The sequence below is a fragment of the Desulfopila inferna genome (genome assembly GCF_016919005.1).
GTDB classification, from domain to species: domain Bacteria; phylum Desulfobacterota; class Desulfobulbia; order Desulfobulbales; family Desulfocapsaceae; genus Desulfopila_A; species Desulfopila_A inferna.
On the sequence record NZ_JAFFQE010000005.1, the window covers coordinates 288,357 to 346,027 of the forward strand.

The window sequence follows — 57,671 nt, forward strand, 5'->3', positions numbered from 1 at the left end:
GCACAATGGTGTCACCCATTGATTGGGTTTTTGCATTAAATGCCTTGCAAAATTCCATGATATTCACACCGTGCTGGCCGAGAGCCGGGCCAACGGGAGGCGACGGGTTGGCTTTGCCCGCAGGAATCTGCAATTTAATGTATGCCATTACTTTTTTGGCCATTGTTCACTCCAACTATCAACTTGTTAAAAACAAAAATGTTCTGATAGGCAGACTTCCCCAACAGATACATTCACAACCTATGCTATTTCGTCACATGACGAATTTAGGTATTTGAAACCTGCACAAATTCCAGCTCCACCGGGGTCTCTCTGCCAAAGATTGAAACCATAACCCTGACTCGGCCCTTTTCCGGAAAAACCTCGTCGACTACACCCTGGAAATTAGCAAAAGGACCATCGATGACTCGAACAACTTCGCCTATATCAAAAATGACCTTAGGCCGTGGTCGCTCGGATCCATCACGTATGCGCCCGATTATTTTTCCAGCATCTTCATCAGAAAGAGGGATAGGATCTTTGTCGCCACCTACAAATCCGACAACACGGGGCATATTCTCATGAATGGTATGCCAGGTAGTATCGTTTAAATCCATACTAACAAGCATATAGCCGGGAAAGAACCGGCGTGAAGATGTTTTTCTGGCGCCTTTTATCATTTCAACGACTTGCTCGGTCGGAACTAAAATCTCACCAAAATATTCCTCCAGTCCGTCTTTTCTGATCCTTTCCTCGAGAGTAGCCTTTACCCTTTCTTCAAAGCCAGAGTGAACCTGAAGTATGTACCATTGTCTTGCCATCGTAATGTCTACCCAGCCTGAGTTTTATTTATGCAACAAGGAGGTTGCTTACCAATACTAATCCTGCCTTTCTCTCTCGTTAACTGCGGAGGAGATAAGAGACAAGTTTACCAAGAAGCAGATCAACGGACCCCAGATAGATGGCAACCACCACAGTAAGCACGATAACAATCCCTGTCAGCCCCATTGTGACTTTCTTGTCAGGCCAAACGATCTTGGTGAATTCTACCTGAACCTCTTTGATGAACTTTTTGATTTGAGCTGGTGAGTATGGAGACTTTTTCTCTGTTTTTTCAACAGCATTCTTTTTCGATTTTTCTTTTTGTGCCATACTCGTTGCCATTCCTTGTAGTTAGCAGTTTCTTGAAATTCATTCCGAAAAAGCGAAACTACTCTGATGTAAGTCAACAGTGGCAGGCCAGGAGGGACTCGAACCCCCAACATCCGGATTTGGAGTCCGGCACTCTACCAATTAGAGTTACTGGCCTGCAAGTTCCTATTTTGTCTCTTTATGCGGGGTATGAACCCTGCAAAACGGACAATACTTGCTGAACTCCAGCTTATTAGGAGTGTTTCTCTTGTTTTTTGTGGTTGTGTAATTACGACGTTTACATGTGCCACATGCAAGAGTAATAATGTCTCTCATTACGATCCCATCCCTATAAAAAAAGAACCCGGCTCCATTGTTTGTGACAAGGGAGCTGGGTATTGTAATACCTGCCGACTACCTTTACTCTACGATTTCACTGATAACGCCGGCACCTACGGTACGCCCACCCTCACGGATGGCGAAACGAAGACCTGCATCCATGGCGATGGGAGTAATCAATTCCGCAGTCACCGAGACATTGTCACCAGGCATTACCATTTCCACTCCGTCGGGAAGGGTGACTATTCCGGTAACATCTGTAGTCCTGAAATAAAACTGCGGACGATAGCCATTGAAAAACGGGGTGTGACGACCGCCCTCCTCTTTACCGAGGATGTAGCACTCCGCTTTAAACTTGGTGTGCGGGGTAATGGAACCCGGCTTGGCCAATACCTGACCGCGCTCGATCTCATCACGCTTGACACCGCGAAGCAGTGCGCCGATATTATCTCCGGCCTGGCCTTCATCAAGAAGTTTTCTGAACATCTCAACGCCGGTACATACGGTTTTCTGGGTCTTGCGAACACCAACAATCTCTACCTCTTCACCAACCTTGATCACACCGCGTTCAATACGACCGGTGGCAACCGTACCACGACCGGAAATAGAGAAAACGTCTTCAACAGGCATCAGGAAAGGCTTGGCGATATCACGCTCAGGCTCGGGGATATAATTATCAACAGCGTCCATGAGATCCCAGATACATTTCGCAGCGGCTTCATCGTCAGGATTCTCCAGCGCCTTCAGCGCTGAGCCCTGAATGATGGGAATGTCGTCGCCCGGGAATTCATAGGCATCGAGCAGTTCGCGCAGTTCCATTTCGACAAGCTCGATGAGTTCTTCATCGTCAACCATGTCACACTTGTTAAGAAAGACAACGATTGCAGGAACACCTACCTGACGGGCAAGAAGGATATGCTCCCGGGTCTGCGGCATGGCACCGTCGGTTGCGGCAACCACCAGAATCGCGCCGTCCATCTGTGCCGCACCGGTGATCATGTTTTTGATATAGTCGGCATGGCCGGGACAGTCGACGTGAGCATAATGACGCTTCGCTGTTTCGTACTCGACGTGCGCTGTGGCGATGGTGATCCCACGTTCTTTCTCTTCCGGTGCCTTATCGATCTCGCTGAAATCGGTGAATTCAGCCTGACCTTTTAAAGACAACACCCGAGTGATAGCTGCCGTCAAAGTAGTTTTTCCATGATCGATATGACCGACGGTTCCTACATTAACATGCGGTTTGGTCCTTTCAAATTTTTGCTTTGACATTTTCTTGTCTCCTCAGGCCATTAATAATTGATTCAGGTTGTGTATCCGCCTGTGGAGCCCACGACCGGATTTGAACCGGTGACCTCATCCTTACCAAGGATGCGCTCTACCAACTGAGCTACGTGGGCGCCATTGTTCATGCGAAAAAAAAATGGAGCGGGAAACGAGACTCGAACTCGCAACCCTCAGCTTGGAAGGCTGATGCTCTACCAATTGAGCTATTCCCGCTTTAAAATATTTTCCAAATGAAGAAGAGAGATGGTGGAGGGGGGAGGATTCGAACCTCCGAAGGCTTGGCCGACAGATTTACAGTCTGTTCCCTTTGACCGCTCGGGAACCCCTCCATACAGAACATCGAAAATTTGATGTTGCTTTTTAATCTCTCAAAAACACTTTGTAAAGCTTTTTTTTCTGGAGCTGGCGATGGGACTTGAACCCGCAACCTGCTGATTACAAATCAGCTGCTCTGCCAATTGAGCTACGCCAGCTTACAAAACTATAGAATATACTTATTCCGACACAGGAAAGCAATCATTTTTTTAAGTGTTTTGTAAAAATCCATTAACCACAGGATTGGCTGTTCTCTCCTTCAGGCATTGATGCACCACACCAAAAGATTTTACGGATTTCCGTCTGCCAACACAAATAAGTACACTAAAGCAAAAAAAAAGGACCGGAAGTAAATCCGATCCTCTTTTTAATATTCTGCGATGAAAATAGCGAAGGTGCTAACCAATTGCGGTCTTGGCGAAAGCACTTTCTCGATATTTCTCGAAGGCCATAGCAAACGTCCTATATACTATATGAGCAAATTTGGTGTACGGCATATAGAGAAAAAGCATCATGACGGTTACAAGATGAAGGAAATAGATAATATGGCCGAAGGTCGCAAGTCCGGCCCAACGGAAAACCTCGGCAAGCAGGCCGGTAACACCGACTGCCATGATTTCCCAGATAAGAAACCAGTCATAGAAATTTCCTTGAATACCGGCATTCTTCTCTTTTTCGGACCGGGATGTCCAGAGGATATACATGCCGTAGATAAGTGCAATAGCGGAAACATTACCTAACAACTTAACAGGATTCCAGAATGTCATCGGCCCGTGAAACTGGGGCCAGAACAGTCCAAGAATATCATTGGCGAACAATGACCAGAGAGTAACGACAAAAAGACCAATAAAGGCGAAAACCAGCGGCTTATGCCCTTTTTTCCTATCGGTATTGACAGTACATTCATCAAAGCGGTTATGGTTGAGAATCTCCTTGATTGAAGGCCAGAGAAATTGTTGAACAAACTGAACGGTGGAAGGTTTATAATCAGGATTGAGATCATGTTTTGACGCCATTCCCTTCCACAGATTGCGAATTCCCATGTACGCCGAAAAAATGGCGAGCCCCGCAGCCGGCACGGAGAACAGAACTATAAAAAAGATATTTTTGGCATACCAGTGAAAATCCCAGTGACCAAACATACGCTGATATCCATAGCCCGCCTCAAAATTGGCATTCCAGTTATCCATAAGACCACCGGATATGAACCATAAAACGAGAATAATGACGGAGGGAATACCGATCAGCAACGGCAGTCCTTTAGCATTGGAAGCCAGGTTTGCCAGACCTCTCGGCCACGCATAAAAATTGTAGGCATATGCCCGGATAGCTCCCAAAACCTCAGCTGGTTTGGCACCGCGAGGGCATTTCTCTGTACAGTCTCCGCATTGATGGCAGAGAAACACATCGGTATCAGTGAGCAGGGCATCCTTCATTCCCCACTGGGACCAAATCATTTCTTTGCGCGGAAAAGGTTTCTGGTCACCTGAAAGAGGACAAACCACAGAGCACGTAGCGCACTGATAGCACTTCTTCAGTGTATCGCCGCCAACGCCCTTGAGGTATTTAATAAATTCTACATCTGGTTGAACATTCATTTTTTCCCCTCTGTTATATTATCAAGAATAAATCATCGTTCACAGTGACCATCGCTGGTCCATAGCTGCAGCGACGGGGAGCGCCGCTGCAGCGGATGATAAAAAAACAGATTCTAGAAGCCCTTGAAGGGGTTTGGACCCATTTCAACAATTTCTTCTACAAAATCTTCCAGCAGTTGAGGTATCTTGTCATAATCCGTGATAGCCACCTGCTCTGCCACAACACGTTCTGCTTCGAGACCAAGGGTTGAAAGTGTGTCACCAATATTTTCCATTCGTTTATTGGCAATCTCCGAACCCTTGACGAAGTGACACTGGTAATCGTCACCATAACTGCAGCCGAGCAGCATCGCCCCATCGAGACCGGCCGACATTGCATCCCTGATCCAGGCCATATTTACCGAACCAAGACAGCGTACCGGTATAAAACGAATCATATGATTAAGCTTATGCCGCTTCATTCCGGCCATATCGAGGGCTGGATAGGCATCGTTCTCACAAACAAGAACCAAAATACGCAGTCTGTCATCATCATCTTCAGGAACTTCAATGGACTTGATCATGGAACCAATCAAATCTATGTTGTAATCCTTAAAGCCGATAATACGCTCAGGACATGCTCCCATACAGGTGCCGCAGCGTCTACACCGGGTAGTATTCGGCAGCGGCGTTCCTTTTTCGTCATCATCAAGAGCTCCGAAAGGACATTCCTCGGTGCACCTTTTACACTGCGTACAGCGCTGCATAAAAAATTCAGGATAGGTAGCATCACCGGAACGCGGATGAACAGCGACACCACGATCGGTTGATTCAAGACATTGAATGGCCTTCAGGGCTGCACCAGTCGCATCATCAATGGTCTCATCCATGGTTGCCGCCTTTCTCACACCGCCACAGGTATAAACACCTGTTCGCCGTGTCTCGTAAGGAAAGCAGATAAAGTGGGAATCAGCATATCCGTCAAAAAGTCCGAGATCGGGAAACATGGGACCCTGGCGATAGGCAAGATTGATGGAATGCTCATGCAGCGTTGCCGGTTCCATACCTGCGGCAAGCACTACCATGTCAACCTCAAGGTTCAGATTCTCACCAAGAAGAGTGTTCTCAACGTTCACGGCCAATTTTCCACCGGCTTCCTCCACCTTCATGACATTGCCTTTGGTCATGAAGATCCCATCGTTCATTTGCGCATTCTTATAAAAAAGCTCCATATGACCAGGAGTACGCATATGCTGATAGAGTATATAAGCTCTGCCGTCGGCATTATCCTGGCATACATACTGCGCCTGCTTCAGAGCAACCATTGAGGTTACAGAGTTACAGTAGGGAAAATCCTCGTCATTATCAGCTCCGCCCGGGCTCATGACAAAGGCCACATTTGCCGGGACCTTTCCTTCTTTAGCCAGTTTTTCAAACTCGGCATTGGTGACGACGTTTTTAACACTCCCATAGCCCAGATGGTCGTACTGCGACACATCGGCAGGTCTCCAGCCGGTGGCCAATACTACGGCGCCAAAGATCTCAGCATTAGGGTCGACAGCCACATATTTCTGCCAGCCTTCGTTGGGATCTTCCATTTCGCCTTTTTCTATCTTTTCCTGCTCATCGACTGTAACTTTTGCGGGCGCGTCCCACTCGTTGCGCTCCCCGCTTTTCTTCAGGGAAACACGAAAATTACCAGGTTGACCAGCAACACGGGCAACTTGAGTCTCGGTTTTTACGGTGATTTTTTCATTGGCATTAACCTCGGCAACCAATGATTCAACCGGATTCTCTTCAAGCTCGATCCACGGAGCCTTGCTGGGAAAGGATTGCCTCCAGCCAAGAGCTTTACCTCCTAAAACCGCCTCTTTTTCAATAATGGTCACCTCGTTGCCGGCTTTTGCCGCCTCCAGTGCAGAGGTAAGGCCGGCAATACCGCCGCCCATGACCAATATTTTCTTATTGGTACCCTCTTCGAGAACAAAGGGCTCGGGCAGTGCGGTCTTCTTGGCACGGGTACATGCCATTCGGACATAGTCCTGGGCTGTTTCATTGAGAAATTCAGCAGCTTCAGCGTGGGGCTCTTCGCCTTCGGCGGGTTTGCCTTCGGCCCAGACCACCTGCTCGCGCAGATTCGCACGCGTGGTGATTGTACCATCACCAAAATCGAACTCTTTCTGCATTACACGCGGAGAACATGCGGCGATCACAAAGGTGTTGACTCCGTCGTTTTTCATGTCCTTTTCCATAAGAGCCCGTCCCTCGGCACCGCAGAGACAATCACTTGTTTTACATTCCATGGACATTTCACTGGTGACAACTTCGGCGAGAGCTTCCATGTCAAGTGCATCGCCGATGCCACAACCTGAGCACAAGTATGCGCAATATTTTTTATCCATTGTCATTACCTCCTGGATACCTGAATTGCCTTTAAGGCAGCTGCAGTGGATGATTGGGTCGTGGTTACAACATCAGCGGCTTTTCTGGCACACCCTGCCGATATCATACCTTTTTCAAAATCAGAAATGATAAAACCGCTGCTATCCATATCCAGATCAACAGGAGCACCATCTATTGCCACTGAAGGCTGCATTCCGGTGGCAAGAACTGCCATATCCACCTTCTGATGCATTTTTTCGGCAGTCACGGCATTTTCCGCAACAACCGTAACCCCACCATCAGCCTCAGGTACTATTTCCGCAACTTTACCTTTGATAAATACCGCATTTTCATCACTCATCAACTTAGCACGGAATTTTTCATATTTCCCCGGAGTACGGAGATCAATGTAAAACACATAAATCTTGGCATCGGGATATCTTTCACGAACGTAGGTCATCTGCTTCATGGTCGCCATGCAACAGATATGGGAACAGTATTCGAGATGATTTTCATCACGGGAGCCAGCACACTGAACAAAGGCTATCGATTCTATTTCCTTGTTGTCTCCAGGACGAAGGATAGCACCGCCGGTAGGTCCGCTGGGAGATGCCATTCGTTCAATTTCCATATTAGTGACAATGGCGTTGGAATGACCATATTTCAGGTTATCCATTTTAGTAGGCTCATAGGGGACCCAGCCAGTAGCCCAGACAATCGAGCCTACATTGACCGTTACGGTCTGTGGCTTCATGTCGAGATCGACAGCATTATATTTGCACGCTGCCTTGACGGCTTCCGCACCTTCAGCGGAAAGGGCTTCCTTATTGATAACGTAACGCCGGGGAAATGCCATTTCGTGCGGCAGATAGGCAGCGGTAATTTTGTCCATGCCGAGGTTGAATTCATTATCAATGTAATCGACACTTGCGGCAGCACAATCACCGCACGCGGTACAGTTACTGTTTACATAGCGTGGAGCTATCTCAAGAGTAACTTCATAATTACCTGGACTTCCGCTGACTGACTTAACTGTCGTCATGGAATATGTCCTGATCCTGCGATTATCCTTTACGCGACGGAAATTGATTTCCAATCCGCAGCTTGGCGGACACAGTTTCGGAAAATACTGATTAAGCTGGGCAACGCGACCACCAAAATATGCGTTCTTCTCAATCAGAAACACATCATTTCCGACTTCTGCGGCTTCAAGGGCTGCTGTAAGCCCGCTGATACCACCGCCTACGACCAAAATTGCACCTGAGGTGCCTTGCTCGTCAGTCATACTTTCCTCCATGGTTACTCTTAATATATTTACAATTGATATTAGAACACGCCCGGACCCATTGGACATCAAGGGTAATATCAACTCTGGAATTGCTCCCTCATGACAATCTGAGGCCAAACCTTATTAGCTTATGCAAGGCTGAGCAGAGATTTCTCCTCTCATTCTTGCATAAGCTAACGAAATCCATTCCAGAGAAAGCATCAAGATACCTTTCCCCACTCTTCCGGATACGCTGTTTCTCTTCAGGCAGATTCTTGCTTGACGACATTCCGCTATACAAACACGAAATGAGTCACTTAGGTACTGAAAAAATCGTTACATAGAAAAAATCTCCAGGAACCTGAGGCTCCTGGAGATTTTTCAAATCACATCATGTGGTTAGATCAAATCCATTACAGCCAGGGATCGGTCTCGATGATGTTGACACACTCAACCTTCTCACATTTCCATTCCTTGGATTCAGGATTGTAGGTAGAGTTTACAAAACACTTCCAGTTCTCATCGTCGCAGGTCGGGTAGTCCGATCTGTAGTAGAAACCTGGGTAGCGTGATTCCTTACGGAATTCGATGTGACGGATATGAGACTCAACACACCAGATGCGGTGGTAGTTCTCCCAGCAGCGGAGAAGCTCATGAAGGTCACCAGCTGCCATTTTCTCAGCATCTTCACGCAGAAGCTTGAGGAGGTCCAGGCAGATGTTGAGCAGTTTTCCGGAAGTCATGTAGTACGTCGCAACACCACCACCATATTCATCGGTGGCCTTCATCAGACGCATCATCAGACCGGCAGGCTTGCAGTAGTTCGGGTTGACGTCTTCAGCGGTGGAAGCACCAACAAATTCCTGATAACGTTTTACCGGAGCATAGATCTCATCGGCAAGTTCCTGCGCAGTTACCTTCAACTCTGGTTTGAAATCGGCATTGTCACGGCAGAATTTAACCATCTGCTTGGCGCAAATACGACCTTCTGCATGGGAACCGGAGGAGAACTTATGACCGGAGGCACCAACACCGTCACCGGCTGTGAACAGACCGTCTACGGTGGTCATACGGTTGTATCCCCACTTGTACTTATGCGCGCGGGAATCATTTTTGATATCCGGTACCCAGTCTTCTTCTGGTCCGGAAGTCCAGATACCACAACAGCCGGAATGGGATCCGAGCATGTATGGTTCGGTTGGCATGATTTCGGAACCTACTTTCTCAGGCTCGATGTTCATACCGGCCCACAATCCTGCCTGACCAACTGACATATCGAGGAAGTCTTCCCATGCCTCAGACTCGAGATGTTTCCAGAATTTCTTCAGGGACTTCTCGTCCATACCAGCTTCCTTACGTTCATCAAGGAAAGCATTCAAGGCAACGTCGGTAGCCATGTAGATAGGTCCACGACCGGCTCTGAGCTCATTAATCATGAGGTGGTTACGCAGACAGGTAGGAGTAACTGCAGATCCGCCGTAAGGCATGAACTTCTCCAACTCGTCTTTTACTGCATCACTGTTTGCATAGAACTCTCCCAGGCCGTTGGATACTTTGGCTTTGAAAAGAAGGAACCAGGCGCCAACAGGACCGTAGCCATCTTTGAAACGGGCAGGGGTGAAACGATTTTCCATCATGGTCAGAGTTGCACCGACCTCAGCTGCCAGGGTGTAAGTGGAACCGGCATTCCATACCGGATACCAGGCGCGGCCTTTTCCTTCACCTGTGGAGCGTGGACGGAAGATGTTAACGGCACCACCACATGCTATCAGGGCGGCTTTACAACGGAAAACGTGTACTTTGTTTTCACGGGTGGAGAAACCGGCAGCTCCAGCAATCTGGTTCGGCTTGTTCTTGTCGAGCAGGAGCTTAACGATGAAGACACGCTCAATGATATTGTCGGCGCCAAGAGCGGTTGCAGCAGGTTCAGCCACAATGCACTTGTAGGATTCGCCGTTGATCATGATCTGCCATTTTCCTGTACGCACGGGAGTTCCACCTTCGCGCAGGGTCGGGGCAGGCTTGGCACCGTCGAGGTTCTCGCCTTTATCGTCTTTCTTCCAAATTGGAAGTCCCCATTCCTCGAAAAGCTTAACCGATTCGTCTACGTGGCGGCCACAGTCATAGATGAGATCTTCACGAACAACGCCCATGAGATCGTTGCGAACCATTTTCACATAGTTCTCAATCGGGTTCTCACCGATGTAGGTGTTAATAGCAGAAAGGCCCTGAGCTACAGCACCGGAGCGCTCCAAAGACGCCTTATCTACAAGAACGATCTTCAGATCTTCAGGTGCCCACTTCTTGATCTCAAAAGCAGCGCCACAGGCAGCCATACCACCACCGATGATCATGACATCCACGTCATGCTCAACGACTTCCGGATTGACTACGGCTTTCAATTCACCTTTCGGTTTATTTGGTAATGCCATATTTAAATCTCCTTATACCATAAAGATTTGTTTACGATTATACGATTCCAGCACGCCTTTTACTTAGGAGTTGGAAGATCGGCCTCAAGAAGCAGACATTCGTCATCCAGACTTGCACCCTTTTCACCTACATAGCCATTAGCGGCACCTTCTGCCGTTGTGCGGATGGGGAACTTAAAGCGTTTCATCGCGCCATTACGGAACTTGACCGTCCACATAATGGAATCGGAAGACCTCATTGGGTGTACCTGCCCACCCATTGGTACGAAGTCATCGTATCCACGTACAAAGATCGCACCCTGCGGACAAATCTTAACGCAGGAATAGCATTCCCAGCATGCGTCGGGCTCTTGATTATAAGCCAGCATCTCTTCAACGTTCAAAACCATCAGATCGTTGGGACAGATGTACATGCATGCGGTTTTGTCTCCGCCCTTGCAACCGTCGCATTTGGAAGGATCTACATAACTTGGCATTAAACTACCTCCTCAGTTAGTTTTAACTGTTGTGATCCTGCCCTTGCAGGATCCACTTAACCTAGACACATCTATTCGTACAACAAAAATACAGCCGTGATTTTACATCTTGATTCAAGGTTAGCTAAGGCTAACCAGTCGAAATCCAAATATAAAGAAACTACTTATTGAATCACTTCAAAAATGAACGGTGACTCATTTTTTCAAGTCTGACATATAATTTGTTGCCGGGATATTGTCAAGAAAATTCAGCACTGATGCCTGCTGTGCTCACTCATAATTTTGACGAACCAGGACTTCGCGCGGCTTGGACCCATCTGCGGGTCCCACAATTCCCTCCCGTTCCATTTTTTCGATCATTCTCGCCGCCCGGTTGTACCCTATGCGCAGGCGCCTCTGGATCATGGAAATCGAGGCACCACCCGCCTCACCAACAACGGCTACGGCCTCGTCATACCGGTCGTCATAATCCTCATCGTTATCTCCTCCGGCGGCCTCATTGCCTTTCTCGACTTCCTCTATCACGGATTCATCATACGTTGCCGCACCCTGATTCTTCCAGAAATCAATGAGATCAGACGTTTCTTTCTCAGAAATATATGCTCCATGGATTCGCTTCAACGAACTGCTGCCGGGAGGAAGGTAAAGCATGTCACCCGCTCCAAGAAGATGTTCGGCACCCGAGGTGTCGATGATGGTGCGGGAATCAACTTTTGATGACACCTTAAAGGAAATACGGGTAGGAAAGTTGGCTTTGATCAACCCGGTTAAGACATCAACGGAAGGACGCTGGGTTGCCAGAATGAGATGGATCCCGGCTGCTCTGGCCATTTGGGCCAGCCGGGCGATGGCGGATTCGACATCTTTTGAGGCAACCATCATCAAGTCTGCTAATTCATCTACAATAATGACGATATACGGCATTTTTTCAGCAGCTATTTCATTGTAGCTTTGAAAGCTTTTCACCTTGGCCTCCTCCAGGGCGCGATACCGTCTTTCCATCTCGCGCACGGCCCACATTAAAGCTCTGGAGGCAAGTTTCGGTTCAACAACAACAGGATGGAGCAGGTGGGGAATACCCTCATATCCGGAAAGCTCAATGCGTTTGGGATCCACCATGAGTATGCGGACTTCTTCCGGGGTCGCATTGAAAAGAATAGAGGAAATAATGGTATTTATAGCCACGCTTTTGCCGGCACCGGTAGCCCCTGCTATAAGTAAATGAGGCATTTTCGAGAGATCGGCTAGAGCAGTGTTGCCGACAACGTCCAGTCCCAGCGCTATGGTGAGTTTCCCTGTGCTCTGCCGATAGCTCTCGGAGCTCAACAGGTCCCGAATATAGACAATTTGTCTATCCTCATTGGGAATTTCTATTCCCAGGGCGGCCTTGCCGGGAATCGATCCCACCACCCTTACCGACTGAGCCTTGAGCCCCAGAGCGAGATCATCTGCCAGACCGGCTATTTTGTTGATTTTGACTCCAGGTGCCGGAGAATACTCATAGGTGGTCACCACCGGGCCCGGCGAAATGCCAACTACCGTTCCAGAAACACCAAAGTTTTTCAACTTTTGTTCCAGCTTTTTCGAGGTCTTGTAATAGGTCTCTTTAGCGACCTCTTTTTTCACCTGTTCATTTTTTCTAAGTAGAGACAATGGTGGAATTTTCCAGTCGCCACGCGCTACAGGAGCAAGGGCAAACTCCTCATCGCTCTGTTCATTCTCGATTCTTGCCAGCTCCTTTACAACCGGTATCGTACCTTCCCGTCCGGTCTGTCTCTGTTGTACAGACTGCTGCCGAGTCTCGTCGACTCTCTTGAGCTTTGGTGGTTTTTTCAGACCATTCTTTCTTTTCCCGGTGAAGACTCGCAGAATAAAGGTGAAAAAACCACTAATAATCCGCCACAGTGAGGAGAACAGGCGATACGGGGAAAAATGGGTGGAGAGCATGAGCGAGATCAGAAACAGTAGGACTAGCGTCAGTACGGTACCGGGACCGCCTACAATCGAGAGCATCATGGTAAAAATGGTGCGCCCGAGGAAGCCGCCGCTATCGATAAAATTCTGCTGGTACAGGGAAAGAGAAGCCAACAGTCCGCAGAAGGAGAGAACGGCACAGGTTATCCCCAAAGTTACCTGCGGCAGCCTTTCAAACGACATACTGGGACTGAAAAAAAGCATGGAAAGAAGCAGGATCAGAAAGGCCAGCATATAGGCTCCCATCCCGGTAAAACCAATGAGAAATTGAGCTATCAGAAGCCCCATTTCCCCACACCAGTTACCTTCCGTCGCCAGGGAATACGAGAGAAGACTCAAAAAAAGGAAGATAGCGAGAAAAATACCTAAAACAGCTATAAGTTCCTGTCGGAGACTGGGGCGGGATGCCCCATTTGCCTGTGCCATGATAACAAAACTCCTGCGTATATTGTGTGCATGACCTGCACTATCACTGAAGAGGATCAAGAGGTGATCCCAGTCTTTCATGAAGATGGGAACGATGGGAAACGACAGCACCCGAACCCGAAAAATCTAAAAATCTGCATCTCCGGAAATTCCAGATACGCCGGAGGACGAACAGAGGTATATTGTCTTAGAAAATTCCTTCCTAATATTTAAAGAAGAATATTTTCTGGATAGTGTCCCTCTGAGAAAAGGCGCAGCGGGCAGATATAATTATTGTATTGTTCAGGTGTAATAGGAAAATTACTAAAATGCAAGTTGATCTCTCCTCACCGGGTGGAAAAGAAGAAATCAGGCGGGAATATGCTTCTTGACGGCATCCAGGATGCCGTTTACAAAGGATGGTGATTCAGCGCTGCCATAGCGTTTGGCGATCTCAACCGCTTCATTGATGGCAACCTGATGAGGTACATCGTCACTGTAGAGTATTTCACTGACGGCAATGCGCAGCAGGTTCCTATCGCAATAGGCGATTCGCTCCAGTCTCCAGTTGGTGGCGCACCGGCGAATAATATCATCGATATCCTGGCGATTGATCAGGGTGTTTCTAAGGAGTTCTATCGCATAGGCCCTGGCCTTACGGTTCACCTGATACATCTCCCGGAAATGATCGAAACGCTCTTCAAGGTCAGCCGGGTCTTGCTCCATCTTGCTGCAGAAATCATCCTGAAAGAGAAACTGCAGAGCGGCTTCCCGCGCTTTTCGTCTAGTGCCCATGAAAAAAATGTTCCAAAAAAAGAAGAAGGAGCAATCCCGTATGATTTAGGATTGCTCCGATTAGATAGTATGATTCGTAGTATGATACTTTATTAGTGCAGCAGCGGCAATGTGGTAGTATCAATTCAGGCTGGTAACGAGATTGGCCATCTCTATTGCGGCAACCGCCACTTCAGCACCTTTGTTACCGGCCTTGGTTCCCGCCCGCTCAATCGCCTGTTCTATCGTCTCCGTGGTCAATACCCCAAAAAGCACGGGAACTCCGGTCTCCAGTCCCACCTGAGCCGCCCCCTTGGAGACCTCGCTGACGACGACATCGAAATGGGGCGTCGCTCCGCGGATAACGACACCAAGGCAGATTACCGCGTCATATTTTTGGGATTCGGCAAACTTTTTGGCTACCAGAGGAATCTCAAAGGCACCTGGTACTCTGGCGATGTCGATATCAGCCTGCGCTGCACCTGAGCGAGTCAGGGTGTCGAGTGCTCCCTCAAGCAATTTTTCTGAAATAAACGAGTTAAAACGTGCTATAACGATAGCAAATTTTTTCCCGTCAGCATTTAAATTTCCTTCAATCACGTTTGCCATTTTTTTCCGCGCCTTTGGTAATTATTTTTGATATTCATTTCTAATAAATATATTAATCATCGCTCACTTCTATGAGATGACCCATCCGATCTCGCTTACAGAGAAGATAACTCTTATTCTCTATATTAGCCTCCATTTCCAGGGGGAGCCTGGCAACGACTTCAATGCCGTAGCCTTCGAGGCCGATAATCTTCTTGGGATTATTGGTAAGCAGCCCCATTTTCCTCACACCGAGATCACGTAATATTTGAGCACCGATGCCATAATTCCGCAAATCAGCCTTAAAGCCAAGCTTGATGTTCGCCTCTACGGTATCCATCTGCTCGTCATCCTGAAGTTTATAGGCTCTCAGCTTATTGACCAGACCAATGCCGCGACCTTCCTGGCGCATGTATAAAATTACACCGCATCCCTCCTGATCGACCATTCTCATCGCCGCGTCAAGCTGCAGTCCGCAGTCACAGCGTGAAGAGCCGAAAACATCTCCGGTCAGACATTCTGAGTGAACCCGCACCAGTATTCTCTTGTCCGGGTCTATCTCACCTTTGACCAGGGCGAGGTGCTCATGATCATCCACGTCGTTGGTGTAGACAATGGCCTTGAATTCCCCGGCATTTTGGGTAGGAATGCGAGCCTCCGCAGCGCGGTGAATCAAAACATCCTCCCGGAGCCGATAAGCGACCAGATCGGCAATAGTCGCAATTTTGAGACCGTGTTCCGCGGAAAACTTCTCCAAATCCGGCATCCTGGCCATGGTGCCGTCTTCATTCATAATTTCACAGATCACTCCGGCGGTGCGCACTCCGGCCAGCCTGGCCAGATCGACAGAACCTTCCGTTTGGCCGGTTCGGACCAGCACGCCGCCTTCGCGCGCCTTCAGCGGGAAGATATGCCCCGGGCTGATAATGTCATGCGGTTTTGCCTCAGGATGGACAGCGGCAAGTACCGTTCTGGCGCGATCTGCTGCGGAAATCCCGGTTGACACCCCGGTTCGGGCTTCTATACTGATAGTGAATCCGGTACCAAACGGTGACTTGTTCTGCGACACCATCATCGGCAGATCAAGCTGTTCGATGATATCAGGGCTCAAGGTAAGACAGATCAGGCCACGTCCATTGGTTGCCATGAAATTTATTGCTTCAGGCGTTACCGCCTCTGCCGCCATGCAGAGATCACCCTCATTTTCGCGATCTTCATCATCCACCAGGATGATCATCTTTCCTGCTTTAATATCCTCAATTACATCTTCTATCGGACTGATGGCCATAATACTCACACATTTTTTAATTAACTGTTACTAGAAAAACCCATGATCGGCGAGAAAACCCGGCCCAATATCGGTTGCGGCAGCCTCCTTGCCTTTTGACTTGGCTGCCATAAGCTTTTCCACATATTTGCCGATGATATCGACTTCAATATTTACAACGCTTCCTTTTTTCAACTGGCCAAGGGTGGTGATTTGCAGGGTATGAGGAATAATGGAAACTGAAAACCTCTGTTGCTCACAGTCATTTACCGTCAGACTTATTCCGTCGATGGCCACCGATCCCTTCTCTATGATATATCTACTGAGTCTTTCCGCAAGGGCAAAAGTAAACAGGGTAAATTCACCTGCTTTCTTAACATCGACTACTTCGGCGGTACAATCGATATGCCCTGAAACTATATGACCCCCAAGTCTGTCGGTTAGTCTCAGAGCCCTCTCCATGTTGACAATTCTTCCTACGCTCAACCGCCCCAGGGTGGTACGCGAAATGCTCTCAGGTGAAATATCGACGGAAAATCTTCTTTGTTCGATATCGTAGGCGGTGAGACAGCTTCCATTGACAGCTATTGATTCACCTTCCTGCGGATCAGCAAGATCAAAATCCGCCTGCAGCCGGAATACCAAGCCTCCGCCTCTACTTCTCTTCTCCAGCAGTCTACCTGTTCCTTCTATTATTCCGGTAAACATCGACTCCGCTCCCCAGCCATCTTAGGACCGCTTTTCCAGCTCTTCAGCCTTGTCAATATATTGGCCTGCGGTCTTCTCATGCTTGAAATTCCTGTGGATCGAGGCAATGGTCCGATATGCATCCGCAGCTTTGGCCACCTCACCTGATCTGACATATATATCAGCCATGTTCTCAATGATCTCAACGGTACCTTTGGGATCGTTATTTCTCTGATACAGTTCGATCAGGTCCAGGCACCGGCTAATCGCTTCTTTATACCGCTCTGTTTCCGTATAAACAAGTATAAACTGCCTTGAAAGTGCCGCAAGACTCAACGGATCGTGGAGTTTTCGGCATATCCCTTCAGCCCGCTGAAAATGCTTAAGTGCTTTTTCATACTCGCCGCGCTGCACGCAGACTTTGCCCAGCTGATTTGAAGCATTGGCTATGCCGCTGTCGTTATTGTTCTCTTCAAAGCCAAGCAGAGCATTATGCAGGGCCACAGCTGCAGGCCCGGTCTCATTGCGCTCCAATAAGGTCTTGCCTTGTTCATATTCAGCCTGAACGGGGTCTGTGGCTGTTTTTTTCTGTCCCTCCGCCATCGGAGAAATTTCATTGATGTTTTGGATGGTGTTACTCATTTACTGTATCTCCGTGAATTGCTTTTATGGCTTTTGCAGCTTCTCGTGCAACATCTGTGTCGAAGCACTTGCCGTCTTCCCAGATGGTTAGAGGCGCATTATCATCGCTCAGTCCCATGAGCTGAATAGACGCCTCCGTGGCTTTGATCCTGCCAAGGAGACGGGCAATCTGGCCACGCACCTCAGCTCTGGGGTGATTGAGAAAGTGAAATAGATTAAAGAACGGTGTATCCCGGATAAGATCTGGTCGTTTTTTGGCTATTTCCGCCAAAGACCAGATGACCTGAACCTGGGTGGAGTCATCACCGAGATAGTTGAGCAGATGTTTGGTGAAGGCGCCGAATATGTCCGGACGCTCCGCGATTACCGAGCCAAGTGTTTCCACCATTCCCCAATTGGTTGCGGCGGAATCCGAGCACGCCTCGAACAATCTGTGCAGAAGCTCGGAAACCTGGCCAGGCTCGCGAGTCGAGAGGCGCGCTGAAACCTGGCCTATTAGCCAGGCGGTATGCCAGCGGCTCTCCTCGGCCGGATCATAGAGCCTCCGCTGCAGCAACCTTAAAGTCTTTTTATCATCGAAACAGAGAGCGACCAGGCCGTCAATATCATTGTTTTCGGCCAGTTCATTTACCCGCTTCTTATTCGCCTTCTCCCGTTTTCTCTTAGGGTCGGGAGCCGGTTCAATGGCAACTTTTTCAATGGCTGCTCCCGCTGTTCCCGCAAAGGCCGCCTGCTTTTTGCTGCTAAGCCGCTCTACCAGTTCAGACATTTCAGTGTGCAGACGGATAAAGTAGAGAACGCCACGGGCAGGTCTGCCATCAATATTGCCCTTGTCCACAACCTGATGGGTTATCTCGTCATAGTTCTCCACCCTGCCGGTGAGATAATCATCTTCCGGCAGAAGTTCCCAGGCCAGATCGGAATTATCGCCGCAGGCGTATACCAACGCTTCTACCAGAGCGGCGCCGACATTATGACCTGTAACATCGCAGCAGTAAACGGCACCGCACTCGCAACGGCCCACCGGAAATTCATTCATTTTTCGCTGAACAGCATCACTTGCTTTGCCGACTTTATGTCCGCAGAAAGGACACCAGGGAGGCTTCTTAATTATCTTTTTTCTCATTATTCCATACAATGACTTATACTCAGGGATTTCTTTTCCGCTTCCTGCCTGATAAGAATTCCCATAATTTACATCCTCGAGCAAGCATCTACCGAGGGATACTCCCACGAAGAACCTTTATTAAGGATCAAAGGTCGACCGGGCTGCAGACACTAGCCGAGCTTTTGATCCAGGCTGGCCTTAAAGTTGGGATCGACCGAATAACCGAGCAGTTCGGCCTTTTCCATATGCTGCTTCGCCTTTTTGAAATCCTCACCGAAATACAGTGCTACTGCCAGGTTGTTGTGGGCTAGCGGGGAATCCGGTTCGAGTTCCACGGCTTTTTTAGCCGCCTTCAGAGCACGCTCGTCTTCACCTTTCATAGTCAGCACGGAGGTGAGGTTCATCCAGACACTGGCAAGATTAGGATTATACTTTGCCGCTTTCTCATAGGATTCTATAGCCTTTTCAATTTGATCCTGCTGTTGCCGGATAAGTCCAAGATTAGCATGGGCCTGCGCGGCTTCCGGCAGAATTTTCAAGGCCTTCTCGTTGAGCTCCTCGGCCTTGGAAATATCCCCTTTGCCGAAATATATAGCACCTAGATTTATCAAGCTTTCCACGGACAAGGGGTCTATCTCCAGTGCCCTCTCGAGGGATTTGGCAGCTTCTTCCATCTTGCCGACCTTCATATACACCAGTCCCAGATGGTGGTGGGCTATGACATTTTCGGGTGATTCCTTGACTTGCTCTTGCAGCTCCTCAATAACTTTCTCTATATCTTCTTTCTGATTTTCAGCCATTTTCTCCCTCTACTGATAAACTTCATACTGTTACGGAATACCATCTTCCGTACGGACCGGAAAAGCATCCGATTATTGACAAACCCGGTATTTATAGGAACTTGACAGCATACCATTTACCCGCCGATATGCGCAAGCGCATACACTATAGACACCATGGTTGTACTTGCAAGCAGAAAATCCAAGGAGATCGCACCGCCGCAAAGCAGCAAATCTTTTACCAGACAAACCTTTGCTCATCCTTGACGGCAACATCAAGCACCTCTCTGGCACTGAGGACATCTTTAGCAATCTGCTCCGACAATTCCCGGATGGATGTAAACTTCACCTCCCCTCTAAGAAATTTTAACAGATTGACTTTGATCGGTTTGCCGTAAATGTTGTGGTCAAAATCAAAGATATGGGTTTCAGCCACCAAAGTTTTTTCGCCGAAAGTAGGATTGTAGCCAATATTAATCACTCCGCCATAACAGACATCGTCATAGATTACCTGACACACATAAACCCCTGTACGAGGCACCAGATCTTCTTCTGATATATGTAGATTTGCGGTTGGATATCCGATTTCCTTGCTCCCCCGCTGCTTGCCCCGCTGAACCTTGCCGCGAATCTGATAGTACCTGCCCAGCAACCGGCTGGTGTCCATCATTCTTCCTTCAGCAACCAGTTCTCTGATTTTGGTGGAACTGACAATGGTATCATTTTCATAATAGGCATCAATCACCGTGACGGAGAAACCTTTTTCTTCTCCCTGTTTTCTGAGAAAGTCGATATTGCCCGCCCTGCCTTTGCCGAAAGCATAGTCATAGCCGACAAAGAGATCCTTCACTCCGATCCTGCGCAGCAGAATTTCATCGACGAAGGACTCGGCGGTTGTGCCGGCAAACTTAAGGTCAAAGGGAACTACGATAAGGACATCCATGCCGGAGAGTTCGATCAGCTCTATCTTTTGTTCAATTGTTGAAATCAGTTTAATGCCACCGGGCTTGAGTACCTGAAGCGGATGTGGATCGAAGGTGATGACAATGCTGGTGCCACCCACCCGGCGGGCATTCTGCTGAACAACTTCAAAAAGCCTCTGGTGACCTAAATGCACTCCATCGAAGTTACCTATGGTGACGCATGGATTTTTATATTTTCCAGTTATGTCTTTAATATTTCTAATAATTTTCATATATCTTTTATTTAAAACAACTCTTTTTTAATTGAAGCGCCAAGAAAGTCTTGACAAAAAACCTGCCAGCAAGCATATTCTTCTGCGTTGCCGAAGTGGCGGAATTGGTAGACGCGCTAGGTTCAGGGTCTAGTGGGGGTATCCTCGTGGAAGTTCGAGTCTTCTCTTCGGCACCAATTTTTCTATAATCAAGCTGTCTTCCTTTTTGGGAAGGCAGCTTTTTTTATATCCTATCTTTTCTCCGCTCATACTCAAGGTAATACATTTTCCTGCCCCCGTATAGCATGATCCTTGCTTTATCGCAATCACACTCTTTCACGCAAACAATTATCGTTCTATGAATCCGAGCGTTCGCCGGCTATTCTCCGATCGTGGCGGCGGGAACACCCGGTCTCCTTACCGTCATTACCTCCAGACAGAATCGGCCGTTACAATGTTTTTTGTTCACTTCAATAAATCAATGCAATTTCTTACACTTGCCTAAGACTTCCTGTCCCATCAATTTTGGTATCACGAATATTCAATAATGCTGAAAGTATTATGTGCAGAAGTGCGATATTGTTTGACGCTCCACCTAAAAAATAATAGAATGCTTATGTAAGTCATTTTAAACAGGCCCTATTTTCTCCAACAGGGCATAGTCTATATACCACTATTACATAACTTCAAGGAGTTAAAGAATGCTTGAACTTAAACAGGGAGATGATATTCTCGCCGCTGTCGGGGGAATATCCACCATCTCCGAGGGCAGAAAGCTGATCAACGAAACACTCGATGCGGCAAACAGGGAGAAGATCGCTCTGATCAAAAACGAGGAAGCCCTTCTGAAGCTGGCCAACGCCATCTCCATGTGCAAGCCGGAACATGTTTTCATCGACACCGGCAGCGCAGAAGACATACAGTGGATCAGAGATTACGCCCTGGAAACGGGAGAAGAGAAGAAACTGGCAAAACCGGGACATACCATTCATTTCGATCTGCCCCAGGATCAGGCCCGGCTGGTCAACCAAACATATTATATTATTAACGAAGGCGAGCAGATGAGTTCGCTTGCCAAATCAGTGCTGCGCAGCGATGCCCTCGACTATGTCAAGAAGTATATGATCGGCATCATGCGGTCTAAAACCATGATGGTTGGTTTTTTCAGCCGCGGCCCCGTTGGCGCCGAAGCGACCGTCCCGGCAATCGAGATATCCTCATCATCCTATGTATTCCACTCCGCGGAGATTCTTTATAGAAACTGTTTTGCCGATTTTGACGCTGAAGTTGAAAGAGCCGGTCTCTTCTTCACCAATGTTCACGCCCAGGGTGAAAACAGACCCGAGGATGTCCCGCATGCCCGAATTTTCATGGACCGCAGCTGGCAGACTACCTTCTCAACCTTCTGCACCTATGCCGGCAACACCCTTCTTCTGAAAAAAGGTAATCATCGATTTTCCGTGGATTACGCCACGTATTACAAGCTTGAAGAACAGCTGTCCGAGCATATGTTTATCACCGGCATGACCGGTCCCGGTGGGCGCAAGACCTTCTTCGCCGGCGCCGCACCTTCAGGGTGCGGCAAAACCACTACTGCCATGGTCGGCTCCGATTTCATCGGCGATGATCTGGCCCAGATCTGGATTGCCGAAGATGGTACTATTCGCGGGGTCAATCCTGAAAAGGGGATCTTCGGCATCGTCGAAGACGTCAACAAGGTGGGTGATCCCTACCTGATGGACTGTCTGCGCGGTGACGGTACCGAGGTTATCTGGTCGAATGTCCTGGTAGACGAAAGCGGTACACCGCATTGGGTCGGCAACGGTGAAAAGGTGCCGGAAAAGGGAGTCAATTTTCAAGGCGAATGGCACCAGGGCAAAACCGACGGCGACGGCCACTCGATCCCCATGTCTCACAAAAACTCACGCTGCACCCTGCTCGCTTCAGCAATTAAAAATCATGCTAGCGAACTGGCTGAAGATCCTGCCGGTGTACCCTTGAAAATATTCACCTATTCAGGGCGCGATGCCGACACCATGCCGCCCGTATGGGTCGCCAGAACAGCCGATGAAGGTGTGGCTATCGGCGCCTCTATCGTCTCACAAGCTACAGCTACCGAAGTCGGCGCAACAGGGGTGCGCCGTCAGCCATGGGCGAATGCACCGTTTATTCCAGGTCCGCTTGCAGATTATATGGATGCCCAATTCAGGTTCTTCAACTCCAAAAAATTTACAGAAGAAGCCAAGCCTGTACTGGCAGGACTCAACTACTTTCTCACCCACGCCAACAGAGGTGGTAGCGGCAGCGGTCTTTTGGGAGAGAAAAAGGACGTCAAGGTATGGCTGGGATGGCTGGAAAGATTTGCCAATAAAGAAGTGGAGGCGATCGAATCGCCGATCGGAATGCTGCCCAGATACGAAGATCTCAAAACGCTTTTTGCCGACATTGACAAAGAATACCCCAAATCGCTCTATGATATGCAGTTTGCTCTGTATGTAGACAACATCGTCCAACGGCTTGACCTGCAGCAGCATGAGTACAGTAAAGAAGCGGATATCCCCCAGCGTCTCTTCGAGATCTACAGCAGACAGAAAAATGAACTTCTTGCCCTGAAAGAGAAGTTTGGTGCGATTGTCGCCATTGACAATCTCTGCTAAATAGCCAATTACACAGGAGCTAATCAGGGTCGTCCAAATCCGGGCGACCCTTTTTTGTTGTTCCGACTGCAGCAGTGACCGCAGGTCCGTCTTGCTTCATTCTTCGACAATGCATAGTCTTTAAGAACCAACTCCTCTCTACCTGTAAAAACCGGCCTCAATGACCGACCCTAATCATTCCGAAGAAACCGCAGTTGTAGAAACAAGCCAACAGGAACATCTTTCCGCCTGTTCACTGGTGCTGACGGCGGTGCAGATTCCCCACACCATTTCTTCTGAGGGAGAGACATTCATTATATACGTTTCCCGCGAAGATGCCGAAAACGCCAGATATCACCTCTTATCCTACCAGAGCGAAAATGTAAACTGGCCGCCGGCGCAGCCGCAATTCAGCGAACAGAACTCTTCGGCCATCCAGCCCCCTACGTTCATCGTCATCGGAGCATTGGTCCTTTTCTACAATGTTACAGGCCCATGGAGCCAACGTTCCATCTGGTTCAGCAATGGGGCCGGCGATTCGACCGCAATCCTGCAACATGGGGAATACTACCGGATCATTACTGCTCTGACACTTCATGCCGACCTGACCCACCTGCTGGGCAACTGCTTTCTGGGAGGCTTTCTTCTCCATTTTTTCTGTAAAACCGTAGGGCCTGGCGTTGGGGTTTTTGCTGTCCTCCTCTCTGCCGCCCTGGGCAATTACATCAACGTCTATCTGCATGGCCCGGGGCATCATTTTGTCGGCTACTCCACTGCAGTTTTTGCCACCATTGGCATGCTGGCCATGGCTAGTTACCACAGCAAAAAGAGTGTATCAACCCTGCAGATTCTCGTCCCTTTCATGGCTGGTGCCGCATTACTTGCCATGACGGGGAGTTCCGGAGAACGAACTGATCTGGGTGCCCATTTCTTTGGGATATTGAGCGGTTTTTTCATCGGCAGACTGCTGATTACTGAGCTGGCTATCAACTTGCGAAAATCATCTTTACTGCAGCTGGTTCTTTTCCTTTTTACGGCTTTTGTTGTTTACTTCAGCTGGGATATTGGAATGCAGAGGGTATATTGACGTATCATTCTCCTGAAGATGCAGTCCATTGCATTATCCCCCAATTGGCCTGTTTTCACCATGGCGAAATGAATCAAATGATCCGTTAGTTTTTTTTCCCGGGCGCCGCGAAAATACAGCGGTTGCTGCTTTGCAAAAGTCAATCTTCTCTTTCCAACTCCGCTTTTTCATGGTAAGTTAGGTTCTTATTTTTTAAATTTACAAGCACTGGTTAATACTTATTTTTCTAAGTTGATTATTTACGGAACCATAACTTTACCTTCCGGAAAGGATAGTATCCTCGCCGTGAGACTTCGGAAAGTGAAGACAACAACGAAATCAGGAGATTTATATGTCCAATCATGATCAACAGCCTCCATGGGGAAGCAAGAAAAAGCCCCAGACCCCCGAAGAAATGGTGGCCCAGATTATCAAGAAGCTACAGGATTTTTTTTCCGATCACAAAAAGCCGCCGGGTGGCGGTGATGACGGAGACAAGCCGCAAAAATCATTCAATCCCTTTTCCGGAATCGGAAAAATACTGGCTGTAGTGCTGGTGATTCTTGTTTTTCAGGGCGTCATGTCTTCCATCTATAAAATAACTCCGGGTGAGGTAGGTGTTATACTGCGCCTCGGTAAATACAATAAAACCACAGAACCTGGCCTCCATTTAAAGATTCCCTATTTCGATAAACTCTTCAAGGTTGATGTGGAGAGCATCCGCAAAGAGGAATTTGGTTTTCGCCAAACCTCACCCGGCCAGAGAAGCTCTTTTGCCAGAGGTGAGTATGAGCACGAATCTCTCATGCTGACCGCCGATAAGAATGTCATTAACGTTGCCTGGATCGTGCAATACCGGGTCAACAACCCCGGTAACTTTCTGTTCATGGTAAAGGATGTTCGCCAGGCCATTCGCGATCTCTCGGAAGCCACCACCAGACGAATCGTCGGCAATATGGATTTCGATTATGTTCTCAGCAACCGGGATCTTCTGGCCATGTCGGTGAAAAACGAGCTGCAAGCACAGCTCAACAATATTCGTGCAGGCGTCGGCATCGGCACAGTTCAGTTCCAGGACATCAATCCTCCTGAACCCGTGAAGCCGGCATTCAACGAAGTCAACGAAGCCGACCAGGACATGAAGCGACTGGTCAACCAAGCCGAAGAGCAATACAACAAGGTCATCCCGAAAGCCCGTGGCCAGGCCAAGCAGATCATCGAAGAGTCCTATGGTTACGCGGCAAAGCGTGTCAATAACGCCAAAGGTGAAACGGGAAGATTCCTCGATATTCTCGCAGAGTATGCCAATGCACCGGATGTCACCAGAAAACGAATGTATCTTGAAACCATGCAGGAAATCATTCCGACAGTCAGATCCGTCTACGTCCTCGATAAAAATCAGCAGACACCAATCCCCTTGTTGAATCTGAGCGGTGACAAAGGACTGGATTTTTCCACTCCCCAAAATGACAATCAGCAGAGGACCAAATAATGAAAAACATAGCAAAATTTTTACTCGTCGGCTTAGTTCTGGCGGCCATCGTCATCATCTATGATGGCTTCTTCATACTGGAAGAGGGGAAACAGGCGGTTATAACGCAATTCGGCGCACCAGTCGCCTCGAAAACCGAGGCAGGGCTCCACTTCAAAAAGCCGTTTTTCCATCAAGTTCAACTTTTCGAGAAAAAGATCCAGATCTGGGATGGCGAGCCGAACCAGGTTCCCACCAACGATAAAACCTACGTCTATCTCGATGTCACCGCAAGGTGGAAGATTGCCGATCCCCTGCAGTTTCTGCGAGCGGTAAAGACGGAGGCACGAGCTCAATCCCTGCTGAGCGATATCATCGACGGTACGGTCAGGGATATGGTCAACAAAAACGATCTTAGCGAAATTATCCGCAGCTCCGACTGGTCGGAAGCAACCATGACTCCGTCCAATTATGGACTTGAGGCCAGACCGAAAATGGGCAGAGACAAGATCGCCGCACGCGTACTCGAGATTGCCTCAAAAGTTACGCCGCAGTACGGCATTGAGCTTAATGAAGTGATGTTTAAGCGAGTCAACTATATCGAATCGGTACAACTCCGTGTCTACGACAGGATGATCTCCGAGCGAAAGCGTATCGCCGCGGAGAAACGCTCCTTCGGTGAAGGCCAGAAGGCTGAAATTCTCGGACAGGTTGAGAGAGAGTATAACGAGATCACCTCCGAGGCCAATCGTGAAGCACTCCGCATTAAAGGTAAAGCGGATGCTGAAGCGACCAAGATATACGGCCTCGCCTATTCCAAGGATCCTGAGTTCTATTCATTCCAGAGATCACTCGAAGGCTATGCTAAAATTATCGGTGCGAACACCAACCTGGTGCTCTCTGCCGATTCAGAACTTTACCAGTATGTAAAGGAGGTTTCCGGCAACACCGCCGAATAAAGGATAACCTTTGACAACAATACGGACGGGGGCAGAAAAGCCCCCGTTTTTTTTTACCTCCGCTTCCTCCGACATTACCTTGAAAGAAACGGTCAGACGAAGGCTTCACGCTTAGGTGCCTGTTATTCAATCGTCTGAATCTTCTCCGCCGCTCGGGTAGGCTGGTGCATGATGTCCAGAAAAGGGGATTCTGCCCTTTTCATCCAGCAAAACCTCCAACCGATCCAGGTCCCCTTCATCGGCAATCTCATCGACATGCAGCTTTTCAAAACGGCAGTTGCAATAGGTTAACTGGGCGTCACACCAGGGGCATACTTCAACAGGGCAGCCCAGATGATGATATTCTCCCTCAGCCACTGCGCAGGCGGGACAAAAAGCACTGGGAGGTGTGGCCGCGTCGATTTGACGGTTATCGCGGGCATCCACTTTATTGATAAAATCCTCATCACTGGCATATCCGAAAAAACTCAATACTTCATCATTACCGATACCATCCTTTTTCTCACCCAGATACACAGGTATCTCATCATGATAAAAATAAAGGTATTCGTAGGTGCCGGTCGCAACTCCCAGCAGGAAGACATCATGCCGGGAGATTATCTGGGTGACTCTACACACCGCCTCCTCACGAAACTCCGGCAGCCTTGCATAAAAATCACGCAGGACATGCAGGGCAACTCTGTTCTCCTTATATTTTTCCAAGGCTTCCAGGGCAATCCGGCGCTCATTCTCGGCCACCGAATATTCAATGAAGAGTTTAATTTCTTCAATATCTTTCCTATTATCTTCGTCAGTTATTTTTACCATTACTACTCTCGGAAATCAGTGTCATCCATTTAGCGGTTTCCTGCTGAATGTCGGGGGCCTGACTAAGCGCCGTCACCACGGCGATACGTCGTGCACCGGCGGCAACCAGCTCGCCGACATGATGACTCTTTATGCCGCCCATCACTGTGAAGGGCAGCGAACACAGGGCGGAAAAGCTGCGAACCGCGTCAGTTCCCAGATAATCAGACAATCCTTCTTTGGTCCGCGTTGCATACAAGGGCCCGATGTTATAATAACTGACCGGGTTAGTATTAAGTGTACCATCTTTTGCCACTGCAATCACGTCTTCCCGGCTGTTACAGGAGAGTCCGATAATCATTTGCGGGGCGATCACCTTAATTTCAGCAGGCGGCAGGTCGCCCTGACCGACATGAACTCCATCGGCATCAGCCATGATAGCGATGTCCACCCTGTCATTAACTATAAACAGTGCACCTGCTTCACGTGTTTTTTTTCTGAAATATTTGGCCTTTTCCAGCAACTTGTTGTCTTTACTTTTCTTATCACGCAGCTGTATCATCTTTGCTCCACCACCAAGGACGCCTTCCAGCCATTGCCTGTCCGAGCTCCCGGCAGACAGTTCCTCGCAGCTGACCGGATACACGGTGAGAGCATCGATCAACTGCTGCAGCCGTTGTCCGTAAAGAACACTTCTGTTTGCCTCACTCACTGTTTTCTTCTCCCAAAATAGTGTCATACAGATTCCTTGCTTGTTTATCCTGCAGGAAAAGAATCTTGCCGAAATGTTATCCAGCTCAATAGGGTTAGACTTACTTTACCGAATTTCTTCACTGCCGACGTAGTGACTCTGCCGCCGCAACGGTGTAGTTTCAACGACTTATTTTTCAAACCAAAGTATAGATTGAAAACATACTGTTTTTCAGGTAGCATTGTCTGGTTATATTGAACTTACGAGACAATCGTCTCGCTTCCGTTGTTGTTCGGCAAGGCATTGCTGCTTTTGCCAAACAAAACCCCCTCTGGAATGATCGTCATCATTCCATGCTGCCGGACAGCTATAGTACTCCAATCCTGCGATTGGTGCATTAGTGCCTGGAAATTATTTTCTTGCGTATAAAAAATGATTGCGTAAGGGCACACTCCGTCGGCACAACCGGGTTGCTTGTGCCACCCACCGAACACGACGATTTTTATTCTGCAAGAAATGGTATTCCGCCAGGTTTTGCCCAATAACGAGGTATACGTATGTCAAAAAAATATGCAGAGCTAACACTCGACGGCGTCACTCACAGCTACCCTATAATACAGAGCACCCAGGGTGAAAACGCCATCGACATCAGTACGCTATTACGCGACACAGGTCATATAACCCTAGACCGGGGGTATGTCAACACGGGTTCCTGCACCAGCGCCATCACCTATCTGGACGGCAAGGAAGGCATTCTCAATTATCGCGGTTACGCCATCGATGATTTGGCCGAAAACTGTTCTTTTGTCGAAGTCGCCTATCTCCTGCTCCATGATGACTTGCCCAACCTGGAGCAGCTCAATGATTTCAGGGAGCTTATGTCGACCTACGCCCTGATCCATGAAGACATGATTCATTTTTTTGATCACTTCCCTCCCAATGCCTCACCCATGTCGATTTTATCGACAATGGTAAATTCGCTGCACAATTTCTATCCGGAAATGAGCACCCACCCAGAACCTTTTGAATCCTTTGATAATGTAACTACCCGCCTCCTCGCCAAGGTAAGGACCATCGCCGCCTTTTCCTATAAGAAATCCCTGGGACACCCGCTGATCTACCCACGCTATGACCTGAATTATTGTGAAAATTTTCTCAATATGATGTTCGACAAGCCGACAAAGCCATATACTATTCTGCCGGAGGTGGTTTCCGCCCTCAACAAGCTTCTGATCCTCCATGCCGACCATGAGCAAAATTGCTCGACCTCCACCGTCAGGCTGGTCGGCAGCGCCGGTGTCAACCTTTATGCCTCTATTGCCGCGGGAATCAATGCCTTGTGGGGACCGCTTCACGGCGGCGCCGCCCAGGCTGTGGTCGAAATGCTTGAAGGCATTTATGCCGATGATATGGATTTTGAGAAATATATCAGGAAAGCAAAGGATTCCAACGATGGCTTCAGGCTCACCGGTTTTGGTCATCGGGTCTATAAAACCTTTGATCCCCGAGCCACCATCATCAAGAAGGCCTGCGACGAAACCCTTGCCGCACTCAATGTCGATGATCCGCTTCTCGATATCGCCAAGGAATTGGAAGACAGGGTTCGCAGCGATGACTATTTCGTCAGCCGCAATCTCTACCCCAACGTCGACTTCTACAGTGGCATTATCTACAGAGCGATGGGCATACCCACGGATATGTTTACAGTGATGTTTGCTCTGGGAAGGCTACCGGGCTGGATAGCCCACTGGCGTGAAATGAACAGCGATGAAGAACGGCGGATCGGACGACCGCGGCAACTCTACATCGGTTATCCGGCAAAAAAATATATCCCTTTGGACGAACGCTGATGATGAGGGTGAACGGTATGCAAGCTACCGTTCACCTTCACCAGGCGCCGGCGAACCTGGCTGGAGGCCCAGACTGTCCTTTGTTCTTGGTAATACATTACTTGCTTCACTGACAATTCGATCGGTATTCTTTCGAGCAGTCTCCCAAGTTCACTACTCCTTCGGCGACTGACCACAGGCGGTCTTGGCGCCTTCGGCGATCTCCTCCGGAGTCAGGTCCCTGGTGTGGGTGGCAAGGCTCCAGCTGTAACCGAACGGATCCAGCACCGAACCCATGCGGTCTCCCCAAAACATCTCCTCAACAGCCATCTGGACTTCAGCGCCTGCATCAACCGCAATTTTGAAGGCTTCGTCAACCTTTTCAACATACAAATAAAAACTGACGGGAGAGCCACCGAAGGTCTCAGCGCTCTTACAGTCATACTGCGGATTTTCTTCGCCCAACATGATGATCGAGGATCCAATCTTGAGTTCGGCGTGCATCACCCCTTTGCCGTCCGGTCCCGGCATGACGAAACGCTCTTCGGCGCCGAAGGCTTCTTTATAGAATTCGATGGCCTTGCGGGCATCCTTGAACACGAACATCGGTGTCAGGCTTTTGTATCCTTCCGGGATTGGTTCTACCATGATCTTGCCTCCTTATTGGCGGGTGAAATCTCATGTCCCCCGATTAAGTTCTTCGTTAAAAGTGCTTACTACAGGGTAGTAACCCTAGAGTAAAGTTAGGTTTTCTTGTCTGAATTGCAATAAGCGGAAGGAAAATCCGTAAAAGTTTTACAGCGAGCAGGGGGGGCCGGGGCACCAGTGTCAGGCTTGACGGAAAACATTCTTATCCCGTCCCCGTGGTAACTGCTGATAAGCTGAGTTAAAGATCTTAAGGCAGGACGAACCGGACTCTCAGGTAGTAGCTGCGGTCGCCTGGTGTGGTCTGGGCACGGTAGGTCGAGCGCGCGCTTCAGCGTCTAAGTCCCAGCGACCGCCGCGAATCAGGTGGTTCGAGGCTGAAGCATCACCTGAGTGATCTGTTGTCTTTTATCATGCTGTCTGCAATCATGTTTTTGCAAGACTTTCCCCTGTCTTAAAATTGACCACCAGCGGAACATCCAGAGGCAGGGCCGACTCCATGGCCTCACCGATGATTCCTGTAGCTTCTTCGACTTCATGGTGCGGCAGTTCGAAGACAAGCTCATCATGAATCTGTAGGAGCAGACTGGCCTGCAGTCTTTTTTCGGCAATCACCTTTTCAACTTCTATCATGGCCAGCTTGATGATATCCGCGGCGGTTCCCTGAATCGGAGTGTTCAAGGCGATTCGTTCTGCAAACTCGCGCAAGTTCTTATTTTTCGAATTAATTTCGGGAACAAGCCGGCGCCGCTTGCACAGGGTTGTGACAAAGCCGTCCCTGCGTGCCTGTTCCTTGATCTCCTCCATAAACCGCTCCACTCCGCTATAATGGGCAAAATATCGGTCGATAAAGAGCTGAGCCTCCTTTCTGCTCAGGCCCAACTGGTTCGCCAGACCGAAGCTGCTCATGCCGTAGACGATGCCGAAGTTTATACTTTTGGCGACACGGCGCATTTCCGGGGCGATAAATAACGGATTGGAGAAGATTTCCCGGGCCGTGCTCTCGTGTATGTCCAATCCGTTATTGAAAGCATGGAGCAACGCCTCATCTTGAGAATAGTGGGCCAGGACGCGAAGATCTATCTGAGAATAGTCAGCCGAGAGAAATAATTTCCCCTTTTCGGGCACAAAGGCCTGACGAATGCGGTTGCCGTCTTCCGAGCGAATCGGGATATTCTGGAGATTGGGATTGCTGCTTGACAATCTTCCGGTCGCGGTGATGGTCTGGTTGAAGGAGGTGTAAATCCTGCCGGTTTTCTCATCGATCAGAGATCCCAGTTTTTCAACATAGGTTGATTGCAGTTTGGCAACAGTGCGGTACTCCACAATTTTAGCGGGAAGAGCATGCTTGAGCGCGAGTTTTTCCAGTACCTTCACATCCGTCGAGTAGCCTGTTTTGGTTTTGCGGCCCGAAGGAAGCTGCAGCTTTTCGAAAAGGATTTCTCCCAGCTGTTTGGGTGAGTTCACATTAAAATCCTCTCCGGCCATTTGGCAGATTTCCTGCTCAAGGGAATCGATTTTTTGCTGGAATTCTACAGAGAGCGCCTGAAGTGCAGCAGAATCGAGGCAGATCCCCCTTCTCTCCATTTCGGCAAGAATCGGCAACACCTTCATCTCCATGGAAACAAAAAGCTCCATCATGTCATAGTCGACAAGCTGTTTCTCATATCGGTTCCACAGGGACAGGCAGCCGTAGACATCCTCGCAGCTGTAGCAGCTCGCTTCCCCCATCTCGACAAAAGCAAAACAGTCCTCTCTCTTATCTCCGTTCACCACTTCTGTAAAAGGAGTCAGCTGGAGATCGATATCGTAGCACAGGTCATCAAGCTTGTAAGTCCGCCGACCCGCGTCGACAAGATAGGCGGCAATCATGGTATCAAGCAGTGGGCCATTGCATCTGATCCCCAGAGTATACCAGAGAACGGCATAATCATATTTAAGGTTGTGGGCAAGCTTGGCCAGTTTCTCAGAGAGAAGATACGGCGCTAAAAACTCCTTCAATCGTTCCAGGGAAATCTGGCCCTCCACGGCACAACCGTTGCTCTCTCTGTGGCCGACGGGAATATACCAGGCCTCTTCAAGGCTGACACACAAGGAGATGCCGACCAACTCGGCCTTTCGTGGATCAAGCGAGGTGGTTTCAGTATCCAATACCAGCAGATCGGCGTCATTGATTTTCGCTGCGATTTCAGCCAGCTGATTTTCAGTAGTGATACATTTGAAATTTTCAGCTGATATTTTTACTGCGGTATTCACCTCTTGGAGAAAGGAGGAGAATTCGAGCTCTTTGAATATTTCCGCGAGCACCTCGGCATCGGGCTCTCTTCTGGCCAGTTCCTCGAGGGAGGATACGACCTCGACATCTTCCTTCAAGCGGATAAGATCGCGGGAGAGATAGGCTGATTCTTTATTGTCGATCAACCTGTCTCTCATTTTCGTTTTTTTCATAGAATGGATGTTATCGTATATCCCGGCAAGCGAACCATATTCATGGAGTAGTTTGGCCGCGGTTTTCGGACCGACTCCAGGGACACCCGGAACGTTGTCGGAACTGTCTCCGATGAGTGCAAAGTAATCGAGCAGGTCCGAGGTTTTTATGGTGTATTTTTTCTCAATTTCCTCCGGGGTCATGATTTTATCCTTCATGGGATCCCACATAACGACTCTGTCGTTGACAAGCTGTAACAGGTCCTTATCACCGGACACAATGATGACATCATGCCCCTGATCGCCCAATTTCACGGCTAGAGAAGCGATAATATCATCGGCCTCAAAATCATCCTCTTCGAAGCAGGGAATATTATAGCCTTTTACCAGCGCCTTGATATAGGGAATCTGAACTGCTAAATCTTCAGGCATATCCGGCCTGTTGCCCTTATATTCGGGATACATTTCATGTCTGAAAACCGGTCCCCGGCTGTCAAAGGCGACGCATAAATAGTGTGGGGCCTTATCCTTTATCAGACGCCGCAGTATATTGACGAATCCGAAGACGGCATTGGTGGGTATTCCTTTACTGTTGGTCAACGGAGCAATGGCATGATAGGCCCGGTAGATATAAGCGCTGCCGTCAATCAGATATAATGTCTCTTTTTTCAAAGTATATTGCTCCTTTCATAAATGTAAGTCATGTAGCATATGGTAATCTTTCATTGTACCGTTTTCCTGCAATTAAATCACCCCGGGAATAAAGAAAGAGAAGAGATTATTCGTTTTCGGGCTCCGCTTGGGATCCTGGGAAAGCAGAGGCCGCCAACACCTCTTGAGGATATCCTCAAAACAACAGTATTGTATTGGAATAAAGACGATATATGCAACTAGCCCTTTCCAGAAACCACTTTTTTTGATGAAATGGTCACAGGTAGAAGAAGCCTGCTAACTGACCGACAAAGCGCACCAGCTTAAAGATGACATGTACAACTCTTAAGACCCCCTACAAGAAAGGGATATATGCCGTTTGATTTGAATATCCAATTATGGCATGATCATTGCTGTAAAATAGCAAAGGAAATTCACCTCCGGTTCCCTGTTGTTTTTTGCCGTTTCACTGCTTCTTGCTTGACAAAGGATGAGGCTGGGGGTAATGAGTCAGAAAATAGCCAGTGATAAGGAAAACCGTCTTGAACGCTATGTATACTTTCGCATCTTCAGCCATAAATATCCCTATGCGGCGTCTTTATGCCGGCCTGGTTTTTCGAGAACCTCTTTTTAAAAAGTACAACAGCGCGGCAATATCCTGCTATACGGATATATGCCGCTTTTTTTGTGGTTAGGGAAACCCTTGTGCAGAAATCAAACAACGGCATTCCTGAAAAAGTCAATTATCAATCATTTCTCTAGCGGCGCTCAATGGATTATCAAGACGACATACTGTATACGAACTTCACATACAATCCCGATATTTATTACTTTATCTATATAGGCGACCTTAAGGCCTATGGCCTCAACACCTTTGTGCAGGAGACGCTCAGCCGGCGGGTATACAACAGAGAGGTTCGTTTTATTGCAATCATCCCTGATATCTGCATCCAATACAACTATGCGAATATTTTCGTCATCAACCCTGAGGCAAGACAGGGCTCCGTGGACGAGGAAGCCGGCCGACTCAACCTCAAACCGTTCAGAAAGAGCTGTCGCATAAAATACGACAGCTTTATCACCGCGGTATCGGAAAGCCCCACCATTCATAAGCTGATCGACACCATTCTGAAGAAACAGAATCAGCTCTACATCAGCTTGTATGAATCCATTGAAGAGCTCACTCTTGATGAAATCGAAGGAGTCTCCATCCTCGGCCCCGACAAGTCTATAGCCAAACGATTCAACTCCAAAATTTATCAGTATGAAAAATTAAACGGAGTTGTTCCCATCGCCGACTACCGCGTCTGCAACGATCTCGAATCACTTCTGCAAACCAGCAGCGCACTCAGGGAACAATGGAGCGACGGCATTTTCATCAGTGCGCCTTATTCGGCAGCAGGATCTAATTCAGCGGTAACCCAGACACAGGAAGAAGTTGCCTCCATTTTTACCGAACCCGACAGCCTCTACCTGCTCTCACGATATATGCCGCATCAATACGACCCCACGGTACTTGCCGTCGTGGCCAATGAAAACGAGGTCTATATCGCTGGCATCGCTGACCAGAATATAGTGGGCGGCAACAGGTTTGTCGGTTCCAACTACCCAACGATCCTCGACGAAACTCATCAAAAAGTCCTGCGCGAATATACCGTTCGGGTGGGCCGGGTACTCGGCGAAAACGGCTATCGGGGGATCTTCGGCTGTGACTACCTCATCGACAATGACGGCAATGTCATCTTTCTGGAAATCAACGCCAGAAAACAGGGAACAACCCTGGAATTCTGTCATACTCTTGAGCAATCTCTGCCGGAAGGCAGTCCTTCCCTGATGGAGCTCGAGTATTTTGCCGTTACCGAGAACCGCTTCCCCAAGAACGCCAGAGAGCTGACGGTTAACGCCAGAAATCTGCACTGGGGCACTTACAATTACAAAATCGATACTCAAAAACGAACAACTGGATATATCCCTCAGAATGTCTATGAGCGTGAGACCTTCAAAAAAGTAGCCAGTGGTGAGTTGCTCAAAGACTTTGCCATACTGGAACATGTGGGTACCAATTTTTATGTCATGCCCGGCACCTTTCTTGCGCGCGTTGTCTCCGTCGCCACCAACAGAGACGACGTCAACGAAGGACTGTGTCAAGGTGTGGGATTCATACAACAAACCATCGAAGAGGCCTAAACTTTTATCATGGAACCGCAAACACGTAAAGATCAGGATTGTCACAACGCGCTGGACAAATATACTCTGGATCTCATTGCAGAACTAAGCGCCGGTATCAAAACTGAAAAGAAGAAACCGGCAGACGCTGAGGTGAAGAAAGAGATTTCCCAACTTTTCCAAACAGCCTGCAAGAAAAATCTGACAAATCCAATCATTCAGCTCTTTCAACGGCTCCAGGCCCGGCGGGATTGCGGAAACAGTATTGACGACTTCGGCCTCACCAAAAAGGATCTGTGCACTCTGGCCCTCAAACACCAGCAGATCGATGAACACATGGTATCGCTTGGTGGACGCCTCACCCAGGCCCTGCCCATAGCGAGCAGGGCCAATGCCCGGGTGGAGGACTATCTTGAACGAAAGGACAGGGAAGCTCCAAGCGGCATAGAACTCTGGGATACGATTCAGGAGAATGCTGCACGGATCCGCCGTCAGCTGAGGATGAGTGAGGAAGACTGGTTCAGCTACAAAGGACAGATACGAAACTGCATCACTTCCGCCGACCAGCTTGCCCTGCTCATCGACCTTCCCGAGGAAGCCATCGCCTCGGTAGCCAGGGTAACGCAGTCTTTCCGCATGCGCCTTACCCCCTATTACACCAGCCTCATCCTTCCCGGCCAGGTCAATGATCCTATCATGCTGCAGTCCGTACCTACCGGTGAGATGGTGGATAATGCCGGAATTGAAATTCCTCCGGTAGCGGCCGACCACTCCCCGGCCAGGCTCATCGATCAGTTTTATCCGAGGGTTTTGACCATCAAGGCCACCAATATGTGCGCCATGTACTGTACGCACTGCCTCCGCCTGGCCCATATCGGCAGAAAAGACAACACCTATTCCAAAGAGGCCTACGGTGAAGCTTTGGATTATATCAGAAGCAATAAGCGTATCCGCGACGTTCTGGTAACCGGAGGAGATGCTTTTGTTCTGCCCGATTCTATTCTGAAATGGCTTCTCGGTGAACTTGATTCCATTGAGCATGTCCAGGTAAAAAGACTTGGTACCCGAATTCCGATTACGGCTCCGATGCGGGTCGATGACCAACTTCTCGATATTCTCGAAGAATCCAATGACAAAAAGCCCATCAGGGTCGTTACCCAGATCAATACCGCCCAGGAGATCACCCCGCTATCCCGTGATGCCTTCAGAAAAATTTCGAAGCGGGTGTTTACCGTACTCAATCAGGCCGTTCTTCTCAAAGGCATCAACGATACCCGGGTAAAGATGTGGAAACTATGCGAAACCATCCATGAATCCTACGTGCGGCCCTACTATATTTTTAACTGCAGTTATAGAAATCCGCAGTTCAAGCATTTCCGGGTGCCTCTGGAGGTAGGAAGGGATATTGTCGAATCGATGTACGGCAATATTTCCGGCGATGCCATTCCCCGCTTCATCGCCACTGCAGGCGGCAAAATTCCCCTGCACCGCTCCAATGTGGTTTCCACCGATGGTGAATACATTCTCAGGAAACCCTGGAATGACCAGGAGGTCGCTTATCCTGATGCGGAACCTGAACTCTACGCCGCGGAGGACTTTGCCTTCGGCAAATATCACCGCTAGATCATGGATCAAGACCTTCTTCTCTATCTGCAGGCAAGCGAGCGGGAGCAGTTCCAACTCCTGCAGCGGCTTATTCTGCAGACCAGCTCCAGCGCAGACAAGGCAGGGGTTGACCGGGTGGGCGCGATCCTCGGTGAAGCACTGGCGGACTGCGACCTGGAACTCACCATCGACAATGTCGAAAGCTATGGAAACAACCTGGTCTTCCAGTCGGCGGCCTGCCGTTCGCACCAGCCTCATATTCTGCTGGTGGGCCACATGGATACGGTCTTTCCAGCGGACAACAACTTCACCTCCTATAGGGAAGATGATTTAAAGGCCTACGGTCCCGGGGTCTGCGACATGAAGGGAGGGCTGGTCACAGCCGTTTATCTGCTCAAGGCCCTGCAGAGCAGGGAGCTGCTGCGCCGCATCCCTATCGTATTGATCTGCAACTCCGACGAGGAGATCGGCTCCCCGAACTCAGCAGACCTGATCAAAAGCTTTGCCGAAAAAAGTTGCTGCGCCCTTGTCTTTGAGTGCGGCGGCACCGCTGGTGAAATTGTCACCGGCCGTAAGGGAAAATGCGGTTATCGTCTCGAGGTGCACGGCAAAGCAGGCCATGCCGGATTCTTCAATAGATCAGGAAAGGCCAGTGCGATACTGGAGCTTGCTCATAAGACCATTCTGTTGGAGCAGCTTAACGATGCCCAAAAAGAGATGGTGCTCAACGTCGGCAGAATAGAAGCCGGGATAGCACCTAATGTTGTCGCAGAATTCGGGTGTGCTGCCATCGATACCCGTTTTCTCACCAACGAAGACGGCATCTTCCTCAAAAACAGCATTGAACAGATCGCCGCCAAAAGTACAATAGCGGGGACAACAAGCTCTGTCACCAGGACGAACAGCAGGGTTCCAATGGACGAATCGCAGGGCAATCTGGCCCTCTATGATATTTTTCGCAGACAGGCAGCTCTTCTTGACATACCCCTTAAAAGAGAGATACGAAGCGGAGTCTCCGACGCCAATACCGCGGCTGAATGCGGAATACCTGTTATTGACGGGCTGGGCCCGATCGGGGAGCTTGATCACAGTGAGGATGAATATATAGTGAAAGGCTCACTGGTACCGCGCTGCAAACTGGCAACCCTTGCAGTTCTGGAAATCTGGGAGAGGCAGCAGCAAGGAGGATTGGAAATACAGCCATGATTACGCCGCCATAGCCTTAAAAACCAAAAAGCCCGAAGCATCAATGCTTCGGACTTTGTCGATCACCAGGCGTGTATCAGCTTTTCTAACGCCTCATATATTACCTTGGCCGGATATATCACTTAGCCAGACGCACCCACGAGGCCTGAGGCCCCTTATCTCCTATGGTTTCGCCGTATATCACTCCGTCTCCTTCGCTTAATTCGTCCATGTTGGCATCCTTCAAGGCATTTTCATGAAAATAAATATCCCGCTCGTCATATGTGGATATGAATCCATAGGATTCATGAGGAGAGAGTTTGCGGATAGTTCCGAAACTGTCGCCATCCACGAGCGTTTCAGGGGCCTTTTTCACCTTCCGCATCTTCCTTAAGTTTTCTTTCAACTGCAGAGATAGTACATCAAATGCCTCCACAAGCAGAGGTCGAACTGCGCCTCCCTTTCTTGCTACTACAACAGTATCATTTGGTACTGATGCAACCAGTTTGATCTCAAACCCTCCTTCCTTATGATGAGTAGTAGCTTCAATAACTACTCGAAGATGAAGCAGATAGGCGGCGTAATTTCGAATCAGTTTTTCTTTCTCCTCTTCGATTTTTGTCTGCCATCCTTTCCGCAACTCAATGTTTCGGGTTTCGATCTTTAGTTCCATAGAGTTCCTCCAAAGATTACATAAAACGATGCCGAAAAACATCGTTGCCTCTATGCGTCACTGGACGCATTCCCCAAGTGAAATTTCAGTAAAGAAAGAGAAAACGCTCATTTTATCTCTAAAATTTCACCCTTAATAGTATTATATTTCATAGAGCCCTGTTGGCAAGGATGTCGAGCCCTTTTTCCGGCTGCAGCACTTTTAAGATTTGCCCGATGAAAGTAGATTTTGCATGTTCGCTAATCTTAGTGTAAGCTACGGCTTTATTCATTGAACAAACAAAGAGAAAGGTGGGTTTTATGGCGGAGAAGACCGGAGTTATCCTCCTCAATATGGGGGGTCCGGAAAAACCGGAAGATGTTGCCCCATTTTTGTATAATCTTTTCTCTGACAGAGACATCATACGGTTAGGCCCAAGGATCCTGCAGAAACCAATCGCCTGGTATATTGCCCGGAAACGCGCACCCAAAAGCCAGAAAGCATATGCCAAAATCGGTGGGGGGTCACCTCTGATCCGGATCACCAACGAACAGGCGGAGTCGCTGCAAAGAGCGCTTGCCGACAGTGGTGAGTATACCGTAGTCACTGCAATGAGATATTGGCAGCCCACCGCCACTCAGGCACTGCGGAATCTGGCTGAGCAACATATATCCAGAGTCATTGCCCTTCCCCTCTATCCCCACTACTCACGCGCCACATCCGGCTCATCGCTGGCCGACCTCAAGCGATCGGCCGCCATTTCGGCAGAGACCTTCGACATCAGTGAAATACACGGCTGGCCCGACAATCCGCTCTATATCAGGTGCCTTGCAGAAAATATCAAAAAGGGTCTTGACGCTTTTTTCTCAAATGATGTTGAAGTTCTTTATAGTGCACACAGCCTGCCCACCTCCTTTATAGATGAAGGGGATCCCTATTTGGAGCAATTGAAAATCACTATCGCCAAAATAGAGGAAGCTACCGGAATTACAGGAAGATTATGTTTCCAGAGCAGAAGCGGACCGGTGGAGTGGCTCTCGCCTTCCACTCCGGAAATGATTGAACAGCTGGCCAAAGAAGGGTGCAAAAATATTCTTATGGTACCGATCAGCTTCGTCTCCGATCATATCGAGACTCTCTATGAGATAAACATGCTTTATCGTGATATGGCTCAGGAGCAGGGAATAGATTGCCGCCCCAGTGAATCGCTCAACACCCACCCTCTCTTTATCGAATCACTAAAGCAACTTGTGCTGTCACATCGTTTTTCCGCCGGGAGATAGAACCTCGCTCTTTCGACTGAAAAGCAGCGGATATGTCCACTCTCCTTGAAACCGCAGAGCAGATCAGGCATCCTCCTGGTGGTTGCCTCTGCCCGGCTGGAATCTTCGCATGCGCACGTTCATGAGAATGCCTAAGGCCATAAGGGTAGTCAGCAGAGAGGAACCTCCATATGAGACAAGAGGCAGGGGAATACCGACAACCGGAAGAAGCCCCAGTATCATCAGGATGTTGATCAGGGCCTGCCAGAAAATCAGCATCACCACACCATAGGCAAGCAGCATACCAAACCTGTCCTTGGCATACATTGCCACCCGCAGCCCCCAGAGCAGCAGTAGAAAATAGACGCCAAGGAAAAACAGGCTGCCAAAGAATCCCCATTCCTCGCACCACACTGAAAAGGCAAAGTCGGTGTGCCTCTCGGGCAGGAAATGGAGATGCCCCTGAGTTCCTTCAAGATATCCCTTGCCGAATTTGCCGCCGCTGCCCACCGCTATTTTAGACTGCATCACCTGATAACCGTGTCCCATGGGGTCGTTTTCAGGATTAAGAAAAGTCTGCACCCGCTGTTTCTGGTAGGGTTTCAAAAGTTTCTGCCAGGCAAAAAGCACCGCGAAAAGACCGCTGCCGCCAAGTATAAGATATGTTGACCTCCGCAGTTTGACAAAAACAGTCATTGAAACGAAGATTATACCGAGCATCAAGGCCGTGCCGAGATCCGGCTGCATTAGAATCAGCAGGAAGGGGATGGCTGTCAAAACTATTGGTGTTATCAATTGCTTAATCGAGTATCCATCCAGCACTTCTTTTCTGGAATAGTAACTGGCGAGAGTGACTACCAGCATCAGTTTGGCGGGCTCGGAGGGCTGCAGGCGAAAAAATCCCAAATCAATCCAGCGCTGCGCTCCTCCTGCACTCTCCCCCATGAAATATGCAGCAACCAGTAGAACGATAATGAATAGATAAAAAGGATAATTCCAGATGTGAAGCTCGTTATAATCGAAGCTGAGAATAAACAGCACCGCGGTAAATCCCATCAGGAACAGATAGCTTTGCTTGAGATATGGAGGACTTCCCCATCCCTTTGGAGGATATGAGGCACTATAGAGATTAAAGAGCGCCATCCCACAGAGCAGCATCAGAAACAGGAAAAAGGCCCAGTCAAAATGCAAGAATAACCTTCTGTCAATTCGTAACATATCGTACCATCAACGATTTCACGGAATAAGCGCCGGCCGCTGAAATGGAACCGGATATGCTGACATCGAACAACTTGGCAGCTTTCATCATTTTTCTTTCTCCTGCCCCTCTCGGGTGAGTCGATCCTCAAAGTAGGTCTTTAATACCGCCCTGGCTATGGGCGCAGCCCCCGAGCTTCCATGCAGGCCGTGCTCAACCAGTACCGTTACGGCAATCTCGGGATTTTCAGCAGGGGCAAAACAGGTGAACCAGGCATGATCCCGGAACTTATATGGGATATCTTCTTCTTTCATATTCTTGTAGACGGCAATTTTAACGACCTGAGCCGTACCTGTTTTACCACCGATTGTTAATCCCTCGACCCGGGCTATACGTGCCGTTCCCCGCTTTCCATGGACGACCTCAACCATTCCTTCCCTTATCAGGGCAAGTGATTCTTCAAGTCCCGTCAACTCATAGATGAGTTCCGGTTTTATCTCTTCAACGATATTACCATCAGGGCCGATAATTTTTTCGACCATCTGCGGACGATAGTTTTTACCGCCGTTGGCAATCATGGAGGTCATCACCGCCATCTGCAGCGGCGTAACCAGGTTGAATCCCTGTCCGATGGCAATCGAGAGAGTTTCGCCCTCGTGCCATTTTTCATTGTAGCGTTGTCTTTTCCACTTTCTGGTGGGGATGAGTCCGTCCTGTTCATTTTCGATCTCCATTCCGGTTTTTTGGCCGAGTCCGAATTTCTTGGCATATTCGGCAAGAATATCAACACCGACCTGTTGACCGACCTGATAGAAGTAGACGTCACAGGATTCGGCTATGGCGCGTTTTAAGTCAACTGCACCATGTCCGCTATGTTTCCAGCATCTATAGATCCTTCTGCCTAATCTATAATAGCCAGGGCAGTAGAAGGCTGTTTCGGGAGTGATGATCCCATTGTCGAGCCCAGCCAGTGCCGTTATCATCTTATAGGTGGAGCCGGGGGGATAGAGGCCCTGCACGGTTTTATTGAGAAGCGGTGTCTTGATGTTGTTGAGGTAGGCATTCCAATTTTGCTGAGATATTCCGCCAATGAATTCCTGCAGCCGAACAGGTGGAGTGGAGGCAAAAGTGAGAACCCTTCCGCTGTTCACCTCCAGCACCACCACGGCTCCCGACTTTTCTTCACCGTTCATCATTTCCTCAGCCATCTGCTGCATCTTCGCATCGATCGTAAGATGTATTTCGCTGCCGGGCAGGGGGTCTTCGCGCTTGAGCAACTGCTGCTCAAATCCTCTGGCGTTCACTTCGGAATAACTCATTCCCTTTTCTCCGCGAAGAACCTCATCACGTAGTTTTTCAAGTCCCATCTTGCCGACCTGATCTCCACCGTCATACTCTCCCCCGCTTTGTTTCTTGAGTTCCTCCTTGCTAATTGAACCAAGATAGCCGATGACATGCGCGGCAAGATCGCCGAAATGATATACCCTGCGGGGCGTCACTTCGATGCGAATACCTGAAAATTCGTGGTTATGATTTTCCAGGTAAGCCAGCGTCTGCCAGTCAATATCCTCTTGCAGACGAATGGGAATATGCAGAGGGATATTGGATGCCTCGCGTATTCGCTCCCACAGCTGGGATACATCAACATCAAGAACACCTGCCAGCTTTTTTAACAGATGTTCATCATTTTTTGAATCTTCCCGTATGAGAAGAACGTTGAACGACGGCCTGTTTGTTACCAGAGGAATACCGTTCCTATCAAGGATATGTCCCCGTGGCGCAGCAAGAGTGCTAATGCGAACCCTATTATTATATGCCTTGTTAATATACTCATCGCTGTTGGATATCTGCAGGAACCACAATCTGCAGAATATCAGCACGGCAAAACCGATTATAAGAGCCGCGGCCAATATAATCCTGGGGCGGAGCATATCGAGAGCACTGTCGTCATGCTCATTTATTTCTTCCAGCTCGGTAAAAAAGGACCTTTTATCTTTCATGTGGATTTAACGAAATTGATTGCCGCTGCGTTTACTGATTACTCGATGAATGATGCCGTTTTTATTCAGTATTTCATATAAGGAATTGAGAAGGACAAATAGGGGTATGGTGGCCAGCAGCAAAATAAAGGTATCCTGGATGATCCTGTTCCAGGACCACTCAGGCAAGGTCTCCGGCATCATCAGGGAATAGAAAAAATAGAACCCCATCTGCACTATAAAATAACTGATTCCCACAAGTGGAACCTGATACGCACCCTCCCGCAAGGGGCTGTTTTCGGTGAGCAGTTTCAGGAAGGAAAATACCAGAATGCTCTGCAGCGGATAGATGCCCGGATGGATGCCGGAGACAACATCGAGCATCCATCCAAGGATAAAGACAAAAACCATTCCCGAAATCCAGCCGAATCTGTATGCTGCAAAGGTAATGAGAATATAGAGAAAATCCGGTCGCCCCAGCCAGTCCGGAAAAAGTTGCAGGAAGGTGGTCTGAGCGACAATGACGAAAACTCCCAGCATTAAGAAAACAAAAAACAACATCAGGGTCTTACCCGCGAAAGATTATTCATTTCGGCTTCCCAGGTCAATCTCTCGGTCAGGTTGATAAAAACTGTTTCCAGGCGCTGAAAATCTACCCATGGCTCCACCTCGATTTCCTGAAACATGCCTCGCTGTTTTTTTCTGACGGCTGACACCCTGCCCAGTGGAATTCCAGATGAAAATACTCCACCAATGCCTGCTGTGATGATTTTGTCCCCCACAGCAACATCCGCCTTCTTTAAGACGTAATAAAGGGTGAAACCATGTTTTCCGGCACCCTTCAATATCCCGCGAACCCTGTTTTTCTGCACCATTGCATCAATAGCACTACTGGGAGCATTGGCCAGAAGAATTTTGGCATAATTGGGAGACACCTGAATTATCTGACCAACCACGCCCTTCTCGTTTCTTGCAACCATTCCCTCAACAATGCCGTCATTTTCTCCACGATCGACAATAATCGTCTTGAACCAGTAGGAAGGGCCTTTTCCCACCACTCGCGCGGAAATCGACGGGAAAGATTCCTTCTCTTTGAACTTCAGCTTTTCTACGAGGCCCAGATAGGTGGAATAGGCTTCGGTATACTCGTTGAGTTTTTCATTATAGTCATCAAGCATGGTGCGCAGACGCTTGTTTTCGTCGCGAACAACCCACAAAGCAATATAATCGTTCCAAATACGCTGGACTCCACTGGAAACATTTGTGAAAACGACCTGGACAGGGCCAAGGGTTTCAAGGGTAACCTGATGGAACAGACCGAATCTGCCTCCGAATGAGGCGGCAAAAAGAATTAGGCAACTGACCAGAACCAGAAGGAGAACCACCTTCGTCATTGCCAGTCCTTTAAGTCCCTTTTTGGGGGTGTTTTTATTTATCACAACCGGAATGAAATATTCTATCTCTTTTTGAAAGCTGGTCTCTTGTCCAGCTAAGCCGGATTTTTTTCAATGTCACCACGCAGTAATATGGATATTGGTTGGCCCCTCCACTAAACACCCTACCCGCTAACTTGCCTGATCAGGAGGGGCAGGACTCAGGGAGTTGCGTTCTCCCGCGCCTCCCTGGACAACCGATCGGCCGGTCAACTGATTGTCACCTCCTTGAGGATGTCGAGGTTGTCGAGTGCCTTTCCGGAACCGAGAACGACGGAGGACAAAGGGTCTTCCGTGACGATTATCGGCATACCTGTTTCTTCTCTGAGCGCCATATCTAGGTTTTTCAGCAAGGCACCGCCTCCTGTAAGGACAATTCCCTGATCAACGATATCGGCGGCCAGTTCCGGCGGAGTTACCTCCAGAGCCACTTTGACCGCATCGATAATGACATCCACCTGTTCGGCAATGGCCGACTGGATCTCATCAGCCGAAATAGTCAGTGTTTTAGGAACACCGGAGACAAGGTCACGTCCTTTGATATCCATGGTCTCGTAAGGGGGTTCAGGCAAGACATTGCCGATCGTCGTTTTGATCAGCTCGGCGGTTCTCTCTCCAATGGCAAGATTGTGTTTGCGTTTGATATACTGGAGGATAGCCTCATCCATCTTGTCCCCCGCCACCCGAACGGACTTGGCATAGACGATACCGGCCAGTGAAATGACAGCGACCTCGGTGGTTCCTCCACCGATATCAACCACCATATTGGCCGTCGGCTCGGTGATAGGAAGATTAGCGCCGATTGCTGCCGCCATTGGCTCCTCAATAAGATAGACCTCCCTGGCCCCTGCAGATTCGGCGGATTCTCTAACTGCTCTTTTTTCTACCTGCGTAATACCGGAGGGAACCGAAATCATTATCCGGGGATGGACCAGTGTCCTGCGGTTATGAACTTTATTGATGAAATACCTCAGCATAGCCTCAGTAACTTCAAAATCAGCAATTACACCGTCTTTAATCGGCCGTATTGCAGTAATATTACCTGGAGTTTTCCCCAGCATCTGCTTGGCTTCCTGCCCTACGGCCAAAACCTTGCTCCCCCTTCCGTCCTGCCGGACCGCAACAACGGAAGGCTCTCTCAAGACAATTCCCTTCCCTTTGACGTAGAGCACGGTATTGGCCGTACCCAGATCTATGGCAAGGTCATTGGAGAGCCAGCCAAATAAAAAATTAAATGGTGAATACATGCGAAATTCCCTCTTCGGAAAACACGTTTGATTGAATTTTTATATTTCTCAGCAGAGATAACGAACTCTCTTTCCTCAAAATGATCTCTGAAAATTATCGTGAAAGTCAAGAACTCCATAGCCGGAAGCTACAAGCGGACAAGAATACCAGAGCTCCCTTGTATACGCAAGAAATATGCATTTTGGGCTGGAGAAATGACCAAAATTTTATTGACACCGACCGGAAAGCCTGTTATTGATTGACTCGAATTTAGCCTATGCGTTTGTGGGGCTATAGCTCAGCTGGGAGAGCGCTTGACTGGCAGTCAAGAGGTCGTCGGTTCGATCCCGTCTAGCTCCACCAAAAATTAAAGCACTTATCTGATTTTCCGGTAAGTGCTTTTTTTGTTTTTACGTACAAGCCCCTCCCAATCTCCAGGCTTTTTTGCAAAAAATACCACCTCTCGCTTGCCTATAGTTGCGCTTGCTCTAAAGTTTCGTACAGTCCCTCTGGTGCTAATACCATTTCGGAAAACATTGGACTTATCTTTACCATTTCTTTTTATCGCCTTTCTTTTATCGCAAGTTCGCTCTTGCTTACTCAGGCAGTAACCGTATTGGTCGGATCTTGGTGAGGTAGCTGCAAGTTTACCATACCACTATAGAACAAGGGCTTAGAACAAGGACTTGGCCTAATCGCTTTTCCAAAAACAGAAAAGGTTATACTATTCCCGACCACCTCCATGGATCGGCCTGGACATACTGAAAAAAAACCAAAAATGAAAAGAACAGCGCATGAATGAGGCACATTTCCTGCCTTGCCTGCGAAAGAGTGGCAGGTTCAATTACTGACAGTTTGCCCCGCAAAGATATAGTACTTCTACTTTTTGTACCTATGTGCGGCTAACACCGAAGCCTTCCATGACGTCATTCTCCCGCAGCACGGATCCCGGGTTCCAACAAAATAATCTGCTTCTTCAATTCCCTATAAACGGCATTCTCACTCATGACGAATATCTTCTTAGTGGATGAATCTTCCCAATTTGTTGTATCAATATTCCTTTCAGTATTTCATGCATATAGTAACAGGACGTTTTTCCCAACTTACCGATCCTTAGGAATGACCCGTCCACGGCTGGTCTTTCACTGAAGTTTCACTACATTGCCCAGGGTTTCCCCTTCCCTCCCAGAATATGCATATGTAGATGAAAAACTTCCTGACCGGACTTTTCACCGTTATTAAAGATGACCCTGTAATCATCCCCGACGCCTTTCTCTCCGGCAAGTTGAGCCCCAATGCGGAACAGCTTACCGGTTAACGGATCATCGTCCTCTTTAACATCCACGGGCCTTGGAATATGTTTTTTGGGAATAACGAGAAAATGGACAGGGGCCTTGGGAGAAATATCCCAGAAGGCCAGGACGTCGTCATCTTCATACAGTTTTTTTGCTGGAATTTCGCCTGCAATGATTTTACAGAAGATACAGTCATTCATCGGTATCGCCCCCTTTGGCTAATTTATTTATCAGGAATAATGGTTCAGTATGTGCTCAGCCCCTTTGCCAGCTACTCGCTTACATCCGTCTCTAATATTTCCCTGGCGCGGGAAGTGAAGGAAATTCCCTGTTGAAACTGTGCCCCTATCATGATCGACTCAACAATGGGAGGATTAACAGGCCCATCGGAATGCCATTCAACAAGAAAATTAGCGCCCGACCCGCCTCTGTCGTCCTTTTCAGCTATGATATATCGCAGGGAATCCAGCGGCTTTAACACCACCGCTTCACCAATATACTGTTTTAACAGCTTTCCCTGAGTCTCATAATAATCTACCAACGTCAGCCTGATGGAATTTTTCGGGTCAATGTTTCTGATGCTCAGTGTCACTGTCAACAGAAAAGGTTTCTCTTTATTGCCGCTGTAGATGTGGGAATAGGCGGGTACATACAGAATCTGTCCCTTTGAAAGCCCGGAATTTTCTGCGCCATTGACAACAAGAGGGCATAGCCAGCAAATACCGAGGAGAAGACCTGCGATCTTATATGAAAATTTTTTGCCATATCTCTCTCCATTTATTTATGGGTACCGGACATTGAGCGACTACGAGCCCTCAATTTCGGCTTGGGTCTCCGATGTCTGCTCCAGAAATGCGGTTACTCCAGTGACAATATCAGCATCAAAAAGTATATATTGCAGTGGACGAAAAATACTCTGCAACAGATCCTCTTTGTCATCAAAAATCCAATTATTTTTCTCCAGTTTTCGTCGATCGCTGTCGTTTTTCATAATAGAAATTGCCAGCTCTCTTCCCCAAAAATGAATTATCGGATATCCAAAGTCGATGCCGCCATTTCCCTGCGGCGTATTCCATGAATAGTAACGCACAAATAAAAAGCTGCGCTAGGAGTGTGTCGGAGAATTGCAATTTTTCCTCAGATTAAGGCGTTTTTAGGAAATCAAGCACAGCCATATACTTAATATTGCGAGCATTGGAAGGCGCCATGGCTCAACATTATCGCTGAACACCTCTTTTTCCCTGAAGTTTTTAAGCAAAATATCATACCCAACATCCTACCCAATGATGTAGACATTAATAGATTTTTGGTTCGCCGGAAGAAAGTGTCTGGGTCAGCACTCTCGACAAAGAGTGTAGCTGATAGGGCTTGCTGACAATGTTGCAAAAACCAAATGATGAATAATTGTCCAAAATGGGATCACTTGAGTAGCCGCTGGAAACGATAACCTTAGCCTCAGAATCAATGGTAAGAACTTTTTTTACAGTCTCTTCTCCGCCCATACCTCCCGGAATGGTTAAATCCATGATAACCGCGTCGAAGCGCTCGTCTTCTTCGAGATGCTTACCGTACAAGTCAAGAGCTTCCCTTCCGTCTCGGGCCTCGACGGTTTTGAAACCCAGGTGGGCCAGCATCCGGCACACTACATTGCGGATCATCTCTTCATCATCCATGACCAGGATGAGTCCTCTGCCGTGACTCACAATCTCTTCCGGCACTGCAGCAGCCGTACTCTCTAAACTATCCAGCGCGGGTAAATAAATATCGAACGTGCTGCCGGTTCCAGGCGAGGAGTCAACCGTTATGGCCCCGCCGTGTTTGGAAATGATGGAATGAACGATTGCCAGGCCGAGTCCGCTGCCCTTATGGCTGTCCTTTTCCTTGGTGGAAAAATAGGGATCGAAGATCCGTCCCAGGATATCCTGCGGGATGCCGATACCGCTGTCCGTTACGGAGACCCTGACATACCGGCCACCTCTCAGGGCCAGATTTTCTCCAGGAGTGACATTGATATTAGCACAATTAATTGTGATGTAACCACCCTCGGGCATAGACTGATCGGCGTTGAGGACAAGATTCTGGATAACCTGATTGATTTGGGTCTTATCCATGTTGACCGGCCACAGCCCCCTGCTGAAATTGAAATTACATTTTACATTGCTTCCGGAGAGTACAAAAGACGCCGACTCCTCCAGGAGCTGCGGCAGTGGCTCAGCGGATTTTACCGGATCTCCACCGCTGGCAAAAGTAAGCAGCTTTACAGTGAGATCTTTCGCTCGGTTCGAGGCCTTCTGGGCGGAAACAAGGAGTTCATCCGCTCGGCTGTCTTTGCCGATAAAACGCCGGGCCAGTGAGATGTTGCCGATGATGGCGAGCAAGAGATTATTGAAATCATGGGCTATTCCACCGGCCAGAACACCAATGGACTCCAGTTTCTTCACTTTGAGCAGCTCTTCTTCCATCTTCAGACGTATGGAGACATCCTCCAAACTCCAGATAACGCCCTCGACTCCACCTTCAACAACTACGGTCCTTCCCCGCCAGTAGCACGTTATCAGCCTGCCATCCTTTGTTTGAAGCTCGGAATAAGACTGGCAGAAACCTTGCTTGCGGAGAATCGGATAATAGGTTTCGCCAAGAGTGAGAAATATTTCTCTGGAAGGATAGAGCCTTTCAGTGGTGCAGCCGATCAACTCTTCATGTCCGTACCCGGTGATACGTGTAATTTCAGGATTGACCCGTTGAATTCTGCGATCAAAGCCGACAAAGAGTATGCCCACCGGAGAGTTGTCGAGCAGGGCCTGCAGTTCCGCTCCGACCACTCGCAGATCCTGGTTCATTTTTTCCGCTTCAGTCTTAGCGAGGTAGAGATCAGCTGTACGTTCCATCACCTTTTGCTCCAAGGTGTCAAAACTGATTTTCAGCTGATTTGCCATAAAGTTGTAAGCTGCAGCAAGCCGGGCAAACTCATTATTGCCTTCAATCTCTATACTGCTCTCCAGATTTCCTCCGGCGATCTGCTTGGCATGGCTCTCAAGCCGCATCAGCGGTTCAAATACATAGCGTCTGGTTATAAGGACGGATGTCATTAGAATGGCAAAACACAACACCAGGACCAGCGCTAAAACGGTCAGGCCGGTGGCGAGCACCCCCCGTGTCATTTGAGCGCGTGAGATGGCCACTTCAAAAAGACCGACATTTTCGCCCATCCGTGTAACCGCCACGGATTTGACGGTGTATTTTTCTGAATCCCGGAACAAAGAAAAATCGAGGGCCTCATATTGCGGTTGAGCCTTGGCTGCCGCCAGAATATTATCGGTAATTATTCGTGCCGAAACAATGGCATCATTTACCAGGATAGCTTCAAGGATATCCTCCATTGAACCACGATCCATCTGCCAGACAGCAGTAGGCAGACTAGTTTCTGCAAGTTCCAGGGTATTGGCGAGCTGCCTGTTGAGATCTCTCTGGATTTTGTAATAATTATAGACTGCTCCTCCAAGCAAAAAGAAAAGCATAATTATAAGGACAACTACGGAAAGGGTGACACTGAAACGACGACTGAGGCTACTCCCCGTTGCCGATTGATGGTATTTTAAATATGAGTTCATTAAACGACCTATTGCCACTTCCTGCCAATTGCCTCAAGGCCACCCCGCTGCTCGACCAGTCGATGACCACGATCAAAATCATTGATTATCTCCAGGGTCTCAGGATTATTCTTCTTTCCCAGCAGATACTCCTCAACTATGTCGAAGTGTCCTAATTTTTTATACTTCTCCGTTACACCATGAGTTTCCAACACATAATCATAGTTTGTTTCATAGCCGACTACGGCATCCAGTCGTTTTTTCTCCAGAACCTGGAAACTCTGAAAAACAGTATCCATGAACTCCTTGTTGATCTTCTTGTTGCTCTCCCATTTTTTGCCATAGGCCCATCCCCTCACAGCGCCGACATTCAGACCATTAAGGGAGTCGAGGCCGCTCCACACTATTTTGGAATCCGCCGTCGCATAGACAACCATGTTGATACTGTCAACATACTCCTTTGAGTAACTGAAGTTTCTCTCCCGTTCTTCCGTTCTGTTGGCGGGGAAAACGGCATCAACCCTATCGCTTTTCAAGTAATGTATAGCCCTGGCCCATGGGAGAACGTACAACTCGATGGTATACCCGAGCTCATGAAAACTCTCACGAACGACATCCCAGCTATAGCCCTGAAGTTGTACTGAATCTTTTCCCGGCGGTACCATCTCCTTATTGAGCGGCAGGGAGTTTGGCTTATTGAAGCAGAAAGGAGGAAAATCAGTCAGGGTGGCCAGGGTCACCACTTTTTCCCGGGCAGAGAGGCTTACTGGGGAAAAGAGGAGCACAACCACTACCAGGGCTTTCATTGTGAATCTTGAGAGGCAGCAATTCATTGCAATGGATTATTATTCTGCAAGAGCAGATTCTTCCGGGATGATCCGACGACAGTGAAACAGGACCATCAATTTATACGTTGAATGGTTCAGAAAAGCAATATGCCCCGCATCTCTTTACCGTATTTTTGATAAATTCTTTAACATACAAAGAAGGAAAAGTGACGGTCCGCCCACGCAGACACTCCGATTGCCTTGCCCACCTGAGCCTTCTGCAACGCTGGGGACAGGGTATTTTACGAGTCCACCATGTTAACTTCCCAGCAATTTGACGGTAAGGGAGATTACTCTGGAGCCCGGCTAAGGGCCAGGGCAGTATCCAGCATACGGTTGGCATAGCCCCATTCATTATCAAACCAGGCAATAACGGTAACCAGAGAGGCGCCGCTCACCAGAGTCTGGGAGCCGTCAACCACGGCAGAGCACGGATTATGGTTAAAATCGCAGGAGACAAGCGGTAATTCGGTATAACCCAGAATACCATCAAGCCGCCCTTCGGCCTCCTGTCTGAGAATGTTATTTACAGCCTTAGCGGTCGTACCCTCTCTGACCTTTATGCTGAGCTGCATCAACGAGACATTCATGGTTGGAACTCTCAGGGAAACGGCCTCGAAGCGTTCGGCAAGATGAGGGAAAAGCCGTGCGATTCCCTGGGCCAGCCCTGTACTGACGGGGATGATGGAACTGCCGGAACTTCTGCTTTTGCGAAGATCCGGATTGTGATAAGCATCGATCACCGGCTGATCGTTCATCGAAGAGTGCACAATAGTAATGATGCCCTCCTCTATTCCCAGACGATTGTCCAGTAGATCTATAACGTGGGCAGAACAGTTGGTCGTGCATGAGGCATTTGAAATAATCCGATGCTCCTTTTTCAAGATTCGCTCGTTGAAACCGTAGACAATGGTAGCATCGACATCACGCGTTGCCGGGCAGGAAAAGATAACCTTGGCCGCGCCCTGGTCAATATGCTGTTGGGCGAAACATCTCTCCGAATAACTGCCGCTGCATTCGAGGACAATATCGACTCCCAGCTCACCCCAGTTGATCCGGCGTATATCGCGCTGGGAATAGACCATGATTTCATCGCCGTTGACGTAAATTACTCCATCACCACGATTGACTTCTCCGGTAAAGGTGCCGTGCGTAGAATCAAACCTGGTGAGATGAACAAGAGAGTCGATTTCCGACAGTTCATTAATACCGACAATCCTCACCTGGTCACGGTAGCCGGACTCATATAGAGCCCGGAGAACGCATCGGCCTATACGGCCGTAACCGTTTATTGCAACTCTAATAGTCATTATTTGTTATCTCGTAAAAATCATCGCGGTCGGCGGGATGGAGGCGTTTTGCCGCTGCAGCGGTTATTGCCCCGATACGGCTTTGGCAATGGCGCCCTCCACCGAAACCGCATAGGGATCATGTTTGTGTAGAAATACCGGTAGACTGTTTCTCGCCTGCCGTGCCGAATCCAAATCAGGATATTCTCCATAATATACATACACAGTCGAGGCGTTACCCTTGATAATAAAAATATTGTCGGCAATCTCGCGGTACTCTTGCTGTTCGAACCTTCCCTTTAAATTGTCCTCTGCATGTTCAGCAGTGAGCGCCATGAGCTGGACCGTATGGCTACCGCGGGCTTGACCACTAAGCCATTTCCCTCCTGCAGCTTCCCGCATCTCGAAGAGTCTGACGGCAGAGATGTTCTTTTCCGATGGGACTGCCTCTTTCTCCAGGTTTTCCGGGGCAACGGCAATCTTGATCTTGGCTGGAGCTATCTTCACTATTTCCTTTGCTCCTCCAATGTCCGCCCGCGGCGGAGGCAACCTTTTCTTCATTCCTGCAAACACTACCGGTTCGACCTCTCTCGCACCTTTTTCCTCTATCACCCCATCCATCATATTTTCCACCTTTACCGGAACCGGAGTCAACGCCGAAGCACTATCAGATACTTCTTCCCTGACAATGTCGGCTTGAGGTGAATTCTCCGGCCTTTCCGCTGCTGCCTCCGATTTTTCTTTAACCGCAAGCGCTTGCGCGGCTATCTTGGAGATCTCTTCGATTACCTCGGTTTTTTCGGCAGTGCCGATGGCAGGTTTTTCAATCCGCGGTGATATAACCGGATTAGCGGTGGCTGTTGCTGCTGCCTCAGGTTTGCCTTCTTGCACCATCTTTTCGGCTTTCGGTTTTGCAGGCTCTGCACGCTGATCCGCAGCGGCCACAGAGAGAATGTCTCCAGCCTTCTCTGGACGATTTCCTTCCTTTTGCTCTACCGGCAGCCGGATCTCTTTTGCAGGGAGCTGCCTTCTATTTTCTGTCTCCGTTGATATTACCGGTACAGCTGAATTATCCTTGACATCATCAGGCAATATCTTCGGGGCCGCATTCTTATCCACTGCGGCTAACTTGCGGCCGCTGCGCTTTTTTTCAGGTGCAGCTTCAGACTGCTCCGCTACCGCCTCCTGCACTTTCTCTTTCTCGGGAGCGGTATCCTCAAGCCTTTTTTCAATGACCACGTGAGGACTCTCTTGCTGTTCTCCTCCTCCGGCAAGAAGAAAAAATACAACCAGTACAAGCAAACCGCCACCGCCCAAACTCCATTGCCACCCAGGCAGCCGTGCCTTCGACCATAATTTTTTCCTTCTCTCCAGCTTGGCCTCTTCTTTGCTGCTGACGTTATCCAGGAGGACCATAAAAGAGGTCTCGGAATCAGCGGCATCCAGGGACTTGGCTGCCAGCATATTAGTCATCCGCAGATTACCCTGAGCCATGCTGAATATCTTTTTGGCGGCCTCCGGTGTAAAAATATTCTTACCACGGCCCGGTGATCGTTGTTTGGCGCAATGGTTCAGGTAGGCATAAGTTTCCGAAAGACCGAGGAGGTTCAAGCTGAAATGTTTTTCCTCAACATCCTGAAAATTGCAGATTTCAAGCTGCCCGAGATTTTCCAGCAGACTCTTGCGTCCCGCGAATATTATCTGCAGCAGAGTCGAGTTGACATTCATTCGATCAAGCATTTTGCGGATTCTCTCGATGGTTGCCAGATACATTCTCTCGGTCTGGTCAAAGACAACGACCAGACGACTGTCATTTTCTTCCAGGGTACGGGCAATTTCATCAACAAGAATTTTTGTCGTTTCCGGTTTGTCCGCACTTGGCGTACCGACCTTCAGCGCTAATACACGGACAACATCATCGAACGATTCCAAGGTATTAGGCAGGTAAACACACGTGATCTGCGCCTGCACCTCTTTCTCTACCATCCTGCAGATCATGGTCTTTCCGGTTCCCTCTTCTCCGGTCAGGGTAATTACCGGAATGCCGTCGGCAATGGATTTCTTAATTTCATCGAGAAGTTTTCGCCGCTGCGCTCCGGAAAAGAACACATTTACGCTCACCCGGTCCTGAAAGGGAGCAGGATCACCGGACGGGCTGTCTGTTTTTTTATCCATGATATGGTATATGTTGCTGATAAGATCAAAAAAAACGATAGATTGCACCCACAATAACAATAGTGTAGATTGACAAAAAGTGCATAATAGTACCAAGGTTCAAGCGAATCAACAATACGTTTTCCACAATCGATTTCCATAGCCTTTAATGTTAGCCCGGCTTTCCAACAGCACATGATTTTTGTTGATACAGGTTCACAATGACCGTGATATTTGCAATAGGCATGATCTTCTTCCTGGCTGCGTTCGTGCAGGGACTGACCGGATTTGGTTCGGCACTTATCGCCATGCCGCTGCTCTGCCTGGTGGTCGACATCAAATTCGCTATTCCGCTCTCTGTGCTCACCAGCCTTATTATTACCTCCCTGCTGACATTGAAGCTCAAATCTCATCTGGATATCAGGAAACTCCTGCCCCTGTGCCTGTCAACGCTTCCGGGAATAGCTGTCGGGGCCACACTGCTCAAACATGTCCAATCAGAGACAATGGCGCTGCTGCTCGGCATTCTGCTCATCTGCTACAGCTCCTATAATCTCTTTTTTACCCCGAAGCCGAGGGCGATCCACCACGGCTGGGGGTATCTCGCCGGATTCTGCTCCGGAGCAATAGGATCCGCCTTCAGTGCCGGAGGACCACCGGCCATTATTTACACCACCCTGACGGGCTGGAGTAAGGATTATATCAAAGCCACACTTACCGGATTTTTTCTCTTCAACTCCGCTATGGTAGCCATGGCTCATGGGATAAGCGGCCTGACCACCCAGTCTGTTTTCATATCCTTCCTCTATTCCTCTCCCTTCGTCTTTGCCGGCACACTCCTCGGTTCGTTCTGCTATCGTTTCCTTGCTGGAAAAATCTATTTGAAAACCGTCTATCTCTTCCTTATCGTCATGGGTATGATGATGATCGTATTGAAAAGCTGAAAAACAGCACAGCTCTATATAATGTGATCGTTTGAGGCCGACTCACCGCTCTCCTGAGTCTTGCAGGTTTTGGCATTGTGCGGTGGTCGAGATTATCGTATCGAGCGAAGCTGATTGACATAGATGAATGCCGGGAGTAGATTTCCACATGCCTGTTTTTCGATTGACTGATGATATTATTTTTCCAAGGCCAGGTTTGGCTGAAGAGAATGGATTGCTGGCGGTTGGCGGAGACTTGAGCCCGGCACGCCTCATAGCTGCATACAGGCTGGGAATCTTTCCCTGGTTTTCTGACGGAGATCCGATTCTATGGTGGTCGCCCTCACCCCGGTTTGTGATTTATCCGGAGAAGTTCCGGATTCAGAAAAGACTGGGAAGGTATATGAAAAAGCCCCTATACCGGGTTACCATGGATGAGGCCTTCGACCAGGTGATCGAGTCTTGTGCTTCCATTCGCAAGGAGCAAGGCGAAGAGACCTGGATAACAGCAGAAATGAAGAAAGCCTACCAGTTGCTGCACAAACTGGGATATGCACATTCCATTGAATGCTGGCAAGGTGAGATACTTGCCGGCGGCCTCTACGGTGTAGCCCTGGATCGTGTCTTTTTTGGTGAATCAATGTTTACCCGGCTGTCAAACGCTTCTAAAATTGCCCTGGCATCGCTCGTTATTTACCTGAAGAGACGGCAGTTCAGACTTATAGACTGTCAGATGATGACTGAGCATCTTCTGCGCTATGGCGCCTGCGAAATTTCAGGCAGAGAATTTAGAAAACATTTACAGGATTATATCCTCAAAACATATCCCGACGGAAAATGGAAATATGACACCAACAATTAATACCGAAAGATGCGATGGCTGCGGTGCAGATAAGCCTGTGCATGAAATTGCCGGCAATGAACTTTGCAACGAATGTCTTCTTATTGCAAAAACATTGCACCAGGACCCCAGCAAGCTGGCACGAATTGTCAAACTCACCGGGATCGATGTCGCTCCGGAAACCGTTTTCTCTGGCAATGACGGCAGCCGGTCGCCTCGATTCGACGGCTTGCCTGAAGTACTTGACGCGGTCCGTTTTCGTACCACCGATTGCGACAAAAACAAATGGTATGTATCGATC

At 48.6% G+C, this 57,671-nt stretch carries 48 protein-coding genes and 7 tRNA genes (2 of these 55 cut by a window edge); 14 read left to right on the forward strand and 41 right to left on the reverse strand.

Annotation, left to right across the window (positions count from 1 at the left end):
* The 24 genes from rplK to JWG88_RS14520 form a co-directional block, all read right to left on the reverse strand.
* Positions 1 to 163 carry the 5' end (the start) of a 50S ribosomal protein L11 gene (gene rplK / locus JWG88_RS14405; protein WP_205234486.1) on the reverse strand. 263 nt of this gene lie to the left of the window's left edge, so only the first 163 of its 426 coding nucleotides appear in the window; its start codon is at positions 161 to 163; the stop codon falls past the left edge of the window.
* Between the two features lie 103 nt (positions 164 to 266).
* Complete coding sequence (gene nusG, locus JWG88_RS14410; protein ID WP_205234487.1) at positions 267 to 800, reverse strand: transcription termination/antitermination protein NusG; 534 nt, start codon at positions 798 to 800, stop codon at positions 267 to 269.
* Positions 801 to 879: 79 nt separating this feature from the next.
* Positions 880 to 1,131 carry a preprotein translocase subunit SecE gene (gene secE / locus JWG88_RS14415; protein WP_205234488.1) on the reverse strand — a complete coding sequence of 84 codons (252 nt, stop codon included), beginning with the start codon at positions 1,129 to 1,131 and terminating at the stop codon, positions 880 to 882.
* Between the two features lie 80 nt (positions 1,132 to 1,211).
* A tRNA-Trp gene (locus JWG88_RS14420) sits at positions 1,212 to 1,288 on the reverse strand.
* Positions 1,289 to 1,296: 8 nt separating this feature from the next.
* Positions 1,297 to 1,446: a 50S ribosomal protein L33 gene (gene rpmG / locus JWG88_RS14425; protein WP_205234489.1), complete on the reverse strand. Its 150-nt coding sequence runs from the start codon at positions 1,444 to 1,446 to the stop codon at positions 1,297 to 1,299.
* Positions 1,447 to 1,530: 84 nt separating this feature from the next.
* Entirely contained in the window at positions 1,531 to 2,721 is a 1,191-nt protein-coding gene (gene tuf / locus JWG88_RS14430; RefSeq protein ID WP_205234490.1) for an elongation factor Tu, read from the reverse strand.
* A 52-nt stretch (positions 2,722 to 2,773) separates the two neighbouring features.
* Positions 2,774 to 2,849: transfer RNA gene (locus JWG88_RS14435), tRNA-Thr, on the reverse strand.
* A 24-nt stretch (positions 2,850 to 2,873) separates the two neighbouring features.
* Positions 2,874 to 2,949: transfer RNA gene (locus tag JWG88_RS14440), tRNA-Gly, on the reverse strand.
* A gap of 31 nt (positions 2,950 to 2,980) precedes the next feature.
* Positions 2,981 to 3,065 (reverse strand) — tRNA-Tyr (locus JWG88_RS14445).
* A 68-nt stretch (positions 3,066 to 3,133) separates the two neighbouring features.
* Positions 3,134 to 3,209 (reverse strand) — tRNA-Thr (locus JWG88_RS14450).
* Positions 3,210 to 3,449: 240 nt separating this feature from the next.
* On the reverse strand, positions 3,450 to 4,649 hold the full coding sequence (qmoC, locus tag JWG88_RS14455; RefSeq protein WP_205234491.1) for a quinone-interacting membrane-bound oxidoreductase complex subunit QmoC: 1,200 nt from the start codon (positions 4,647 to 4,649) through the stop codon (positions 3,450 to 3,452).
* 113 nt (positions 4,650 to 4,762) lie between these two features.
* Positions 4,763 to 7,030 (reverse strand): FAD-dependent oxidoreductase, encoded by a 2,268-nt coding sequence (locus JWG88_RS14460; RefSeq protein ID WP_205234492.1) that lies wholly within the window; start codon positions 7,028 to 7,030, stop codon positions 4,763 to 4,765.
* A gap of 5 nt (positions 7,031 to 7,035) precedes the next feature.
* On the reverse strand, positions 7,036 to 8,295 hold the full coding sequence (locus JWG88_RS14465; protein WP_205234493.1) for a CoB--CoM heterodisulfide reductase iron-sulfur subunit A family protein: 1,260 nt from the start codon (positions 8,293 to 8,295) through the stop codon (positions 7,036 to 7,038).
* A 395-nt stretch (positions 8,296 to 8,690) separates the two neighbouring features.
* Positions 8,691 to 10,709 (reverse strand): adenylyl-sulfate reductase subunit alpha, encoded by a 2,019-nt coding sequence (gene aprA / locus JWG88_RS14470; protein WP_205234494.1) that lies wholly within the window; start codon positions 10,707 to 10,709, stop codon positions 8,691 to 8,693.
* 59 nt (positions 10,710 to 10,768) lie between these two features.
* Positions 10,769 to 11,185 carry an adenylyl-sulfate reductase subunit beta gene (gene aprB / locus JWG88_RS14475; RefSeq protein WP_205234495.1) on the reverse strand — a complete coding sequence of 139 codons (417 nt, stop codon included), beginning with the start codon at positions 11,183 to 11,185 and terminating at the stop codon, positions 10,769 to 10,771.
* Positions 11,186 to 11,455: 270 nt separating this feature from the next.
* Positions 11,456 to 13,585 (reverse strand): FtsK/SpoIIIE family DNA translocase, encoded by a 2,130-nt coding sequence (locus JWG88_RS14480; RefSeq protein ID WP_205234496.1) that lies wholly within the window; start codon positions 13,583 to 13,585, stop codon positions 11,456 to 11,458.
* Positions 13,586 to 13,933: 348 nt separating this feature from the next.
* On the reverse strand, positions 13,934 to 14,359 hold the full coding sequence (gene nusB / locus JWG88_RS14485; protein WP_205234497.1) for a transcription antitermination factor NusB: 426 nt from the start codon (positions 14,357 to 14,359) through the stop codon (positions 13,934 to 13,936).
* 120 nt (positions 14,360 to 14,479) lie between these two features.
* Positions 14,480 to 14,947, reverse strand: a complete 468-nt coding sequence (gene ribH, locus JWG88_RS14490) for a 6,7-dimethyl-8-ribityllumazine synthase (protein WP_205234498.1) — start codon at positions 14,945 to 14,947, stop codon at positions 14,480 to 14,482.
* Between the two features lie 52 nt (positions 14,948 to 14,999).
* Complete coding sequence (locus JWG88_RS14495; RefSeq protein ID WP_205234499.1) at positions 15,000 to 16,214, reverse strand: bifunctional 3,4-dihydroxy-2-butanone-4-phosphate synthase/GTP cyclohydrolase II; 1,215 nt, start codon at positions 16,212 to 16,214, stop codon at positions 15,000 to 15,002.
* Between the two features lie 30 nt (positions 16,215 to 16,244).
* Positions 16,245 to 16,901, reverse strand: a complete 657-nt coding sequence (locus JWG88_RS14500) for a riboflavin synthase (RefSeq protein ID WP_205234500.1) — start codon at positions 16,899 to 16,901, stop codon at positions 16,245 to 16,247.
* Positions 16,902 to 16,922: 21 nt separating this feature from the next.
* Positions 16,923 to 17,522 carry a tetratricopeptide repeat protein gene (locus JWG88_RS14505; RefSeq protein ID WP_205234501.1) on the reverse strand — a complete coding sequence of 200 codons (600 nt, stop codon included), beginning with the start codon at positions 17,520 to 17,522 and terminating at the stop codon, positions 16,923 to 16,925.
* Positions 17,515 to 18,648 carry a DVU0298 family protein gene (locus JWG88_RS14510; protein WP_205234502.1) on the reverse strand — a complete coding sequence of 378 codons (1,134 nt, stop codon included), beginning with the start codon at positions 18,646 to 18,648 and terminating at the stop codon, positions 17,515 to 17,517. The genes JWG88_RS14505 and JWG88_RS14510 overlap by 8 nt, the downstream gene beginning before the upstream one ends.
* A gap of 152 nt (positions 18,649 to 18,800) precedes the next feature.
* Positions 18,801 to 19,430 (reverse strand): tetratricopeptide repeat protein, encoded by a 630-nt coding sequence (locus JWG88_RS14515; protein ID WP_205234503.1) that lies wholly within the window; start codon positions 19,428 to 19,430, stop codon positions 18,801 to 18,803.
* A gap of 217 nt (positions 19,431 to 19,647) precedes the next feature.
* Positions 19,648 to 20,604: a bifunctional riboflavin kinase/FAD synthetase gene (locus JWG88_RS14520; protein ID WP_205234504.1), complete on the reverse strand. Its 957-nt coding sequence runs from the start codon at positions 20,602 to 20,604 to the stop codon at positions 19,648 to 19,650.
* An 89-nt stretch (positions 20,605 to 20,693) separates the two neighbouring features.
* Between JWG88_RS14520 and JWG88_RS14525 the strand changes: the two genes are divergently transcribed.
* The 5 genes from JWG88_RS14525 to hflC all read left to right on the forward strand — a co-directional run bounded on the left by JWG88_RS14525 (position 20,694) and on the right by hflC (position 26,715).
* Positions 20,694 to 20,780, forward strand: a tRNA-Leu gene (locus JWG88_RS14525).
* A 504-nt stretch (positions 20,781 to 21,284) separates the two neighbouring features.
* On the forward strand, positions 21,285 to 23,240 hold the full coding sequence (locus JWG88_RS14530) for a phosphoenolpyruvate carboxykinase (GTP) (protein WP_205234505.1): 1,956 nt from the start codon (positions 21,285 to 21,287) through the stop codon (positions 23,238 to 23,240).
* Positions 23,241 to 23,400: 160 nt separating this feature from the next.
* Complete coding sequence (locus JWG88_RS14535) at positions 23,401 to 24,306, forward strand: rhomboid family intramembrane serine protease (protein WP_205234506.1); 906 nt, start codon at positions 23,401 to 23,403, stop codon at positions 24,304 to 24,306.
* A 331-nt stretch (positions 24,307 to 24,637) separates the two neighbouring features.
* The gene (gene hflK, locus JWG88_RS14540; protein ID WP_205234507.1) at positions 24,638 to 25,777 is read left to right on the forward strand and encodes an FtsH protease activity modulator HflK; all 1,140 of its coding nucleotides are present in this window, start codon (positions 24,638 to 24,640) and stop codon (positions 25,775 to 25,777) included.
* Positions 25,777 to 26,715: a protease modulator HflC gene (gene hflC / locus JWG88_RS14545; protein WP_205234508.1), complete on the forward strand. Its 939-nt coding sequence runs from the start codon at positions 25,777 to 25,779 to the stop codon at positions 26,713 to 26,715. Before hflK ends, hflC begins: the two co-directional genes overlap by 1 nt.
* Before the next feature lie 126 nt (positions 26,716 to 26,841).
* Here the strand turns inward: hflC and JWG88_RS14550 are convergent, their stop codons facing one another.
* Together JWG88_RS14550 and thiE are read right to left on the reverse strand one after the other, a co-directional pair.
* On the reverse strand, positions 26,842 to 27,522 hold the full coding sequence (locus JWG88_RS14550) for a hypothetical protein (RefSeq protein ID WP_205234509.1): 681 nt from the start codon (positions 27,520 to 27,522) through the stop codon (positions 26,842 to 26,844).
* Complete coding sequence (gene thiE, locus JWG88_RS14555) at positions 27,506 to 28,240, reverse strand: thiamine phosphate synthase (protein ID WP_205234510.1); 735 nt, start codon at positions 28,238 to 28,240, stop codon at positions 27,506 to 27,508. Before thiE ends, JWG88_RS14550 begins: the two co-directional genes overlap by 17 nt.
* A 509-nt stretch (positions 28,241 to 28,749) precedes the next feature.
* Here thiE and JWG88_RS14560 point away from each other — a divergent pair.
* Complete coding sequence (locus tag JWG88_RS14560) at positions 28,750 to 30,042, forward strand: citrate synthase (protein WP_205234511.1); 1,293 nt, start codon at positions 28,750 to 28,752, stop codon at positions 30,040 to 30,042.
* Positions 30,043 to 30,195: 153 nt separating this feature from the next.
* Here JWG88_RS14560 and JWG88_RS14565 read toward each other — a convergent pair whose 3' ends face one another.
* Both JWG88_RS14565 and polA read right to left on the reverse strand, forming a co-directional pair.
* The gene (locus JWG88_RS14565; protein ID WP_240194457.1) at positions 30,196 to 30,669 is read right to left on the reverse strand and encodes a VOC family protein; all 474 of its coding nucleotides are present in this window, start codon (positions 30,667 to 30,669) and stop codon (positions 30,196 to 30,198) included.
* Between the two features lie 423 nt (positions 30,670 to 31,092).
* Entirely contained in the window at positions 31,093 to 33,765 is a 2,673-nt protein-coding gene (gene polA / locus JWG88_RS14570; protein WP_205234512.1) for a DNA polymerase I, read from the reverse strand.
* Positions 33,766 to 34,515: 750 nt separating this feature from the next.
* On the opposite strand from polA, the gene JWG88_RS14575 reads away from it, so the two are divergent.
* The 3 genes from JWG88_RS14575 to JWG88_RS14585 are packed head-to-tail and all read left to right on the forward strand — an operon-like array spanning position 34,516 to position 38,721.
* Entirely contained in the window at positions 34,516 to 35,931 is a 1,416-nt protein-coding gene (locus tag JWG88_RS14575; RefSeq protein ID WP_205234513.1) for an ATP-grasp domain-containing protein, read from the forward strand.
* Positions 35,932 to 35,940: 9 nt separating this feature from the next.
* The gene (locus tag JWG88_RS14580) at positions 35,941 to 37,533 is read left to right on the forward strand and encodes a KamA family radical SAM protein (protein WP_205234514.1); all 1,593 of its coding nucleotides are present in this window, start codon (positions 35,941 to 35,943) and stop codon (positions 37,531 to 37,533) included.
* A gap of 3 nt (positions 37,534 to 37,536) precedes the next feature.
* A complete protein-coding gene (locus JWG88_RS14585) occupies positions 37,537 to 38,721 on the forward strand; it encodes a M20 family metallopeptidase (RefSeq protein WP_205234515.1) in 1,185 nt (394 codons plus the stop codon).
* A gap of 118 nt (positions 38,722 to 38,839) precedes the next feature.
* Here the strand turns inward: JWG88_RS14585 and JWG88_RS14590 are convergent, their stop codons facing one another.
* The gene (locus JWG88_RS14590) at positions 38,840 to 39,373 is read right to left on the reverse strand and encodes a cold shock domain-containing protein (RefSeq protein WP_205234516.1); all 534 of its coding nucleotides are present in this window, start codon (positions 39,371 to 39,373) and stop codon (positions 38,840 to 38,842) included.
* Positions 39,374 to 39,672: 299 nt separating this feature from the next.
* On the opposite strand from JWG88_RS14590, the gene hemH reads away from it, so the two are divergent.
* A complete protein-coding gene (hemH, locus tag JWG88_RS14595) occupies positions 39,673 to 40,635 on the forward strand; it encodes a ferrochelatase (protein WP_205234517.1) in 963 nt (320 codons plus the stop codon).
* Between the two features lie 63 nt (positions 40,636 to 40,698).
* On the opposite strand, the gene rodA is transcribed toward hemH, so the two are convergent.
* The 5 genes from rodA to JWG88_RS14620 all read right to left on the reverse strand — a co-directional run bounded on the left by rodA (position 40,699) and on the right by JWG88_RS14620 (position 46,471).
* Complete coding sequence (gene rodA, locus JWG88_RS14600) at positions 40,699 to 41,805, reverse strand: rod shape-determining protein RodA (protein ID WP_240194458.1); 1,107 nt, start codon at positions 41,803 to 41,805, stop codon at positions 40,699 to 40,701.
* Between the two features lie 114 nt (positions 41,806 to 41,919).
* Entirely contained in the window at positions 41,920 to 43,812 is a 1,893-nt protein-coding gene (gene mrdA, locus JWG88_RS14605; protein WP_205234519.1) for a penicillin-binding protein 2, read from the reverse strand.
* A 6-nt stretch (positions 43,813 to 43,818) separates the two neighbouring features.
* Complete coding sequence (locus tag JWG88_RS14610) at positions 43,819 to 44,352, reverse strand: hypothetical protein (protein ID WP_205234520.1); 534 nt, start codon at positions 44,350 to 44,352, stop codon at positions 43,819 to 43,821.
* Positions 44,352 to 45,185, reverse strand: a complete 834-nt coding sequence (mreC, locus tag JWG88_RS14615) for a rod shape-determining protein MreC (protein WP_205234521.1) — start codon at positions 45,183 to 45,185, stop codon at positions 44,352 to 44,354. Before mreC ends, JWG88_RS14610 begins: the two co-directional genes overlap by 1 nt.
* Before the next feature lie 248 nt (positions 45,186 to 45,433).
* Positions 45,434 to 46,471 carry a rod shape-determining protein gene (locus JWG88_RS14620; RefSeq protein ID WP_205234522.1) on the reverse strand — a complete coding sequence of 346 codons (1,038 nt, stop codon included), beginning with the start codon at positions 46,469 to 46,471 and terminating at the stop codon, positions 45,434 to 45,436.
* A 267-nt stretch (positions 46,472 to 46,738) separates the two neighbouring features.
* On the opposite strand from JWG88_RS14620, the gene JWG88_RS14625 reads away from it, so the two are divergent.
* Positions 46,739 to 46,814, forward strand: a tRNA-Ala gene (locus JWG88_RS14625).
* A 793-nt stretch (positions 46,815 to 47,607) separates the two neighbouring features.
* Here JWG88_RS14625 and JWG88_RS14630 read toward each other — a convergent pair.
* The 7 genes from JWG88_RS14630 to JWG88_RS14660 all read right to left on the reverse strand — a co-directional run bounded on the left by JWG88_RS14630 (position 47,608) and on the right by JWG88_RS14660 (position 55,627).
* A complete protein-coding gene (locus JWG88_RS14630) occupies positions 47,608 to 47,946 on the reverse strand; it encodes a histidine triad nucleotide-binding protein (protein WP_205234523.1) in 339 nt (112 codons plus the stop codon).
* 71 nt (positions 47,947 to 48,017) lie between these two features.
* Positions 48,018 to 48,527, reverse strand: coding sequence for a DUF3124 domain-containing protein (locus tag JWG88_RS14635; RefSeq protein WP_205234555.1), 510 nt, complete (start codon positions 48,525 to 48,527; stop codon positions 48,018 to 48,020).
* A 24-nt stretch (positions 48,528 to 48,551) separates the two neighbouring features.
* Positions 48,552 to 48,836: a hypothetical protein gene (locus tag JWG88_RS14640; RefSeq protein ID WP_205234524.1), complete on the reverse strand. Its 285-nt coding sequence runs from the start codon at positions 48,834 to 48,836 to the stop codon at positions 48,552 to 48,554.
* 205 nt (positions 48,837 to 49,041) lie between these two features.
* Positions 49,042 to 51,357: a hybrid sensor histidine kinase/response regulator gene (locus JWG88_RS14645; RefSeq protein WP_205234525.1), complete on the reverse strand. Its 2,316-nt coding sequence runs from the start codon at positions 51,355 to 51,357 to the stop codon at positions 49,042 to 49,044.
* An 8-nt stretch (positions 51,358 to 51,365) separates the two neighbouring features.
* On the reverse strand, positions 51,366 to 52,142 hold the full coding sequence (locus JWG88_RS14650) for a substrate-binding periplasmic protein (protein ID WP_205234526.1): 777 nt from the start codon (positions 52,140 to 52,142) through the stop codon (positions 51,366 to 51,368).
* 311 nt (positions 52,143 to 52,453) lie between these two features.
* Positions 52,454 to 53,473, reverse strand: coding sequence for a type I glyceraldehyde-3-phosphate dehydrogenase (locus tag JWG88_RS14655; protein WP_205234527.1), 1,020 nt, complete (start codon positions 53,471 to 53,473; stop codon positions 52,454 to 52,456).
* Positions 53,474 to 53,536: 63 nt separating this feature from the next.
* Complete coding sequence (locus JWG88_RS14660) at positions 53,537 to 55,627, reverse strand: AAA family ATPase (protein ID WP_205234528.1); 2,091 nt, start codon at positions 55,625 to 55,627, stop codon at positions 53,537 to 53,539.
* 200 nt (positions 55,628 to 55,827) lie between these two features.
* On the opposite strand from JWG88_RS14660, the gene JWG88_RS14665 reads away from it, so the two are divergent.
* The 3 genes from JWG88_RS14665 to JWG88_RS14675 all read left to right on the forward strand — a co-directional run.
* A complete protein-coding gene (locus JWG88_RS14665; RefSeq protein WP_205234529.1) occupies positions 55,828 to 56,550 on the forward strand; it encodes a sulfite exporter TauE/SafE family protein in 723 nt (240 codons plus the stop codon).
* Positions 56,551 to 56,698: 148 nt separating this feature from the next.
* Complete coding sequence (gene aat / locus JWG88_RS14670) at positions 56,699 to 57,391, forward strand: leucyl/phenylalanyl-tRNA--protein transferase (protein ID WP_205234530.1); 693 nt, start codon at positions 56,699 to 56,701, stop codon at positions 57,389 to 57,391.
* Positions 57,375 to 57,671 carry the 5' portion of a TSCPD domain-containing protein gene (locus JWG88_RS14675; protein WP_205234531.1) on the forward strand. 276 nt of this gene lie beyond the right edge of the window, so the window shows 297 of its 573 coding nt (coding positions 1–297); the start codon lies at positions 57,375 to 57,377; its stop codon lies beyond the right edge, outside the window. The genes aat and JWG88_RS14675 overlap by 17 nt, the downstream gene beginning before the upstream one ends.

Coding starts and splice junctions, on each gene's coding strand:
- nusG (WP_205234487.1), bottom strand. CDS start 800: ATGGCAAGACAATGGTACATACTTCAGGTTCACTCTGGCTTTGAAGAA.
- secE (WP_205234488.1), bottom strand. CDS start 1,131: ATGGCACAAAAAGAAAAATCGAAAAAGAATGCTGTTGAAAAAACAGAG.
- rpmG (WP_205234489.1), bottom strand. CDS start 1,446: ATGAGAGACATTATTACTCTTGCATGTGGCACATGTAAACGTCGTAAT.
- tuf (WP_205234490.1), bottom strand. CDS start 2,721: ATGTCAAAGCAAAAATTTGAAAGGACCAAACCGCATGTTAATGTAGGA.
- qmoC (WP_205234491.1), bottom strand. CDS start 4,649: ATGAATGTTCAACCAGATGTAGAATTTATTAAATACCTCAAGGGCGTT.
- JWG88_RS14460 (WP_205234492.1), bottom strand. CDS start 7,030: ATGGATAAAAAATATTGCGCATACTTGTGCTCAGGTTGTGGCATCGGC.
- JWG88_RS14465 (WP_205234493.1), bottom strand. CDS start 8,295: ATGACTGACGAGCAAGGCACCTCAGGTGCAATTTTGGTCGTAGGCGGT.
- aprA (WP_205234494.1), bottom strand. CDS start 10,709: ATGGCATTACCAAATAAACCGAAAGGTGAATTGAAAGCCGTAGTCAAT.
- aprB (WP_205234495.1), bottom strand. CDS start 11,185: ATGCCAAGTTATGTAGATCCTTCCAAATGCGACGGTTGCAAGGGCGGA.
- JWG88_RS14480 (WP_205234496.1), bottom strand. CDS start 13,585: ATGGCACAGGCAAATGGGGCATCCCGCCCCAGTCTCCGACAGGAACTT.
- nusB (WP_205234497.1), bottom strand. CDS start 14,359: ATGGGCACTAGACGAAAAGCGCGGGAAGCCGCTCTGCAGTTTCTCTTT.
- ribH (WP_205234498.1), bottom strand. CDS start 14,947: ATGGCAAACGTGATTGAAGGAAATTTAAATGCTGACGGGAAAAAATTT.
- JWG88_RS14495 (WP_205234499.1), bottom strand. CDS start 16,214: ATGGCCATCAGTCCGATAGAAGATGTAATTGAGGATATTAAAGCAGGA.
- JWG88_RS14500 (WP_205234500.1), bottom strand. CDS start 16,901: ATGTTTACCGGAATAATAGAAGGAACAGGTAGACTGCTGGAGAAGAGA.
- JWG88_RS14505 (WP_205234501.1), bottom strand. CDS start 17,522: ATGAGTAACACCATCCAAAACATCAATGAAATTTCTCCGATGGCGGAG.
- JWG88_RS14510 (WP_205234502.1), bottom strand. CDS start 18,648: ATGAGAAAAAAGATAATTAAGAAGCCTCCCTGGTGTCCTTTCTGCGGA.
- JWG88_RS14515 (WP_205234503.1), bottom strand. CDS start 19,430: ATGGCTGAAAATCAGAAAGAAGATATAGAGAAAGTTATTGAGGAGCTG.
- JWG88_RS14520 (WP_205234504.1), bottom strand. CDS start 20,604: ATGAAAATTATTAGAAATATTAAAGACATAACTGGAAAATATAAAAAT.
- JWG88_RS14530 (WP_205234505.1), top strand. CDS start 21,285: ATGCTTGAACTTAAACAGGGAGATGATATTCTCGCCGCTGTCGGGGGA.
- JWG88_RS14535 (WP_205234506.1), top strand. CDS start 23,401: ATGACCGACCCTAATCATTCCGAAGAAACCGCAGTTGTAGAAACAAGC.
- hflK (WP_205234507.1), top strand. CDS start 24,638: ATGTCCAATCATGATCAACAGCCTCCATGGGGAAGCAAGAAAAAGCCC.
- hflC (WP_205234508.1), top strand. CDS start 25,777: ATGAAAAACATAGCAAAATTTTTACTCGTCGGCTTAGTTCTGGCGGCC.
- JWG88_RS14550 (WP_205234509.1), bottom strand. CDS start 27,522: ATGGTAAAAATAACTGACGAAGATAATAGGAAAGATATTGAAGAAATT.
- thiE (WP_205234510.1), bottom strand. CDS start 28,240: ATGACACTATTTTGGGAGAAGAAAACAGTGAGTGAGGCAAACAGAAGT.
- JWG88_RS14560 (WP_205234511.1), top strand. CDS start 28,750: ATGTCAAAAAAATATGCAGAGCTAACACTCGACGGCGTCACTCACAGC.
- JWG88_RS14565 (WP_240194457.1), bottom strand. CDS start 30,669: ATGGTAGAACCAATCCCGGAAGGATACAAAAGCCTGACACCGATGTTC.
- JWG88_RS14575 (WP_205234513.1), top strand. CDS start 34,516: ATGGATTATCAAGACGACATACTGTATACGAACTTCACATACAATCCC.
- JWG88_RS14580 (WP_205234514.1), top strand. CDS start 35,941: ATGGAACCGCAAACACGTAAAGATCAGGATTGTCACAACGCGCTGGAC.
- JWG88_RS14585 (WP_205234515.1), top strand. CDS start 37,537: ATGGATCAAGACCTTCTTCTCTATCTGCAGGCAAGCGAGCGGGAGCAG.
- JWG88_RS14590 (WP_205234516.1), bottom strand. CDS start 39,373: ATGGAACTAAAGATCGAAACCCGAAACATTGAGTTGCGGAAAGGATGG.
- hemH (WP_205234517.1), top strand. CDS start 39,673: ATGGCGGAGAAGACCGGAGTTATCCTCCTCAATATGGGGGGTCCGGAA.
- mrdA (WP_205234519.1), bottom strand. CDS start 43,812: ATGAAAGATAAAAGGTCCTTTTTTACCGAGCTGGAAGAAATAAATGAG.
- JWG88_RS14610 (WP_205234520.1), bottom strand. CDS start 44,352: ATGTTGTTTTTTGTTTTCTTAATGCTGGGAGTTTTCGTCATTGTCGCT.
- mreC (WP_205234521.1), bottom strand. CDS start 45,185: ATGACGAAGGTGGTTCTCCTTCTGGTTCTGGTCAGTTGCCTAATTCTT.
- JWG88_RS14620 (WP_205234522.1), bottom strand. CDS start 46,471: ATGTATTCACCATTTAATTTTTTATTTGGCTGGCTCTCCAATGACCTT.
- JWG88_RS14630 (WP_205234523.1), bottom strand. CDS start 47,946: ATGAATGACTGTATCTTCTGTAAAATCATTGCAGGCGAAATTCCAGCA.
- JWG88_RS14645 (WP_205234525.1), bottom strand. CDS start 51,357: ATGAACTCATATTTAAAATACCATCAATCGGCAACGGGGAGTAGCCTC.
- JWG88_RS14650 (WP_205234526.1), bottom strand. CDS start 52,142: ATGAAAGCCCTGGTAGTGGTTGTGCTCCTCTTTTCCCCAGTAAGCCTC.
- JWG88_RS14655 (WP_205234527.1), bottom strand. CDS start 53,473: ATGACTATTAGAGTTGCAATAAACGGTTACGGCCGTATAGGCCGATGC.
- JWG88_RS14660 (WP_205234528.1), bottom strand. CDS start 55,627: ATGGATAAAAAAACAGACAGCCCGTCCGGTGATCCTGCTCCCTTTCAG.
- JWG88_RS14665 (WP_205234529.1), top strand. CDS start 55,828: ATGACCGTGATATTTGCAATAGGCATGATCTTCTTCCTGGCTGCGTTC.
- aat (WP_205234530.1), top strand. CDS start 56,699: ATGCCTGTTTTTCGATTGACTGATGATATTATTTTTCCAAGGCCAGGT.